Source organism: Kitasatospora sp. NEAU-69 (assembly GCF_057158765.1).
In genome coordinates, this window is sequence record NZ_JBWXUE010000026.1 from 22,583 (window position 1) to 79,067 (window position 56,485).

A 56,485-nucleotide genomic window follows, 5' to 3' on the forward strand; every position below is an offset into this window, starting at 1 on the left:
AAGTGCCAAGACAACCAACAACGCCCTCCTCTCCCCCCCCCCACCCCCCAGCCCCCCACAGCGCCTGCGTGGATCTGATGCCGACTCACCCCGTTCCGGTGGCCAGCTCCTCTTCGTCCTCCTGGGGTTCCAGGATCACCGGGGCCGGGCGGCGGGCGAAGAGTTCGGCCGGGGTGGGGATGCGGCTCGGGGGCGCGCTGGTGGCGTTCTGGCGGGGGTCGGTGCTCATCGGGATCGGTCCTCCGGCTCGGTCGGTGAGGGGGCTGGGGACGGCGGCCAGGTGGCGCGCGGGGGCCGGGACCGGCTCGGCGGCCGGGCGGGGGAGGGCGGCGGCCGCGGAGCGGGCGAGGCGTTCGCGGACCGCGGTCTCGGCGAGTGCGTGGCAGCGGCCGGCCAGTCGGGAGCGGCGCGAACGTTCGGTGGAGCCGCAGGGCTGGCGGGTCAGGGCGCGCAGCGCGCCGAGGTCGTCGGGGGACGGGAGGTAGCCGTCGGCGACGGCCTCCTCCAAGCGTTCCAGGTAGCCGCCGGCGGTGCCGGGTAGCGCGTCGCGGTAGCGGACCAGCTCGGCGAGGAGGAAACTGCGCAGCCGGCCGCCCTCCTGGGCGGCCTCGTCGATGGCCTCGGCCAGCCGCAGCGCCTCCTGGACGTCCTCCGCCCACAGGTCGGCGCCGCAGGGCAACTGGGCGGGGACGGCAGGGTGCAGGGCGTGGGCGAGGGCACGGCGCAGCACGCGCACTTCGTCGCTGCTGAAGGCCATGCCGCCGCGGGATCCGTGTGGCGTAGGCATAAGTTGACACTACGTGAGGAATATCCGATTTGTCGGAAGCCTCGCGTCGGCGCAACCCGGAAGGACTAGTAGGACTAGCTGGGCGTCTTGTTCCGCTCGTAGACCAGCCGCAGGCCGATCAGCGTCAGCCACGGCTCGTGCACGTCGATGGTGCTCGCCTCGCCGAGCACCAGCGGGGCCAGCCCACCGGTCGCGATCACCTGGACGTCCTCCGGGTCCTTCGGCGAGAGCTCCTTCGCCATCCGGGTGACCAGCCCGTCCACCTGGCCGGCGAAGCCGTAGACGATGCCGGACTGCATGCCCTCCACGGTGTTCTTGCCGATCACGTTGCGCGGCCGGGCCAGCTCGATCTTCTTCAGCTGGGCGCCGCGCACGCCGAGCGCGTCGACCGAGATCTCGATGCCGGGGGCGATCGCGCCGCCGACGTAGTCACCGCGCTCGTTGACCGCGTCGAAGGTGGTCGCGGTGCCGAAGTCGACCACGATGCACGGACCGCCGTACAGGTGATTGGCGGCCAGCGCGTTGATGATGCGGTCGGCGCCGACCTCCTTCGGGTTGTCCATCAGGACGTGCACGCCGGTCTTCACGCCGGGTGCCACGAGCACCGCGGGGACGTCGCCGTAGTAACGGCGGGTCACCTCGCGGAGCTCGTGCAGCACGGCCGGCACCGAGGAGCAGATCGCCAGCCCGTCCACCTGCTCGGCGCCCGGACCACCGGCCCGGTGTCCCATCAGCCCGCTCATCAGCACCGCGAGCTCGTCGGCGGTGCGCCGCGGGTCGGTGGAGATCCGCCAGTGCTCGACGATCTCCTCGCCGTCGAACAGGCCGAGCGTGGTCTGGGTGTTGCCGACGTCGATGGTGAGGAGCATGGGCCCCACTTTCAGTAGTGAGTTCGGGGCAGGGGACTACGGCCGCAGGTCCAGACCGATGTCCAGGACCGGCGCGGAGTGGGTGAGCGCGCCGACCGCCAGGTAGTCGACACCAGTCTCGGCGACCTCGCGCGCGGTGGCCAGGGTCAGGCCGCCGGAGGCCTCCAGCTTCGCCCGCCCGGCGACAAGCCGGACGGCCTCCTTGAGCTGCTCGACGGTGAAGTTGTCCAGCAGGATCAGGTCGGCGCCCGCCTCCAGCACCGGCGCGATCTGCTCCAGGTGGTCGACCTCGACCTCGACCGGCAGCTCGGGGTAGGCGGCCCGGACGGCGCGGAACGCCTCGGCCACGCCGCCCGCGGCGACCACGTGGTTGTCCTTGATCAGCGCGGCGTCGGAGAGCGACATCCGGTGGTTCACGCCGCCGCCGCAGCGCACCGCGTACTTCTGCAGCGAGCGCAGGCCCGGGTGGGTCTTGCGGGTGTCGCGCACCGCCGCGCCGGTGCCCGCCAGCGCGTCCGACCAGCGGCGGGTGGCGGTCGCGATGCCGGACAGGTGGCAGAGCAGGTTGAGCGCGCTGCGCTCGGCGGTCAGCAGGTCGCGGGTGCGGCTGCGCACCGAGAGCAGCACCTGGCCGGCCTCGACCTGGTCGCCGTCCTGCACGTGCCGCTCGACCTCGAACTCCTCTTCGCAGATCAGCGAGACCACGGCCTCGGCGATCCGCAGGCCGGCCACCGTGCCGGCCTCGCGGGCGGTGAAGTCGGCGGTCGCGACGGCGTCGGCTGGCACGGTGGCGACCGAGGTGACGTCCTCGCCGCCGGCCAGGTCCTCGGCCAGCGCGAGGGTGGCGATGTCCTCGACCTCGACCGGGTCGAGGCCGGCCTCCTCCAGCAGCTCGGCGAGCGCCGGGTCCAGGCCGGTCTCGTAGCCCTCGCCGCCGTCGCAGGCGCAGCCGTCGCCGCAGCCGGCGTCGGCCATCGGGAGCTCGTCGTGGGTGTGGCTCATCGTCAGTTCTCCTCGGCAGTGCGACCGTCGGCGGCGTTGGTGTCGACGGCGTGGATGTCGGTGGGGCGGGCGGTCAGGGTGTGCGATGTCAGGGCGCCCTCGTCGTCGAGGGTGGTGATCAGGTGCCGGCGCCAGTGCGCGTCGTCCCGCTCGGGGAAGTCCTCGCGCCAGTGGCAGCCGCGGGTCTCCTCGCGGCGGGCCGCCGCGGTCACCAGGGCGGTCCCGACCAGCAGCAGGTTCGCGGCCTCCCAGGTCTCCACCCGGGGGTCGGCGGGCTTCTCGCCGGCCGCCGCGGCGGCGTCCCGCTCCAGCGCGGCCAGGCCCTCGGCGGTGGCGGCCATGCTGGCGGCCGAGCGCAGCACGCCCGCACCGCTCGACATCAGCCGCTGGATCTCGGCCCGCGCCTCGGGGGCCGGCAGCGGGACCGCGACGGCGGCCTTCGCGGCGGGCACGTCCACGGAGCGCTCGGGCAGTTCGCCGGCCGCGTGCCGGGCGGCCAGGTCGGCGGTGATCCGCTCGGCGAAGACCAGGCCCTCCAGCAGCGAGTTGGAGGCCAGCCGGTTCGCGCCGTGCACACCGGTGCAGGCCACCTCGCCGCAGGCGTACAGGCCGGGCACCGAGGTACGGCCGTGCAGGTCGGTGCGGACGCCGCCGGAGGCGTAGTGCGCGGCCGGGGCGACCGGGATCAGGTCGGTCGCCGGGTCGATGCCGTGCGCGAGGCAGAAGGCCAGGATGGTCGGGAACCGGGTGCGCCACATCTCGGCGCCGAAGTGCCGGCCGTCCAGGTACATGTGCTGCGCGCCCTGGAGCTGCATCTGCCGGGTGATCGCCTTGGCCACGATGTCGCGCGGGGCCAGCTCGTTCAGCTCGTGCTGCCCGACCATGAAGCGGGTGCCGGCGGCGTCCACCAGGTGGGCGCCCTCGCCGCGGACCGCCTCGGAGACCAGCGGCTGCTGGCCCTCGGCCTCGGAGCCGAGCCAGAGCACGGTCGGGTGGAACTGGACGAACTCCAGGTCGGTCACCTCCGCGCCGGCCCGCAGCGCGAGCGCCACGCCGTCGCCGGTGGAGACCGCCGGGTTGGTGGTGGCGGAGAAGACCTGGCCCATGCCGCCGGTGGCGAGCACCACGGCCCTGGCCCGGATCGCGCCGACGCCGTCGCGCCGGCCCTCGCCCATCACGTGCAGGGTCAGGCCGGCCGCGTGGCCGTCGGCGTCCTTGAGCAGGTCGAGCACCAGGGCGTGCTCGATGAGTTCGAGGCCATGGTCGGCACGCACCGCGGCGACCAGGGCGCGCGATATCTCGGCGCCGGTCGCGTCGCCGCCCGCGTGCACGATCCGGTCGCGGTGGTGGCCGCCCTCGCGGGTCAGCAGGATGTCGCCGTCCGGGCCGCGGTCGAAGGCGGCGCCGGCAGCGATCAGGTGGCGCACCGCGTCCGGGCCGTCGGTGACCAGGGCGCGCACGGCGTCCTCGTCGCAGAGCCCGACGCCGGCCACCAGCGTGTCGGCCAGGTGCTGCTCGGGGGTGTCGCCCTCGCCCAGGGCGGCCGCGACGCCGCCCTGGGCCCAGCGGGTCGAGCCCTCGTCCAGCACCGCCTTGGTGACCACCGTCACCGTCAGACCGGCCTGGCGCAGGCCGAGCGCGGTGGTCAGCCCGGCCACGCCGGAACCGACCACGACGACGTCCGTGGTCGCGGTCCAGCCCGGGGCGGGAGCGGTGAGACGGTGGGTCACGGGCATCGCAGCTGTCTCCTAGCGGGTGTGGACGGCGTCGCCGCGCAGGGTGTCCGTGCCGGGCAGTGCCTCGGCCGGGTCGGCGCCGGTGCCGGTGATCCGGTTCTCGGCGTCCACGAAGACCACCTTGGGCTGGTAGGCCTTGGCCTCGGCGGTGTCCATCTGCCCGTAGGCGATCAGGATCACCAGGTCGCCGGGGTGGACCAGCCGGGCGGCCGCGCCGTTGATGCCTATGACGCCGGTGCCGCGCGGGCCGGAGATCGTGTACGTCTCCAGCCGGGCGCCGTTGTTGATGTCGACGATGTGGACCAGCTCGCCGGGCAGGATGTCGGCCGCGTCGAGCAGGTCCTGGTCCACCGTGACCGAGCCGACGTAGTGCAGGTCGGCCTGGGTGACGGTGGCGCGGTGGATCTTGGACTTGAACATGGTGCGGAGCATGGGTCACGCCTCCTTGGGGGTCCCCCCGGCCGAAGGCTGGGGGAGAGTGCATGCCTGGGGGACAGACTGATCGGGGCGCGACTACCTGACGATCAGGCGCACGTTGTCGATCAGCCGGGTGGACCCTACCCGGGCCGCGACCGCCAGCACCGCCTCGCCCTGGAAATCGTCGGGCGCCTCGACGAAGTCGTGCGGGTCGATCAGCGCCAGGTAGTCGAGCTCGACGCCGTCGGCGCCGTCGAGGACCTTGGCGGCCGCCTCGCGGATCGCCTGCGGGCCCTGCGCGCCGGCGTCGCGGCCGGCGAACAGCGCCCGGGAGAGCGCCAGCGCCTGCTCGCGCTCCTGCTCGGACAGGAAGCGGTTGCGCGAGGAGAGCGCCAGACCGTCCGCCTCGCGCACGGTCGGCACGCCGACCACCTCGACGTCGAAGTCCAGGTCGGCCACCATCCGCTGGATGATCGCCAGCTGCTGGGCGTCCTTCTCGCCGAAGAACGCGAAGTCCGGGTCGGTGATGTGCAGCAGCTTGGCGACCACGGTCAGCACGCCGTCGAAGTGCCCGGGACGGCTGGCCCCCTCGAAGCGCTCGCCCATCGGGCCGGCGCTCAGGCGCACCTGCGGGGCGCCGTTCGGGTAGACCTCCTCCGGCAGCGGCGCGAAGACGACGTCGGCGCCGAACTCCTCGGCGAGCCGGACGTCGGCGGCCAGCGTGCGCGGGTACCGGTCCAGGTCCTCGCCTTCGCCGAACTGCAGCGGGTTGACGAAGACCGTCACCGCGACCCGGCCGTCCGGGCCGACCTCCTTGCGGGCCGCCCGGATCAGGCCGGCGTGGCCCTCGTGCAGCGCGCCCATGGTCATCACGACGGCGTTGTCGACGGGCTGCTCGTCCGGCCAGAACGCGGCCTCGAAGTCGGCGACGGTGTGGGTCAGGGCCGTCTTGCGGACCTTGGGCGCCTTGGCGGCGGGCTTCGGGCGGGCCATCAGATGCTCTCCTCGTTGAGTACGTCCAGCAGCGAGGCCGCCGCTTCTTCCTTCAGCGTCCCGCCGGCCACGGCCCGCTGGGCGGTGGCCCGGGCCATCGCGCGGTAGGCCGCCGGGATGTCCGGGGACACCGTACTGAGCTGTAGCAGGTGCCGGCGCACCGTGCCCGTGTCGCCGCGGGCGACCGGGCCGGTCAGCGCGGCGTCGCCGGAGCGCAGTGCGTTGTCGAGCGCGGCGCCGAGCAGCGGCCCGAGCAGCCGGCCCGGCTCGGCCACGCCGGCCGTGGTGAGCAGCTCCATGGCCTGCGCGACGAGCGTGACCAGGTGGTTCGCGCCGTGCGCGAGGGCCGTGTGGTAGAGCGGGCGGACCTCTTCGGGCACCCACTCGGGCTCGCCGCCCATCTCCACCACCAGCGCCTCGGCGACCGGCCGCAGCTCCTCGGGCGCGGTCACCCCGAACGGGCAGCCGGCGAGCCGGGCCAGGTCGACCGAGGTGCCGGTGAACGTCATCGCCGGGTGCAGCGCGAGCGGCAGCGCGCCGGCCCGGGTGGCCGGCTCCAGGATCCCGACGCCGTGCGCGCCCGAGGTGTGCACGAGCAGCTGGCCGGGGCGGATCGAGCCGGTGGCGGCGAGGCCGGCCACCAGGTCGGCGAGCGCGTCGTCCGGCACGGTCAGCAGCACCAGGTCGGCGGCGGCCAGCACCTGCGGCGGCGTCACCAGCCGGACCCCGGGCAGCAGCGCCTCGGCCCGGCGGCGGGAGGTGGCGGAGACCCCGGAGGCGGCGACCACCCGGTGGCCGGCCAGCTGGAGCGCGGCGCCGAGGGCCGGGCCGACCCGGCCGGTGCCCACCACGCCTACGGTGAGCCGCGCCGGGCGGTCGGCGGGGTCGGCCGGGTCGGGGAGGCCGAACAGTTCGGAGGCGTTCACGTGAGGTGCGTTCCAGTCCTCTGCGGGTACCAGACGGTCTGTGCCATCCTACGGCCCCGACCGGCAGGCCCCGGCCCCGAGAGGCCCTAGCTGTGACTGCCCGCGCGGAGCAGGCCGGCCTCGTAGGCGAGCACCACGGCCTGCACCCGGTCGCGCAGCCGCAGCTTGGCCAGGATGCGCCCGACGTGGGTCTTCACGGTCGCCTCGGAGAGCCCGAGGCCACCGGCGATCTCGCCGTTCGACAGGCCCTGCGCGACCAGCAGGAAGACCTCCCTCTCGCGCTCGGTCAGCGGCTCCAGCGCCGGCGGGCCGCTCGGCGACTGGGGCAGCGGCAGCACCTCGGCGAAGCGGTCGATCATCCGCCGGGTGGTGGTCGGCGCGACCACGGCGTCCCCGGCGTGCACCGAGCGGATCGCGGCGACCAGCTCGGTCGGCGGCACGTCCTTGAGCAGGAAGCCGCTGGCCCCGGCCTTGAGCGCGGCGAACGCGTACTCGTCGAGGTCGAAGGTGGTCAGGATGAGCACCTTGGGCGCGCCGGGCAGCGGCTCTCCGTCGGCGTCCAGGCAGATCCGCCGGGTGGCCTGCACGCCGTCCAGGCGCGGCATCCGGACGTCCATCAGGACCACGTCGATCGGGGCGTCCACGTCGACGCCGCGCAGCACCTCCAGCGCCTGCGCGCCGTCGCCGGCCTCGGCGGCGATCTCGATGTCGCCCTGGGACTGCAGGACCATCCGGAAGCCGGTGCGGAGCAGCTCCTGGTCATCGACGAGCATCACGCGGATTGTCACGGGAAGGGTGCTCCTTAGCGGGTTGCCGGGTAGCGGGTCACGTACCGAGCGGGTCACTTGGCGGTCTTGAGGGGGAGGACGGCGCGGATCCGGAAACCGCCGCCGGGGCGCGGGCCGGCGTCCAGACTGCCGCTGACCATGCCGATCCGCTCGCGCATGCCGATCAGGCCGTGGCCCTGGCCGTCGGTGCCGCCGCGGGCCAGTTGCTCGTCGGTGCTGCCGCGGCCGTCGTCCTCGATCAGCACGTTGAGGTCGCGGTCGCCGAAGTCGACCGCGACCTTCGCGCTGACGTTCGGGCCGCCGTGCTTGCGGACGTTGGTGAGCGCCTCCTGGACGATCCGGTAGACCGTCAGCTCCACGCCGCGCGGCAGCTCGCGCGGCTCGCCGGAGGTGGAGAACTCGACCGGCAGGCCGGCCGTGCGGACCTGCTCCAGCAGCTCGGGCAGCTCCTCGACGCTGGGCTGCGGCACGTACTCCTCGGCGGTGTCCGCGGTGCGCAGCACGCCGAGCAGCCGGCGCATCTCGACCAGCGCCTGCCGGCCGGTGGCGGCGATGGTGCCGAGCGCCTCCTTGGCCTGCTGCGGCGAGTTGTCCATCACGTAGGCGGCGCCGTCGGCCTGCACGATCATCACCGAGACGTTGTGCGCGACCACGTCGTGCAGCTCGCGGGCGATCCGGGCGCGCTCGGCGGCCACCGCGACCTTGGCCTGGGCGTCCCGCTCGCGCTCCAGCCGCTCGGCGCGGTCCTCCAGCTCGGTCAGGTAGGCCCGGCGGACCCGGGTCAGCCGGCCCCAGGCCCAGCAGAGCACGAACGGCGTGGAGAGCAGCGTGGCGACGAAGGCCTGCCACATGAAGCCGTGGCCGGGAGCGCCGTCCGCGCTCTTGTCGAAGATGTGGACGGTGAGCGGCCCGGCGAGCAGGCCGCCGGCCAGCGCGAAGCGGGAGATCCACGCGGTGCCGAAGGCGGCGCCGGTGTAGCAGAAGACCAGGTAGCCGATCGAGGACCCGTCCGGGTTGATCTGCAGCCCGGCCTGGGCCAGACCCAGCGCCAGCGCGGCCACCACGGTCGCGTTCGGCCAGCGGCGGCGGACCAGCATCAGCCCGAAGACCAGCGCCGAGACGGCGTAGTAGGCGCTCCGCTGCCAGCCCTCGGAATTGATGGTGGAAACGAGCGCGATGAAGAGCACGATGGACGCCCAGGCGCCATCGACCACCATGGGATGGCGTCGCAGCCAGGCGTTGAGTCGATGCACATGACCAGCCTAGGCAGCGGAATGCCCTCTTCCCGTCCGCCGTGAGGGCGATCCCGGTCTCGTCCGCAGGTCGGAGCCGGGTAGCGTCGCGGGCATGACCTGGATGCGCTGGCGCCCCGCCATGGAACGGGCCCTCTACGGGGAGCCGGACGGCTTCTACCGCAGCCCGGAGGGGCCGGCCGGGCACTTCCGGACCTCGGTGCACGCCTCCGCCCAGTACGCGTCGGCGGTCGGCCGGCTCCTGCTGGAGGTGGACGCGGCGCTCGGTCACCCGGCCGAGATCGCACTGATCGACGTCGGGGCCGGGCGCGGCGAGCTGGTCGGCGCGCTGGCCCACCTGCTGCCCGGCCGGCTCACGGCGTACGGCGTGGAGCTGGCCGCCCGGCCGGACGGGCTGGCGCCCGGGGTGCGCTGGACCGACCGGGTGCCGCAGGGCGCGGTCGGGCTGCTGTTCGCGAACGAGTGGCTCGACAACGTGCCGCTGGACCTCGCGGAGCGGGACGGGGACGGCGTGCTGCGCTACGTCGAGGTCGCCGAGACGGGCGAGGAGCGGCTCGGCGACGAGCTGACCGCCGAGGACGCCGCCTGGGCCGAGCGCTGGTGGCCCGCTGGAGAGCGGATCGAGCTGGGCGGGCCGCGCGACGCGGCCTGGGCGGCGGCGGTCGGCGCGCTGGATCGCGGGCTCGCGGTCGCGGTGGACTACGCGCACCGGCGGGCCGACCGCCCGCTCTTCGGCACGCTCACCGGGTTCCGGGGCGGCCGCGAGGTCGCGCCCGTGCCGGACGGCGGCTGCGACCTGACGGCGCACGTCGCGCTCGACGCGGTGGCCCGGATCGGGTGCCCGGTTGTCCACAGCCTGTGGACAACGCAGCGCGACGCCCTGCGGGCACTCGGCGTGGACGGCTCGCGGCCGCCGCTCGCGCTGGCCTCCAGCGACCCGGCGGGGTACGTCAAGGCGCTGGCGGCGGCCGGCGAGGCGGCCGAGCTGACCTCCACCGCCGGGCTCGGCGGCTTCGGCTGGCTGCTCCAGGCCGTCCGGATGCCGGTACCGGCAAGCCTCGCGGGGCTGGTGGGATGGCAGACTCTGGAAGCATGAGCGCTCTGAGGGAGACCACTGTCGGGATCGGCGCGGGTGTCGAGAACACCGCGACCGACATGGTGCTGAACATCGGCCCGCAGCACCCGGCCACCCACGGCGTGCTCCGCCTCAAGCTGGTGCTGGACGGTGAGCGGATCGTCTCCGCCGAGCCGGTGATCGGCTACATGCACCGCGGCGCCGAGAAGCTCTTCGAGGCCCGGGACTACCGGCAGATCATCATGCTGGCCAACCGGCACGACTGGCTCTCCGCCTTCTCCAACGAGCTGGGCGTGGTGCTCGCGGTCGAGCGGATGCTCGGCATGGAGGTCCCCGAGCGCGCGGTCTGGATCCGCACGCTGCTCGCCGAGCTGAACCGGGTGCTCAACCACCTGATGTTCCTCGGCTCCTACCCGCTGGAGCTGGGCGGCATCACCCCGGTCTTCCACGCCTTCACCAGCCGCGAGGAGCTCCAGCACGTGCTGGAGGAGGCCAGCGGCGGGCGGATGCACTACATGTTCAACAGGGTCGGCGGCCTCAAGGAGGACCTGCCGGCCGGCTGGCTGGGCCGGGTCCGGGCCGCGGTCGCCACCGTCCGCGGCCAGCTGCCGGTCTACGAGAACCTGGTGCTCGGCAACGAGATCTTCCGGGCCCGCACCGCCGGCGTCGGCGTGCTCTCCCCGGAGCACGTGCGCGCGTACGGCGTCAGCGGCCCGATCGCCCGGGCCAGCGGCGTCGACTTCGACCTGCGCCGCGACGAGCCTTACCTCGCGTACGGCGAGCTGCAGGACGTGCTCAGCGTCGCGATCCGGGAGGAGGGCGACTGTCTGGCCCGCTTCGAGTGCCTGCTGGAGCAGACCGTCAACGCGCTCGACCTGGCCGACGCCTGCCTGGACCGGCTGGCCGGCCTGCCCGCCGGACCGGTGAACCTGCGGCTGCCCAAGGTGCTCAAGGCACCCGAGGGCGAGACCTACGCGTGGACCGAGAACCCGCTCGGGATCAACGGCTACTACCTGGTCTCGCGCGGCGACAAGACGCCGTGGCGGCTCAAGCTGCGCTCGGCGTCCTTCAACAACATCCAGGCGCTGATCGAGCTGCTGCCCGGCACGCTGGTGGCGGACATGGTCGCGATCCTCGGGTCGATGTTCTTCGTGGTCGGGGACATCGACAAGTAGAGGGCTACTTCTTGTCGGACTTCTTCGGGCGCTTCGGGTCGGCCGGGTGGGGTGCCAGCTTCCGGTCGCCCTTGGCCGCGATCCGCTGCTCGCAGAGCCCGACCAGCACCGCGTACGCCTCGGCGCCCATCAGCTCGGTGAGCTCGGGGCGGTAGCTGACGTAGACCGGCTCGGCGCCCTGGTGCGCCTCCGGGCTGCTGGTGCACCACCAGTGCAGGTCATGGCCGCCCGGGCCCCAGCCGCGCCGGTCGTACTCGCCGATCGTGACCTGGAGGTAGCGGGTGTCGTCGGGGCGGTCGATCCAGTCGTAGGTGCGGCGGATCGGCAGCTGCCAGCAGACGTCCGGCTTGGTCTCCAGCGGCTCCTTGCCCTCCTTGACGGCGAGCGTGTGCAGCGCGCAGCCCTCGCCGCCCGCGAAGCCGGGGCGGTTGAGGAAGATGCAGGCGCCGTCGACCCGGCGGGTCTGCCGGTCGCCGTCCTCGTCCAGCATCGTCATGCCGCCGTCGAGCTTGAGCCGGCCCTTCTTGTCGGTGCCCTCGGGGTGCAGCTGCCAGGTTTCCGGGGTCAGCCGGGCGGCGTGCCCGGCGACCCGCTGCTCGTCGTCCTCGTCCGAGTAGTGCGCGCCGAGCGTGCAGCAGCCGTCGGAGTCGCCGCGGCCCGGGCGGATGCCGTGGCAGCCCTGGCCGAAGATGCAGCTCCAGCGGGAGGTCAGCCAGGTCAGGTCGCAGCGGAAGACCTGCTCGTCGTCGGCGGGGTCGGCGAACTCGACCCAGGCGCGCGGGAAGTCCAGCCCGACCTCGGGCTGGATCTCGGGCTTCTTGAACTTCGGGGCGGGGATGTCGATGGCGGCCACCCGGCAAGGGTATGGCAAGCCGGGCGGCCACTCGTTGTGACGGAGCTGGCGGTCAGCGCGCCAGGAACGACTCCAGCGCGGTCGCGAAGGCCACCGGGATCTCGTACATCGGGTAGTGGCCGGTGGCGGGCAGCACCTCCAGCTCGGCCTGCGGGTAGTGGGTCAGGAAGGTGGCGCGCATCACCTCGGCGGTGAGCGCCAGATCGTGCTCGCCGACGAAGACCTTGACCGGCAGCTCGGCGCCGGCCACCTTGGCCGCGAAGTCCTGGGTGGACCAGTCGGTGAGATAGGCGGCGAACGCGTCGACCCGGGAGGTGGCGCTGGAGCGGGCGCTCATCCGGTCCAGCCAGATCGCGTTCGCCCGGTGCCCGGTGACCAGGTCGAGGATCGTACGGCGGTAGTCGAAGCGGGTCGCGGCGCCGTGGAACAGCTCGTACGCCTCGCCCTCCAGCGGGTAGTCGGTGGCCGGCACCGGGCAGATCCCGACCAGCTTGCGCACCCGGTGCGGGGCCTCGGCGAGCACCCGCTGGGCCGCCTTGCCGCCCATCGAGTGGCCGACCAGCGAGAAGCTCTGCCAGCCCAGCTCGTCGGCCAGCGCGAGCACGTCCCCGGCGATCTCGGCGAGCGTGTAGTCGCCGGGCACCTCGGCCCGGTCGCCGTAGCCGCGGTAGTCCATGAACGCGTAGCCGAAGGCGGCCCGGTCCAGGTAGTCGAGGAACGGCCCCCAGCCCGCTGCGGTGCCGAACCAGTCGTGCAGCACGATCACCTTGTGGTCGCCGGAGCCCACCTGGCGGTGACTGATCGTCATCTTCCCTGCTTCCCTGAAAGGCCGGTGATGGTCTGTCAGGGAGCAGGCTGCCGTGACCCCGGGGGCCTCCGCAATCGAACAGACGGGCTTTGGGCAGGTGGCGTGGCGTAGCGTGGTGAATTATGCGACTCGGTGTGCTCGACGTAGGTTCCAACACCGTCCACTTCCTGGTAGTGGACGCCCACCCCGGTGCCGCACCGCTGCCCGCTTACTCGCACAAGGCCGAGCTCCGGCTGGCCGAGCTGCTGGACGGGCAGGGTGCGATCAGCGAGGACGGTGTGGCACGGCTGATCGCCCATGTGGCGTCCTCACTGCGCGTGGCCGAGGACAAGGGCGTGGTGGACCTGCTGCCGTTCGCCACGTCGGCGGTCCGCGAGGCGGCGAACGGCGAGGCCGTGCTGAAGCGGGTGCAGGACGAGACCGGCGTCGAGTTGCAGGTGCTCTCGGGCCAGGACGAGGCCCGGCTGACCTTCCTGGCCGTGCGCCGCTGGTTCGGCTGGTCCTCCGGGCGGCTGCTGGACCTGGACATCGGCGGCGGCTCGCTGGAGATCGCCTGCGGCATCGACGAGCAGCCGGACGCCGCGTTCTCGCTGCCGCTGGGCGCCGGCCGGCTGACCGCGGCCTGGCTGGCCGACGACCTGCCGGATCCGGAGGCGGTGCGCGAGCTGCGCCGGCACATCCGGGCCGAGATCGGCACCGTGGTCGGCGAGGTGGCCAGACTCGGCCCGCCCGACCACGCGGTCGCGACCTCCAAGACCTTCAAGCAGCTGGCCCGGATGACCGGTGCCGCGCCCGCCGAGGCGGGCCTGCGGGTGCCGCGCAAGCTCACCCGCAGCGGGTTGGCCGCCTGGGTGCCGCGGCTGGCCGCGATGACGACGGCCGAGCGGGCGCGGATCCCCGGCGTCTCCGAGGGGCGGGCCAGACAGCTGCTGGCCGGCGCACTGGTGGCGGACGGCGCGATGGACCTGTTCGGCCTGGAAGAGCTCGACATCTGTCCCTGGGCACTGCGCGAGGGCATCATCCTGCGCCGGCTGGACGGCATGGACGGGCATTAGGCCCTGTCCGACTGAGAGCTGGGGTGGACCGCCCGGCGAACCCCGCCGGGCGGTCCACCCGTCTACCCTGTTTCCCGTGGAGGACGAGGACCCGGACGACCCGCAGCAGCCCGGCGATCGCCCGCGGCGCCGGCGCGCCGCGCGGATGGGCGGAGCCGGCGCAGCCCGTCCGCCACGCCCGGTGCGGGCCCGCAAGCGGGTCGCACACCGGCCCCCGCTGCTGCGCACCACCGACCGGCTGGTGCTGCCGCCCCACCCCGGGCTGCACATCCCGGACACCAAGATCGCGCTGTCCACCGCCTCGGTCTACCCCGACAACACCGCCGTCGCCTTCGAACTCGCCGCCAAGCTCGGCTACGACGGCGTGGAGGTGATGGTCTGGAACGACCCGGTCAGCCAGGACCTGGACGCGCTGCGCGCGCTCGCCGACAAGCACCAGCTGCCGATCCTCGCCGTGCACGCGCCCTGCCTGCTGATCACCCAGCGGGTCTGGAGCACCGACCCGTGGACCAAGCTGAAGCGGGCCCGGGCCGCCGCCGAGACGCTCGGCGCCGACACCGTGGTGGTGCACCCGCCGTTCCGCTGGCAGCGGCAGTACGCCCGCGAGTTCGTCCGGGGCATCGACCGGATGGCGGGCGAGACGGCGGTCCGGTTCGCGGTGGAGAACATGTACCCGTGGCGCTACCGGGACCGCGAGATGCTCGCCTACGCACCCGGCTGGGACGTCACCGACGAGGAGTACCGGCACTTCACCATCGACCTCTCGCACGTCTCGACCTCGCGGATCGACGCCTTCGAGATGGCCGACCGGATGGGTGAGCGGCTGGCCCACGTGCACCTGGCCGACGGCTCGGGCTCCGGCAAGGACGAGCACCTGATCCCCGGGCGCGGCAACCAGCCGTGCGCCGAACTGCTGGAGCGGCTCGCCCGCACCGGCTTCGACGGGCACGTGGTGCTGGAGGTCAACACCCGGCGCTCCGGCTCGCCCGCCGAGCGCGAGGCCGATCTGGCCGAGGCGCTCGCCTTCACCCGGCTGCACCTGGCGACACCCTCACGCGTACGCTGACCAGGGAGAGCGACTGCATGGGAGGCAGGGCATGACGGACCTTCAGCACATTGCGCACGCCAACTCGTTCGGCGCGGTGGCGGAGCAGTACGACCGGGCCAGGCCGTCTTACCCGGCGGAGCTGCTGGACGAGGTCGAGCGCCTGTCGGGCCGCCGGCTGCGCGATTCGGACGTGCTGGACGTGGGCGCCGGCACCGGCATCGCCACCCGGCTGCTGCGCGAGCGCGGCGCCCGGGTGATCGCGGTGGAGCCGAGCGACGGGATGGCCGCCCAGCTGCACGCCGTCACCCCGGAGATCCCCGTGGTCAAGGGCGTCGGCGACGAGCTGCCGTTCCACGACGCGAGCGCCGACCTGATCACCTACGCGCAGGCCTTCCACTGGACCGACCCGGAGAAGTCGATCCCCGAGGCGATCCGGGTGCTGCGCCCGGGCGGCGCGCTGGTGCTCTTCTGGAACCTCAAGGACCGCTCGGTCGGCTGGCTCGGCGAGCAGGAGCGGCGGCACGCGGCCGCGCTGCCCGACTACCACTACTACGGAGTGATGAACGCGGGCACCGAGCAACTGGACCGGTACGAGCTGGGCGTCACCAAGGTCCAGCTGCGCTGGGAGCGCACCATCACGGTCGACGACGTGATCACCGACCTGCGCTCGAAGTCGTACTTCGCGGTCGCCGAGCCCGGTCTGCGCGAGTCGGTGCTGGCCGACGAGCGGGAGTGGCTGAGCGGGCTGTTCCCCGACGACCGGGTGGTCGAGCCGTACACGGTGGACCTGACGGTGGCCGTCAAGCCGCTGTGAGCCGGAGCTGCCTGGAAGGGCTGACCGGCATGCGGACGGTGCGTCCGGCGGGCGGGACTCAGGCGTAGGCTCAGTGGTTAACCACCCCTGGGAATAGGAGTAATTCCGTGCCCGAGCTGAAGTCCCGAACGGTCACCCACGGTCGCAACATGGCGGGCGCCCGAGCGCTGCTCCGGGCCGCCGGCGTAGCCCGCGAGGACTTCGGCAAGCCGATCATCGCGGTGGCCAACTCCTTCACCGAGTTCGTGCCCGGCCACACCCACCTCCAGCCGGTCGGCCGGATCGTCTCGGAGGCGATCCAGGCGGCCGGCGGCATCGCCCGCGAGTTCAACACGATCGCGGTGGACGACGGCATCGCGATGGGCCACCACGGCATGCTCTACTCGCTGCCCTCGCGCGACCTGATCGCGGACAGCGTGGAGTACATGGTCAGCGCGCACTGCGCGGACGCGCTGATCTGCATCTCCAACTGCGACAAGATCACCCCCGGCATGCTGATGGCCGCGCTGCGCCTCAACATCCCGACCGTCTTCGTCTCGGGCGGCCCGATGGAGGCCGGCCAGGCGGTGCTGGTCGATGGCACCGTGCGCAAGCTCGACCTGGTGAACGCGATCTCCGACGCGGTCAACGAGAACGTCTCCGACGCGGACATCGCGATCATCGAGGAGAACGCCTGCCCGACCTGCGGCTCGTGTTCGGGCATGTTCACCGCGAACTCGATGAACTGCCTGGCCGAGGCGATCGGCCTCGCGCTGCCCGGCAACGGCTCCACGCTGGCCACCCACACCGCCCGCCGGGCGCTGTACGAGGACGCCGGCCGGACCATCGTCGAGATCACCAAGCGCCACTACGACGGCGACGACTACTCGGTGCTGCCGCGCAGCATCGCCACCCGCGCTGCGTTCGAGAACGCGATGGCGCTGGACATCGCGATGGGCGGCTCGACCAACACGATCCTGCACCTGCTCGCCGCGGCGCAGGAGGCCGAGCTGGACTTCGACATGCGGGCCATCGACGCGATCTCGCGCCAGGTGCCGTGCCTGTCCAAGGTCGCGCCGAACGGCAAGTACTACATGGAGGACGTGCACCGGGCGGGCGGCATCCCGGCGATCCTCGGCGAGCTCTACCGCGGCGGGCTGCTGAACGAGGACGTGCACTCCGTGCACAGCGACTCGCTCGCCGAGTGGCTGAAGACCTGGGACATCCGCGGCGGCTCGCCCTCGCCGACCGCCGTCGAGCTGTTCCACGCCGCCCCCGGCTGCGTCCGCTCGGCGACCGCCTTCTCGCAGTCCGAGCGCTGGGACACGCTGGACACCGACGCCGCCGGCGGCTGCATCCGCAGCGTCGAGCACGCCTACTCGGTCGAGGGCGGCCTGGCGGTGCTCTACGGGAACCTGGCCGAGGACGGCTGCATCGTGAAGACGGCCGGTGTCGACGAGTCGATCTGGACGTTCAGCGGCCCCGCCGTGGTGCTGGAGTCGCAGGAGGACGCGGTGGACGCGATCCTGACCAAGCGCGTCAAGGAGGGCGACGTGGTGGTCATCCGCTACGAGGGCCCCAAGGGCGGCCCCGGCATGCAGGAGATGCTCTACCCGACCTCGTTCCTGAAGGGCCGGGGCCTGGGCAAGGCCTGCGCGCTGATCACCGACGGCCGGTTCTCCGGCGGCACCTCGGGCCTGTCGATCGGGCACGCCTCGCCGGAGGCGGCGTCCGGCGGCACGATCGCGCTGGTCGAGGACGGTGACGTGATCTCGATCGACATCCCCGGGCGCAAGGTCGAGCTGGAGGTCTCGTTCGAGGAGCTGCACGAGCGGCGGCTGAAGCTGGAGGCCGGCACCGGCTACCGCCCGGCCAACCGGGAGCGGCCGGTCAGCGCGGCGCTGAAGGCGTACGCGGCGATGGCCACCTCGGCGGACAAGGGCGCGGTGCGCGACGTCAGCCGGCTGGGCTGAGGCTGAGGCCGCTACCCGGACCGGGCCGACCGTGTCGCGCCGACCGCAGCCGGGCCGGCCGGGGTCGGGCCGACCGGAGTGACCGGCGGGGCTCGGGGATACTGGGGTGCGTGAGTGACCTGGCACCCTCCCCCGAGCCCATCCGCTTCTTCGGCACCAGCTGGGTGGACCGCGGCGGCGACTACTGGTTGCGCAGGGTCGCGGTGGCCGTCGGGGCGCTGCTGGCCACGGCCGCGGGCGCGCTGGTGCTGCGCTTCGCGGTCGGCGGGGTGCAGATGTCCAAGGCCGGCGGTTTCGTCTACGTCCTGCTGATCGCCGCGATCGCGGTCTGCTCCTGCCTGGCGGCGCTGCGCAACTGGAAGCAGCTCAGCGAGGGGCGGGACGCGCTGGAGGGCTGGATGGCCGAGGAGAAGTCGCTCGGCGCGGTCTGGCTGATCGGCTGCGTCGGGGCGGCGGGCGCGTACTTCGTCCGCAGCCTGGTCGAGGCGCCCGGCGAGTCGGTGAAGCGGGCGGCGTACGAACAGGCGAGCGCCCGGTACGCGAAGCGCAGGACCTCGCGTACCGGGCGGCCCGACAAGCGGCGCCGGGGTTAGACCCCTCTGATCAGGAGCGGGTCGGCTGCTCAGGGTCAGGAGCGCGTGACCGGCCCGCACTGGTCGGGCAGTGGCTTGCTGCGGTCGTACGGGTCGATGTTCGGGCCGGCGTCCGGGCTCGGGCGCGGGCCCGGGAGGAGCGGGGCGGTCCCGGGCGTCGGGAACACCGGCTCCAGCCAGCCGTTGCCCGGATCGCAGTAGCTGTTGCCCGCGTAGGAGAGCCACTGGCCCAGGCTCAGCTTCCCGGCGGCCGGGTCGGCGTCGTAGAAGCGGAAGTCGATGATCCGCCGGACCACCACCCTGGTGACCGTGGCGGTCGGCGCCGTTCCCCGCAGGGCCACCGTCTGGGCGCCGCCGCCGCCGACGTCCGCCGCCACGCCCGGCTGGTACTGCTGCGGGCCCGGCACCAGCGCGTAGACGAACGTGTAGTCGGTGTGCACCACGACGCCGTTGTGGCCGTCGCCCTCGACGGTCATCCGCCCCTGGACCCGCGGGATGTCCCCGGTCGGCACCGCGGTGTGCGGGTCGAACCGGCTGAACATGTAGGTCGGGTCGTGCAGCCGGTCGGGGTGGTCGAGTTCGCCCTGGAGCACCTGGGCGGACGCGGCGTCCAGCATCGCGAGTGCCGCCGCCGGCGGGCCACCGGTCAGCACCGCCGGGTCCAGGTTCGAGGCGACCAGGAAGTCGCGCACCGAGGCGAGCCGCTGCTGCAGCTGCGCGGCGGTGTAGGAGCCGGTCGCCTGCGCGGACGGCAGCGCGATCCCGGTCGCGCCCACCGGCCAGGTGTCGGCCGGCGACCCCGCCCACGGGTGCGCCACGGTCGCCACCTGCGGCGGCTCGGACGGCGGTGCGGCGGTCGGCTGCGCGGTCTCCGGTGACTCGGTCCGCGCCGAGGTGGGCAGGGCGACGATCTGTGGGCCGCGGTTGTTGAGGTACCAGCGGTGCAGGCCGTTGAAGTCGAGCGCGGCCATCACCAGCATGATGGCGAGCGCCACGGCGGACGCCGTCCGCCAGTCGCGGTCCGACTGGCGCGGCGTCCTGGCCGGCCGGCCGAACCAGCGCCGGCGCGGCTCGGCCGGCGGCCGCCAGGCCGGCGCCGCCGGGATGGGTGCGGGGGGTGCGGAAGGTGTGCGACGCTGCTGAGCAGCCTGGATCCGGGCGCGGCCGGACTGCTCCTTGACGGTGGCGGCCTTGACGAACTCCTCGTCCAGGACGAGGTTCTCGAAGGGATCGGGCTCCTCTGGGGTGGGCCCGCGGTCGGGCTCATCGGCTATCGGCACGTTGTCAGTATGCAGAGCCCGCCCGGTAGTTCGGCTACCGGGCGGGCGGGGGGCAGGTCAGGAGCGGCTGGCGGTACCGCACTTGCCGTCGTTGTCCGGCGTCATCGGCTTGCTGCGGTCGTACGGATCGACTGTGGGACCACCTTGCGGGGCTGCCGATCCACCGGCAAGCGGATGGAAATACGGCTCCAGCCAGCCGTCGTCGGAGTCGCAGTAGTTGTTCTCCCGATCGCCGTTCCAGTACTTGAGGTGCAGCTTTCCACTCTCGACGTTGTAGCGGTCCGGATCGTAGAAGCGGAAGTCCTCCACGCGCCGGACGATCTCGCGAGTGACCTCGGTGCTCGGGTCCAGTTCCAGCCAAGCCACCGACTGCCCGTTGTAGGAGGCGGAGGCGGAGGGGGAGGTCGGCGGGAGCGGCTTGAACTGCTCGGGGCCCGGTACGACGGCGTAGACGAAGCTGTAGTCGACGTGCACCGTGACCCCGTTCTCTCCGTCGCTGTCGTAGGTCATCCGGCCCTGGAGCTTGACCACGTCACCGGCCGGAACCGCGGTCTTCGGATTGAAGCGGCTGAAGAGGTTGACTGGGTTGTGCTCGGTGCTGGGGGAGGTCAGGTCCGGCTCGACGGCGCTGAGACTGATGCTGTCCAGCATCCCCAGGGCTGCCGTCGGCGTCCCGCCGGCGATGACCGCCGGGTCGAGGTTCGACGCCACCAGGAAGTCCTTGACCAGCTTCAGATCCGCCGTCACCTGGTCCTTGTCGAAGGCGCCGGTGTCCTGGGCCGGCGGCAGCACGATCGCGTCCGGGCCGGCCGGCCAGGACTCGGCGGGGGAGCCGGCCCACGGGTGGGCGACGGTGGGCGTCAGCGGGGCCTCGGTGGACGGCGCCGCGGTCGGCGCGGCCGTCTCCGGCGCCTGGGTGATCACCGGCTTCGGGGTCCACGGGGCCGCGATCGGGATGCCGGCGTCGGAGTGGCCGCCGAGGTGCTTCTGGTACCAGTCGTGCAGCCCGTTGGTGTTCAGCGCGGCGGCGACCACCGCGCCGGCGAGCAGCACGTAGACCGGCGTCTGCCAGTTCAGGCGCTTGCGCCGCTTCGGGTTGCCCCACGGATCGACCACCCGGGCCCGCCGCTGGAAGCGGCCGCGGCGGATCTCGGTCGGCGGCCGCCAGGCGGTGTCGGCCTGCGGCGGTTGGCGCTTCCACTTCGCGGCGAGCATCCGGGTCCGGCCGGACTGCTCCTTCACGGTGGCGTTCTTGACGAACTCCTCGTCGAGGACGAGGTTGTCGAACGGGTCTGGCTCCCCGGCGGGGGGTTGCGCATTGGGGTCTTCGGCTATCGGCACGCGGTCAGTATGCAGATCGGGCACGACAGTTCGCTCACCGGGCGCCCGGCTTGCGGATGCCCGGTGAGCGTTCTGTGCTGGTTGCGGCGTAGTTCGGCTGTTTCGGTCAGCTCCTTCGGGAGGCCTTGACCGAGCCCACGACACCGGCGATCACCAGCAGGACGCCGGCCGGCAGCAGTGAGGTGAAGAGTGCGCCGAACAGGCCCCAGCCGCCGAGTAGCGTGAGCACGATGGTGTTGAGGACGAGCAGCGAGCCCGCTGCGGGCAGCGCCGCCTGCCAGGGGTGGGCGTCGGCCCAGCGGCGCAGCCGGCGGTCGCCGGTGTCCCTGCGCAGCTGGCCGCCCACCGTGCCGACCAGGAAGAAGAAGAACAGGGCCAGCCCGGCGGGGCCGGCCAGGATGCTGGTGGACCAGTGCCCGGTCACCACGTCCACGCCAAGGGCGGCGGCGCCGACCACCGCGCCCACCGCCGCGGCCGACCGCCACGGCCCGGTGGTCGCCGAGGCGACGGCCAGCTGCCGGTTCTCGCGTCGCGACAAATCTCCGTGTCCCATGCCTCTACGGTGCTCCTCGCGGCGCCGCTGGGCCAGAGCGGCCGCCCCTGAGTTTTCCCCTAGGGCCTCTCTTTAACTAGAGAGGGCCTAGGGGGAGGCCGGGCTGCTGTTGGCGGGGGTGGCCGGCAGGCTGTCCTCCAGTTGGGGCCAGCCCCGGGAGCTCGCGTGCTCGGTGAGCTCCGGATCGATACCGACCACCCGCGGGTTGCCCACCACGCTCAAGGTGCGCAGTCCCTGGGCGTGGTCGACGTAGCCGAAGCAGCGGGCGGCGTCGAGGCCGAGCAGTGTGATCGTCTCGATCACGGCGGCGGGGCAGTTCTCACTGAAGGAGGGCTGGCCGGTCTTGAGGAGCAGGTCGGCGTCGACGCCGAGCGAGTCGGCGAGTAGCGGCAGCTCCGCCTCCGGGCCGACCATGACGACCAGGTCACCGGCCGAGCGGTGCCTGGCGGCAGCCTCCCGGAGGGCGTCCTGGCAGCGTTGGGACCGCGGACCGCAGCCCAGGTCAAAGAATGCCGCGCGCACGGTCTCAACCATGATCCTGTGATTCCCCCCTCGGGCAAGGCCGCGATCCCCGTTCCCCCGCGATGTCATGGACACCGGGCGGGCGGCCCGCGCCACGCCGCAAACGGGGGAGCTCCTCCGAAGATATCTCTTCTTTAAGCTGATCAGTCGAGAAGCCTTCGTTGTTTTTAATACCGGCTACAGAAGGTCACGAGATTCCGCCGATAGGACCAGGTCGGCGTGACGGTGCGTCAGATCGCGAAATTCACCAGTCCGATTGGTCCGAATCGCTCCGTCCTGGCTGATTGGCCCGGAGTCGTCCTGCCGCAACGGGTGCAAGGGCGAGGGTGATTCGTGAATGATAGTCCGATTTTCTTTGACATGACTGGGACAAGATGATCCTTTTGGATCGGAGAACGTGACGATAAGGACGGCATTCGACGGCCTACTTGACTCGCCTGTTGACAGCCTGTGACTCCTGTTGTTGAGTATTACTGGACAAGGTCGCCAACGTGGGGAAGCGAGATGGGTGGCGGAGAGATGGGGACCGTGGGGATCATCCTGGCTGGGGGGCGCGGCGAGCGGGCCAAGCCGATCACCCTGGAGTCCGCGGACTACATCCGCAGCAAGGCGCTGATCCCGTTCGTCGGCCGTCGGCTCATCGAGTGGGTCGTCGACGCCTGCCGTGAGCAGGGCATCAGACAGTTCTACGTGGTCGCGCAGGGGCTGGAGAACCGCAGCCAGATCAAGCTGCTGCTGGGCCACGGGGAGCGCTACGGCGTCGAGGTCCGGTACTCGAGGCCGAGCTTCGACCGCTACAACGTGGGTTCCGGCGCGGCGACCCTGCACAACCTGGAGGAGTGGGACCTGACGGGGCAGGCCCTGGTGCTCCCGGTGGACTCCGTCTTCGACTTCTCGCTGGCCGAGCTGGCCGCGACCCACCGGGCCACCGACGCGGTGGTCACGGTGGCCGCGGTGGCCCGGACACCCGAGGAGGTGGCCGGTAAGTACGGCGCGATGCAGGCCGACGAGCGCGGCCTGGTCTCGGGCTTCGTGGAGAAGCCCGGGCTGGACCGGATCCGGGACCTGTTCCCGGAGACCGCGAGCGACAGCAACGCGCTGATCCCGACCAACGCCGGCATGTACCTGGTGGACTGCGCCCGGCTGCGCCAGGCCGCCCGCGAGCCGGAACTGATGCGCCAGGCCCAGCAGCGGCTGGACTGGGGCGGTGACCTGCTGCCCGGGCTCGTCGGCCGCGGCCTGCCGGTCGCCTCGCACCACATCGCCCGACTCGGCGACCTCGGCAACGTCGAGGACTACCTGGTCACCCTGAAGGACGTGCTGACCGGCGACTATCCGCTGATGAACCAGCTGATGGCCGAGCCGCACTGTGCCTCGCCCCGCTACTGGATCCACGAGAGCTCACTGGCCACCCGCGACGACGTCACCGGCACCACGCTGGCCGACAAGATCGAGGACGGCAGTGTGGTGATAGGACCGGGCGTTCGGATCGGCCGCCACGTGGCGGTCGGCGCGGACGTCCGCTTGGAGTACGCCGACGTCGGCGACGGCGTCGAACTGCGCGAGGGAGCCCGGCTCAGCCGCAGCTCGTGCGGCGACGCGGCCGTGATCGGGCCGTACGCCGACCTCTCCGACACGTACGTCGGGCCGATGGTCGAGATCCAGTCGGACCGGCACAACCCGGTCCGCCTGGAGGGGTTCTCGGCGGTCGGCGACGGCGCCCGGCTCTGGCCGGGCTCGCGGCTCTCCGGGGTCAGCATCTACCCCCGGCTCAGGGTCCCGGCGCTCGCCAACCTTCCCTCGGGCACCCGCCTGACCAACTCGGACGACATCCTGCGCTGGGTCTGACCCGGCGGCCCCGCCCGACTACTCGCACAGCACGGCTCAGCTACAGCTCGGCTCAGAGATACGGCTCGGTTCAGCAAAAGCACGGCTCATCAGAGGAGAAGGCGATGGACAAACCGGTGGTGGTGGTCGGCGGAGCGGGACGGACCGGCCGGATCATCGTGCAGCGGCTCCTGGAACGCCGGGAAGCCGTTCGCGTGGTCGGCCGCAGTGCCCAGCACGCCCGGCGTCACCTGGCACCGGGGGCGGCGTTCAGCCAGGGGGACGTCCGGTCACCGGAAACCCTCACGCTGCCGCTCGCCGACTGCTCCGCGGTCGTGTACTGCGTCGAGCCGGGCACCGCGGACCGCGGCCCGGACCGACCCGAGACCACGCTCTACCAGGGCGTGCGCAACGTGCTGGCGGCGGCCACCGCCGGCGGCAACCGCCCGCACCTGGTGCTGATCAGCCAGCTGCACGCCACGCACCAGGGTCACCCGCTCAACGCCTACGGCCGGATGCTGGTCTGGCGCCTCGCCGGTGAGGAGGTGCTCCGCGAGTCGGGGCTGCCCTACACCGTGGTGCGCCCGGGCTGGCTGATCGACGACCACGAGGCGGGCCGCCGGGTGCGCCTGGAGCAGGGCGACCAGGGGGCGGGCCGGGTCTCCCGGAGCGATGTCGCGGAGGCCTGCGTGCAGGCGCTGTACACGCCGGCGGCCCGGGGGCTGACCTTCGAGATCTTCAACGAACCAGGCACGCCGTTCCTGTCCTGGAGCGAGGCTTTCGGCTCGCTCTCCTGGGACCGGACGCCGGTCGCCTGACCGATCGGCGGTCGAGGGGCACCTGCCCCGGAGCCGCTGCCCTCCGCCTGCACCCGTGCAGTGCCGACGGCGGAGAACGCGGCCGGAAAATATTCCCTTCGGGTGATTATTCCGGCCGGAATCCACAGTTCCGGGTGCACCATGGGTAGGGAGTTGACAGCTGAAATGACTACGAGTCAGATACTTCCGGAGGAGACTGCGGGCGGGCCACTGGCCGGCCTTGCGGTCACCGGGGGACGGCCACAGCCGCTGGGCGCGACTGTGGACGCCACCGGCGTGAACTTCGCGATCTTCTCCGAGCGCGCCACCCGGGTGGAGCTCCTGCTGTTCGAGAACTACGGGGATCTCGTCCCGAGCCGGGTGATCAACCTGGATCAGGAGGGACACCGCAGCTACCACTTCTGGCACTGCCACGTGGCCGGCCTGAAATCGGGTCAGGTCTACGCGTACCGGATGGACGGGCCGCCGACCACCAAGGAGAACGGCGCCCGCTTCAACCCGAAGAAGGTGCTGCTCGACCCCTACTCCAAGGCGAACGTCAATTCGCTCTGGGACCGGGTGCGCGCGACCGGCACCGAGGACAACGTCGCGTACTCGATGCGCAGCGTCGCACTCGACCTCGACTCCTACGACTGGGAGGGCGACGAGCCGCTGCGCCGGTCGATGGCGGACACCGTCATCTACGAGATGCACGTCGGCGGCATGACCAACTCGCCGACCGCCGGCGTCGAGCACCCGGGCACCTTCAACGGCGTGGTGGAGAAGATCCCCTACCTGAAGGAACTGGGCGTCACGGCCGTCGAGCTACTGCCCGTCTTCGACTTCGACGAGCGCGACGTGCTGCGCATCGGACCGGACGGCAAGCCGCTCCACGACTACTGGGGCTACAACCCGTACGGCTTCTTCGCGCCGCACACCGGCTACTGCACGGACCCGTGCAACCTCCACCACGTCACCGAGTTCCGGAACATGGTGAAGGAGCTGCACAAGGCCGGCATCGAGGTCATCCTCGACGTGGTCTTCAACCACACGTCGGAGGGCAACGAGAACGGCCCGACGATCAGCTTCCGCGGCCAGGCCAACGAGACGTACTACCACCTCTGGTCCGGGGACCGCCGGAACTACATGGACTTCACCGGTTGTGGCAACGCGATCAACGCGAACCACCCGGCGGTCGCGAAGTTCATCATCGAGTGCCTCGAGTACTGGGTGACCGAGCACCACGTCGACGGCTTCCGCTTCGACCTGGCCTCCGAGCTCTCCCGCGGCACCGAGGGCAACGAGATGGCCACCCCGCCGGTGCTGTGGGGCATCGAGCTGTCCGGCATCCTGGCCGAGACGAAGATCATCGCCGAGCCGTGGGACGGCGCCGGCCTCTACCAGGTCGGCCGGTTCCCCGGTAAGCGCTGGGCGCAGTGGAACGGCCCGTACCGCGACGACGTGCGGCGCTTCGTGCGCGGCGACGCCGGCATGGTCGCCTCGGTGGCCTCCCGGATCAGCGGCTCGCGCGACCTGTTCTCCAAGTGCGCCGAGCTGCCCACCAACAGCATCAACTTCCTGACCTGTCACGACGGCTTCACGCTGAACGACCTGGTCAGCTACAACGGCAAACACAACGACGCGAACGGCGAGAACAACGCCGACGGGTCCTACGAGAACTACAGCTGGAACTGCGGCGTCGAGGGCGCGACCGACGACGAGGAGATCGAGCGGCTGCGAGTCCGCCAGATCAAGAACCTCGCGGCGATCCTGCTGCTCAGCCGCGGCGTGCCGATGATCCTGGCCGGCGACGAGTTCCGCAACAGCCAGGACGGCAACAACAACACGTACTGCCAGGCGAACGAGATCGCATGGCTGGACTGGGACCAGGCCGGCAAGGAGACCGAGGTCCGCAACTTCTTCCAGTCGATGATCGGGCTGCGCAAGAACCACCGCGCGCTGCGCGAGGCCCGGTTCTTCACCGACCGGCACAACGAGCGCAACCTGCCCGAGATCACCTGGCACGGCACCCAGCTCCACCAGCCCGGTTGGGATGACGGCAACGCCCGGGTGCTGTCCTACACGCTGGCCGGCTTCGACGGCGAGCCGGACCTGCACGTGATCCTCAACATGTACCACCTGGGCCTCGACTTCGAGCTGCCCGAGATCGACGGCCACCGGTGGCACCGGGTGGTCGACACCGCCCACGGTGCCGACGGCGACTTCCTGGCCGAGGGATCCGAGCAGCTCGTCCCAGAGCACAACTTCCACGCCCACGGCCGCAGTGTCGTCGTCCTGACCTCGCTGCCCGACCACGGAGGCCTCTCCTGATGAGCGCACCCGATATCCGGCGTACGTATTCGGACAGCATTGCCGGATACATAACGTCCTACGAGCCGACCAACGACCGCTTCGGCCTGCGTACCACGGACGGCCGAGAGTTCACCATCCACCTGGACGGGCTACTCGGTTCCGAGATCGTCCGCAACCTGGGCGAGGACCGCCGGGACACCAGCGGTTCGACTCGCGACATGCTGGCCGAGGGCCGGTACGTCTTCGTCCACGCGCTCTTCTACCACTGGGAGGGTGGCGAGCGGATCGAGGCGCGCCAGATCACCTTCCCGGAGGAGCACCGCGGCAGCTACGTCTTCGAGAAGCCGGGCTGGTGGGTCAAGCAGGCCGCCGAGATCGCGGACTTCTACCTGCGCGGCCACTTCCCGGACGGGAACTACGACTGGCGCAACTTCCGCACCAAGCTGACGCTGCACGGCACCCACCTGCCGGAGCACGTCGGCCAGGACGTGCGCCAGGAGACCGACACGATCTCCCGCCTGGTCTACGGCCTCGCCACCGCGTTCCTGCTGACCGGTGAGGACCGCTTCCTGGAGGCGGCCGAGTCCGGCACGAAGTACCTGCGCGACCACATGCGGGTGACCGACGACAAGGCCGGCGTCACCTACTGGTACCACGGCATCGACATCAACAAGACCGGCCAGCGCAAGGTCTTCGCCTCGGAGTTCGGCGACGACTACAACGCGATCCCGATGTACGAGCAGATCTACGCCCTCGCCGGGCCGACCCAGACCTACCGGATCACCGGCGACCCGCAGATCCTCGCCGACATCGACGGCACCGTCGCGCTGTTCTACAAGTACTTCAAGGACGAGGAGAAGGGCGGCTTCTTCTCCCACGTCGACCCGGTCTCCATGGACCCGCGCTCCGACGCGCTGGGCCGCAACCGCTCGCGCAAGAACTGGAACTCGGTCGGCGACCACGCCCCCGCGTACCTGATCAACGCGTACCTGGCGACTGGCCGCGAGGACTTCGCGCAGCTGCTCGAAGACACCGCCGACACCATCACGAAGTACTTCCCGGACGAGCCGAACAGCCCGTTCGTGCAGGAGCGCTTCCACGAGGACTGGAGCCCGGACCGCACCTGGGGCTGGCAGCAGGACCGCGCGGTGGTCGGGCACAACCTGAAGATCGCCTGGAACCTCACCCGGATCCGGGCCCTGCACGACAAGCCCGAGTACGCGAAGCTGGCCGAGCGGATCGCCGAGATCATGCCGGCGGTCGGCAGCGACCAGCAGCGCGGCGGCTGGTACGACGTGGTCGAGCGTCAGCTCGACCCGGAGAGCGGCGCGCACCGGCTGGTCTGGCACGACCGCAAGGCGTGGTGGCAGCAGGAGCAGTCGATCCTGGCCTACCTGATCCTGGCCGGTGTCGGCGGCGACCTGGAGCACAAGCGGCTGGCCCGCGAGGCGGCGGCGTTCTACAACTCCTCCTTCCTCGACTACGACGACGGCGGCGTGTACTTCAACGTGCTGGCCAACGGCCTGCCGTACCTGCTCGGCACCGAGCGGCTCAAGGGCAGCCACTCGATGGCCGGCTACCACGCGCTGGAGCTGTGCTACCTGGCCGCCGCGTACACCGGCCTGCTGCTCACCTCCACGCCGCTGACGCTGCACTTCCGGCCGCGTCCCGACGCGTTCCCGGACCGGGTGCTGCGGGTCTCGCCGGACATGCTGCCGGACGGCGCTGTCCAGATCGACAAGGTCTGGATCAACGACGAGCCGTACACCGACTTCGACCCCAAGGGCCTGGCGGTGAAGCTGCCGGAGAGCAGCGAGCCGCTGCGGGTCCGGGTGGACATCGAGCCGGCCGACATGCGGCTGCGGATCACCAGCGACTTCGACGGCAAGACCGCCCATGTGTACCTGGACGGTGTCGTTGACCAGGCCGAGCTGGAGAAGTTCCGTCGTGGCCTGAACGAGGCGCTGGCGGTGAAGCCGAACCGGGTGGAGTTCCACCTGCACAAGCTCACCGAGATCGCCCGCCCGGCCATCAACGAGCTGCTCTTCCAGCGCACCAAGAACGGCTTGGACACCGACTTCGTCATCGTCGGCTCGGCCCTGCCCGAGATCACCCAGGCGCTGGTCGATACCGACGCCTTCGTCCTCGACCCGAAGCAGTCCGGCTCCGGCGAGGAGTAGTCCGACGAACCCCCTGTCCTCCTCCGGCCACTCCCCCTCGGTCGGGGGAGGACGGGGCGCATCATCTCAACACCGGAAGGACCCCGCTGTGGCCTCGATTTCGCAATTCCGTGATCCGTCCGCGGGGGAGCGGCAGGACGGAATCTCCGACTACTGCCGGGAGCTGTTCGCCTGCTTCGCCCGCTCGGACCAGCGCCGTTGGGGCGAGGTATACCTCCGCGGTCTACTGCACACCGAAGGGCGGCGGACACCCGCCAACATCACCGAGCACGTGCTCGGTCGCCGGGTCGTTCAGCCGATCCAGCAGTTCGTGAACCAGAGCACCTGGGCCTACGACTCGGTCCGCCGTTATCTGGCGGAGCGGGTGGCGAACGCACAGCCACCCGAGGCCTGGGCGTTCGACGAAGTGGTGTTCCCGAAGAACGGCACCCGCTCCGCCGGTGTCGGGCGCCAGTTCGTCGGCTCGGCCGGCCGGGTGATGAACTGCCAGCTGGGCCTGGCCACTTCACTGGTCCACCGGGACAGCTGCCTACCGGTGAACTGGCACCTGATGCTGCCCAGGCACTGGGACCAGGACCACGAGCTGCGCACCCAGGCGCACGTCCCGATGGACGAACGGCACCGCCCCCGGTGGCGCTACGTCCTCGAGTCGCTCGACGAGATCCTCGAGTGGGACGTGCCGTCGGCGCCGATCCTGGCGAACTGGAGCTACGAGCAGGACGTCGAACCGCTGCTGCTCGGTCTGGAAGAGCGCGGCCAGGGCTACCTGGTCGAGGTCGGCCCGACCACCCAGCTGCCGCTTCCCAGCGCTCCCGGCCGCCCGCGCGGCCAGTCGCGGCCGGCGGTCGAGGTCGCGCACGCGGTCAGCGGTCGCGCCGAGCGGGCGATGATCTCCTGGCAGGACGGTTTGGACGCCGCCGTCCGGCACTCGCAGTTCATGATCGCGCCGCTCTCCGGCTCGCTGCCGCCTCGCCCGACGCTCTCCGGGTGGCAGCGTGGCAACCCTCGCCAGTTGGTGGTCGAGTGGCCGTTCGGCAGGCCGCAGCCGCGCACCTACTGGATGACCAACCTGCCCGCCGAGCGCCTCGCCGACACGGTCGCGCTGGCCGAGCTGCGGCACCGCGCCGCGGCCTGCCACGAGCGGCTACGGCAGGCGTACGGTCTGGGTGACTTCGAGGGCCGCTCGTTCCGCGGCTGGCACCACCACGTGACGCTGGCCTCGGCTGCCCTCGGGTTCCACGCGCTCCAGGAACTGGAGGCGGACGAGGATGTCAGTGGGTTCCAGGAGGACGCGGGCTGACCGACCGGCTCGGCCCTCGCGGCGAGCCGGATCCCGCAGACCCCCGCGTGGCGGGCGTGGCCCAGGTGGCCGCGCCCGCCACGCGTATGTGGCGGGCGCGGCCCCGGGTCAGACAGGCTCTACCGGGCGGTGAGCCGCTCGGAGAGGTCCCACAGCCGGTCGGAGTACTCCCGGTCCAGCGCGTACGGCTGGTAGTAGCCGGTCGGCATGCCCCGCCCGTCGCCCGGCCACGGCTGGGCGACCGCGCAGTCGTCCAGGTACTTGCCGCCGACGCCCTCCAGCTCCGGGGCCACCGCGGCCCAGACCGAGGTGGCCGCGCCCTGCTCGATCGTCTTCCACCCGGGCGCCGGGGTGTCGCCGGCTTCGACGGCCGCCGCGGTGCTCGCGTTCCACTGCGGGGTGTGCCGGTACAGCGGCGACATGATGATGCCGGGCATCACGGCGTTGGCGGTGATCCCGGCGCCCGCGTGACGCTCCGTCATGCCCACCGCGAAGAGCGAGTTGGCGGTCTTGGACTGCCCGTAGGCACCCCAGGGGTCGTACCGGCGGTGCTCGTAGTTCGGGTCGTCCAGGTGCACGTGCGAGATCCGGTGCGCGTGCGAGGAGAGCGCGACCACCCGGGCCCGCCCGGCCGCCCGCAGCGCCGGCAGCAGGCCGGTGCTGAGCGCGAAGTGGCCCAGGTGGTTGGTGCCGAACTGCAGCTCGAAGCCGTCCTCGGTGTGGCCGAACGGGGCTGCCATCACGCCGGCGTTGTTGATCAGCAGGTGCAGCGGGTTGCCGGAGGCCAGGTACTGCTCGGTGAAGGCCGCGACCGAGCGGAGCGAGGCGAGGTCGAGCAGGCCGAAGGAGATCTGCGGGTTGCCGGTCTCCGCGCGCAGCTGCTGCACCAGGGCGGCGCCGCGCTTCTCGTCCCGGCCGGCCACCACCACCCGCGCGCCGACGCCGGCCAGCGCCCGGGCCGTCTCCACCCCGATCCCGCTGAGCGCGCCGGTGACCACGGCGTCGCGACCGCTCAGGTTGTGCCCGGCGATCACCTCCGCCGCCGTCGAATTCGGTCCGAACCGTCCTTGAGTGGCATTCATGTGCGTGATTCCTCCGCCGTCGGCCGAGTTTCGGAAGTGTTATTCACAAGGGTCGTTCGCCGCCCCTTCCAGCGACTTTAATGCGCACTCCGAACGGACTTGACAGCAAGGATTCCGCCTGTCTGCATTTGCGTCAAGTGTGCAGCTTAGCGGGCATGTCGGGTTTGGACATGACGTAGTACCGAGTCCTTCTGACGCAGTGTCACCAACCTCCCGAAGGGAACTCCGATATCCCCGGCTTTCCGCCGCGGGCCGCTCCCGGGGCCGGATAGGTTCGTATTCACTGGGCCATACCTGCGGTTCGGGCCGCACGGTGTCCGACACAGGGAGAGTTGACGAGATGACAGCACAGACCCCCTCGCCGAGCCCCCGCGCGACCGCCGACGCGATCATCGTCGGCGGTGGTCCCGCCGGTCTGTCCGCAGCGCTCTGCCTGGCGCGCTACAACCGCCAGGTGCTGGTCTTCGACACCGGGCACGGCCGCTCGACCCACCACCAGGTGAACCGCAACTACATCGGCTTCCCCGGCGGCATCGCCACCGTCGAACTGCGCGCGCGGGCGGTGCAGCAGCTCGCCGACTACCCGGGCGCGCAGATCCTGCACCACGCGATCCTGCGGGTCGAGGGCAGCGCGGAGACCGGCTTCACCGTCCACTCGCAGTCGCAGACCCACTCCTGGCACGCCCGCACGCTGGTGCTGGCCACCGGCGTACTGGACCACTTCCCGCACTTCCACGGCTGGGAGCGGTACGTCGGCGAGTCGATGTTCTGGTGCATCGCGTGCGACGGCTACGAGAACCGCGGCCGGGACATCCTGGTGGTCGGCCACACCGACGCGGCGGCCGGCGAGGCGATGCAGATGCACAGCCTGAGCGACCGGGTGAGACTGCTGACGAACAGTCACAGCAACGAGATCAGCGAGGTGTACAGCCGCCGGATGGCGGCGGCCGGCATCGAGGTGGTGCACGACCAGATCGACCGGGTCGAGGGCGAGGACGGCCGGATCCGGACCGTGATCACCAAGGGCGGGCAGCGGATCGGCCTGGAGGCGCTGTTCAGCATCCAGGGCGCCACCCCCGAGACCCGGCTGGCCCAGCAGCTCGGCGTGAAGCTCGCGCCGACCGGCTACATCGCGGTCGACACCGAGCAGAAGACCTCGGTCGAGGCGGTGTACGCGGCCGGCGACGTGACCTCGCTGCACTCGCACCAGGTCAGCGCGGCCGTGCACGAGGGCTCGCAGGCCGCCTCGGCCGCCAACTACTTCCTCTATCCGCCCGAGCTCAAGGGCGCGTGACCGATGGCGCAGGACCGAGTACACCGGGGCGGCATCGGCCTGTACAACGTGGCACTGGACCGGGCCGCCGCGGTGGCCCGCACGGTCCGGCGGCTGGAGCCGGCGGACGACACCGCGCTCGAGCTGCCGGCCGAGCCGGACGGCGGGCGCGAGCAACGGGTCACCTGGGCCGAGCTCTTCTTCGACCTGGTCTGGGTCTTCGTGATCACGGAGATCGCCGGCACGCTGCACAAGGCGGTGGACCTCGGCGGCGTCCTGCACACGCTGGTGCTGGCGGTGCCGCTCTGGTGGGGCTGGAACAGCGTCACGCTGCTCGGCAACGCCTCCGGCGAACGGCTGGACGGGCCGCGCGGGCGGCTGCTGCTCTTCGTGATGGGTGCGATCGGGCTGGCGATGGCCGCCGCGATCCCCGGCGCCTTCGAGAGCAGCGGACTGCTCTTCGCGATCTGCTTCGTGCTGCTGAGACTGCTGCTCTGGGCCGAGATGCACCGGCTGCACTTCTACGGGTCGCTGCGGATCGAGCCGTTCTCGTTGGGGCTGCTCGTCTCCGGCCCGCTCTTCCTGGCCGGCGGCCTGGAGCACGGTGCCTGGCGGACCGGGCTGTGGGCGGCCGGCGCGCTGCTGGAGGTGGCCGGGCCGGCCTTCTTCGGGAACCGCCTGGACCACATCAAACTGGAGTCCGCGCACCTGCCCGAGCGGTTCGGGCTGATCGTCATCATGGCGCTCGGCGAGACCGTGGTGGCGCTCGGCACCCAGGCCGCGCAGGGGCCGCTCGGCCTGGCCCAGCTGGGTGCGCTGCTGGTCGGCTTCATGCTGGTGATCGGGCTCTGGTGGACGTACTTCCACTTCGGCGCGCCGGCCGTGCGGCACAGCCTGGCGACCAGCCCGTCGCAGGCCCGGATCCTGCGGGACGTCTTCCACTACGCGCACTTCTGCTACCTGCTCGCGGTGATCTGCGTCGCGGTCGGGCTGCGGGAGCTGATCGCGCACCCGCTGGGGCCGGCCGAGGAGCTGCCCGGCTACCTGCTGGCGCCCGGCGCCGGGCTGTACGTGCTGGGCTTCTGCTACTCGCGCTGGCGGATGTACGGCGCGGCCGCGGTCAGCCGGCTCTGCACCGCGCTGGCCTGCCTGGCGGTGACGCCGCTGGCGCCGGTGATCCCGGCGCTCGCGGTGGCCGCGATCGTCACGGTGCTGGTCGCCGCGCTGAACCTGCTGGAGTACTGGCTCATCGCGACCGGCCGGCCGGTGCTCTTCCTGCGGATGCCGCACTGGTGGACGCGCAGCCGTTCCCGGCCGGCGACCGGCAGCTGACCGGTGGCCGACCGGCGACTGAACGGGACCGGGCCGGCACCCCGACCAGGGGTCTGACCTGGCACGGAGCGATCCGACGGGCACCGCGCGTGACCTGTACGAGTGCCGGTAGCGAGATAGCACTGTCGAACGGGTGGTCGCGATCATGATTGACCCCTCGTCGGGCCACCGAGAGCATGGTGAGGAATCGAGGCTCGGGCCGCCTTGCCCCTGGACGCCTCGGATTCCGGCTGAGAGGCCACTGGCTAACGGTGGACCGGCATCTGATCCGCCACCAGCATTCCTCCCACTGAAGGAGACCATCGCCGATGGCGAAGAAGCGCATTCTCATCGTTCTTTCCGAATACGGTTACTGGGGCGAGGAACTGGTCGGGCCCCTGGAGACGTTCGACAAGGCCGGGTACGAGGTCACGTTCGCGACCGCGACCGGCAAGCGTCCGGTGGCACTGCCGCCGAGCTTCGACCCGGAGTACATCGACCCGCCGCTCGGCAAGTCGGTGACCAGCGCCGAGATGGCCGACAAGGTCATCGCGCTGGAGAAGTCGGACCGACTGGACAACCCGCTGGACATCTCGTCCTGGCTGCCGGACCGGCCGTACCGCAGCCGCCCGGACTTCCTGCGCGCGTTCGAGACGTACAACAGCCGTCGCGACCACGTGCAGTCGCAGATCGCGGAGCGTTACGACGCGCTGCTGATCGTCGGCGGCAGCGGCCCGATCGTCGACCTCGCCAACAACTGGCGGGTGCACGACCTGATCCTGGCCTTCTACAAGGAGGGCCTGGTCGTCGCGGCCGAGTGCTACGGCGTCGCCTGCCTCGCGTTCGCCCGTGAGATGGACGACCGCCTCAGCATCATCCGCAACAAGCACGTCACCGGGCACTGCATCGAGTACGACTACAAGGACGGCACCGGCTTCATGGGTACCGACTTCGTGATCGGCCCGCCGCCGTACCCGCTGGAGTACATCCTGCGCGACGCGACCGCGCCGCGTGGTGCCTACCACGGCAACTACGGTCACGAGACCTCGGTGATCGTGGACTTCCCGTTCGTCACCGGGCGTTCCACCCCGGACTCCTACCTCACCGGCCAGAAGGTCGTCGAGGTCCTGGAGCAGGGTCTGCGCCAGTGGGGCTTCCAGCCGGACCTCTACCGGGCCTGAGCCGGCAGCCTCCCCAGCGCGGCCCCTTGGCGGGCGGCCGCATCAACGGCGCGCACCGCGCGGCCGCCCGCCCAACCTGGTTGCCACAGCACGACACCCCCCGACATCGCAGAGACATCGCAGTCGCGACATTGCAGAAGTGAGGCAGAGAGCTATGGCTAGCAGGCCGGCCCGGGTGGCAATGCTCGAACAGTTCAAGGCCGACGGCATCAAGTACATGTTCGGCAACCCGGGGACCGTGGAGCAGGGTTTCCTGGACGAGCTCCGCAACTTCCCCGAACTGGAGTACGTGCTCTCGCTGCAGGAGGCCGTGGTGGTCGGCGTCGCCGACGGCTATGCCCGCGCCACCCGCAAGCCCACGCTGCTCCAGCTGCATTCCGGTGTCGGCCTCGGCAACGGGATCGGCATGCTGTACCAGGCCATGCGCGGTCACGCGCCGCTGGTCTGCGTGGTCGGCGAGTCGGGCCTGGCCTACGACAGCATGGAGGCCCAGATGGCCGCCGACCTGGTCGGGATGGCCAAGCCGGTGACCAAGTGGGCGACCCGCGTGGTGGACCCGCAGTCCACGCTGCGGGTGCTGCGCCGGGCCATCAAGGTCGCCGCGACCCCGCCCTACGGGCCGGTGCTGGTCGTGCTGCCGGCCGACGTGATGGACGCCGAGACCACCGAGGAGGCGGTCCCGACCTCGTTCCTCACCACCACGAGCATTCCCACCCCGGCGTCGCTGGAGCAGGCCGCCGAGCTGCTCGCGCCGGCCCGCCGACCGCTGATCATCGCCGGTGACGGCGTCCACTTCTCCGGCGCGCACGCCGAGTTCGCGGCGTTCGCCGAGGCCTGGGGCGCCCAGGTCTGGGGCGCGGACTGGGCCGAGGTCAACCTCTCGGCCGAGCACCCGCTGTACGGCGGCCAGTTGGGCCACATGTTCGGCGAGGTCAGCCAGAAGGTGACGGGCGCCGCCGACGGCATCCTGATCGTGGGCACCTACACACTGCCCGAGGTCTACCCGCTGCTGGACGGCGTCTTCGCGCCGGACGCGAAGATCGTCCACCTCGACCTGGACAGCGGCGCGATCGCGAAGAACTTCCCGGTGGACCTCGGCCTGCTGGCCGACCCCAAGGAGACGCTGCCCCGGCTGACCGAGGCGCTGACCCGGAAGATGACCGCCGAGCGCAAGTCGGACGCCGCGACCCGGCTCGCCGAGTCCGGCCGGGCGAAGCAGGCCGCGCGCGCCGCGGCGATCGCCAAGGACATCGCCGACTTCCAGAACGACGGCCAGACGGTCACCGCCGCGCTCTTCGGCTACGAGCTCGCCAAGCAGATCCCCGAGGACACGATCGTCTTCGACGAGGCGCTGACCTCCGGGCCCGCCCTCTTCCGCCACCTGCCGTCGAACAAGCCGCTCCAGCAGATGACGACCCGCGGCGGCTCGCTCGGCGTCGGCATCCCCGGCGCGGTCGGCGCCAAGCTCGCCCACCCGGAGAGCACCGTCATCGGCTTCACCGGCGACGGCGGCAGCATGTACACGTTCCAGGCGCTCTGGACGGCGGCCCGCTACAACATCGCGGCGAAGTTCGTGATCTGCAACAACGGCCGCTACCAGCTGCTGGACAACAACATCGAGGTCTACTGGAAGACCGTGGACGTCGAGCACCACGACTTCCCGGACATGTTCGACCTCACCACGCCCGCCATCGACTTCGCCGCGCTCTCCGAGTCGCTCGGCGTCCGCGCGATCCGGGTCGAGAAGCCCGAGCAGGTGGCGCCGGCGATCACCGAGGCGCTCGCGCACCCCGGACCGTTCCTGATCGACCTCGTCATCGGCCGCTCCTCCTGAGACCGGTTGGTCTACGAGCTGCCCGGACCGGACCAGAAGGAGAGAGTTCCATGGCGTTGAAGGGCCAGAAGATCGCCGTCCTGATGGAGAGCGACTTCTACGAACCGGAGATCCTCTACTACCAGCGCAGGTTCGCCGAGGAGGGCGCCGAAGTCCACTTCCTCACCCGGATGTGGGGCAACGAGCGGATCGTCTTCCGCGGCCACGAGCACCGGATGCCGTTCGAGGTGACCGAGTCCTTCGAGGGCATGGACGAGTACGCGCTCAAGGAGTACGCCGCGCTGATCGTCCCCTCGGGCATCGTCGCCGACCGGCTGCGCTACACCGAGGACATCAAGGAGCTGCCGCCGGCCACCGCGCTGCTGCGCCGGGCCTTCGCCGACCCGGCGATCGTCAAGGGCATCATCTGCCACGGCATGTGGCTGGCGGCGCCGATCGCCGGTGTGATCCGCGGCCGGCGCGCGGTGGTGCACAACAACCTGCTCGGCGACCTGAAGAACATGGGCGGCGTCTACGTGGACGAGGACGTCGTCGTGGACGACGACCTGGTCACCGCACGCACCGGCAACCACTGCCACGTCTTCGCCCGCCAGATCATCGAGGAACTCGAGAAGCGCGCAAGCCGGCGACACGCCGGTGTCGCCTGACGGCCCACAGGAGCTGGACATGACCGATCTGGCAACCCGCCCGCAGTCCACGGCCGAGGTCGCCCCCGCCGAGGGGACGACCCCTGCACCGAACGGTGCCGTGAGCGGCACCGATCGAGCCGTGCGGGCCACCGCCGGCCCGGTCACCGACGCGCTGCCCGCACCCCTGGTGGGCCGAATACCCGTCCTCGACGTCACTCCGGTGGTCGAGGACGGGCGTCGGCCCGCCAAGGCGGTGCGCGGCGAAACCTTCCTGATCGGCGCCACGCTGTTCCGCGAGGGCCACGGCAAGCTCGGCGCCAACGTGGTGCTGCGCGACCCCGACGGCAGACCGGGACCGTGGACGCCGATGCGCGAACTGGCCCCCGGCACCGACCGCTGGGGCGCCGAGGTCACCGCGAACACGATGGGCCGCTGGACGTTCACCGTCGAGGCCTGGAGCGACCCGGTGACCAGCTGGCTGGACCGGGCCGAGATCAAGGTCCCGGCCGGCCAGGACGTCGAACTGACGCTGGAGGAGGGCGCGCAGCTGCTGGAGCGGGTGGCCGCCGGGGTGCCGCAGGGCACCGGGCGCACCACCGTGCTGGTCGCGGTGGACGCGCTGCGCGACCGCTCCCGCCCGCCGCTGGAGCGGCTGACGGCCGCCATGCTGCCGGCCGTCGAAGAGGTGCTCGCCCGCTACCCGCTGCGCGAACTGGTCACCTCCTCACGCACCTTCGAGCTCCAGGTGGAGCGGCGCCGGGCGCTGTACGGCTCCTGGTACGAGTTCTTCCCGCGCTCCGAGGGCGCCACCCTGGACCCTCCCTCCTTGCCCGGCACCGGGCAGGAGGGGCCCATGCGCTCGGGCACCTTCCGCACCGCGGCCGAGCGGCTGCCGGCTGTCGCGGCGATGGGCTTCGACGTGCTCTACCTGCCGCCGGTCCACCCGATCGGCCGGTCCTACCGCAAGGGCCCGAACAACACCCTGACGGCCGGCCCGCACGACGTCGGCTCCCCGTGGGCGATCGGCGCACCTGAGGGTGGCCACGACGCGATCCACCCGGACCTGGGCACCATCGAGGACTTCGACGCCTTCGTCACCCGCGCGAACGAGCTCGGGCTGGAGATCGCCCTGGACTTCGCGCTCCAGGCCTCGCCGGACCACCCGTGGGTGCAGCAGCACCCGGAGTGGTTCAGCCACCGGATCGACGGGACCATCGCGTACGCCGAGAACCCGCCGAAGAAGTACCAGGACATCTTCCCGATCAACTTCGACCAGGACTTCGAGGGCCTGGTCGCGGAGAGCCTGCGGCTACTGCGGCACTGGATGTCACACGGCGTGCGGATCTTCCGGGTCGACAACCCGCACACCAAGCCGGTGCACTTCTGGGAGCGGGTGATCGGCGAGATCAACCGCACCGACCCCGACATCGTCTTCCTGGCCGAGGCGTTCACCCGGCCCGCGATGCTGCAGACGCTCGCCAAGGTCGGTTTCCAGCAGTCCTACACGTACTTCACCTGGCGCACCGACAAGGCCGAGCTGACCGAGTACCTGACCGAGCTCACCGAGGAGACCGGCGCCTACCTGCGGCCGAACTTCTTCACCAACACTCCGGACATCCTGCCCAAGCACGTGCAGAACGTCGGCCTGCCGGCCTTCGCGCTGCGCGCGGTGCTGGCCGCCACGCTCTCGCCGAGCTACGGCGTCTACGCCGGCTTCGAACTCGGCGAGAACGACGCGCTGGGCACGGACAGCGAGGAGTACCTGAACAGCGAGAAGTTCCAGCTGCGCCCGCGCGACTGGAGCCGCACCGACACCCTGGCCCCGCTGCTGACCACGCTCAACCGGCTGCGCCGCGCCCACCCGGCCCTGCAGGAGCTGCGCAACCTCAGCTTCCTGGAGACCGACAACGAGCAGATCATCGCGTACGCCAAGCAGACCGGCACGGACCACGTGATCACCGTCGTCAACCTGGACCCCGAGAAGGTCCAGGAAGCGACCGTCACGCTGCCCGGAGACGGTCCGTACCAGGTGCGATGCGAGCTCTCCGGCGCGGACTACACGTGGCAGCAGCAGAACTACGTCCGCCTCGACCCCGAGGAGGGGCCGGCCCACATCCTCACGATCCGTCAGGAGGGCTGAGATGCCCGCGACCGCGACCGTACCCGCCTCCGAAGCCGCACCCGTCTGCGCCAAGTGCGTGGGCCTGGAGCACGGCGCCGAGCTACAGGCCGACACACTGCTGCGCCCGCTACTGCCGGCCCTGATGCCCTGGCTGGTCACCCGCCGCTGGTTCAGCCACGAGCAGGGCTGCCTCCAGGAGCTGACCCCGGTCACCGCCTCGGTGCTGGGCGGCTCCCCGGACGGTCACGTCGGCGTCGCCGAGCGCGGTCCGGTGCTGCTGCACTCACTGCTGGACGCCAAGCACGGCGGTGCCCAGGCCGGCAGCACCGCCCAGCACCACTACCAACTGCTGGTCGGCCTGCGCCCGGAGCTGCCGGCGGAGCTGGCCTCGGCCGGCATCGGCCGCGCCACGGGCGGCCCCTGGGACGGCTGGGAGCTCTACGAGGCCACCGAGGACCACGAGCTGATGGAGCGCCTGCTGGAGCGCACGGCGGCGGGCGGGGAGACCGGCGTGCTGCGGATGTCGCTCACCGGCGCGAAGACCATCCCGTCCGGCCTGGCGGCGCGGGCACTGGCGGTGGAGCAGAGCAACAGCACGGTGATCTTCGGCGACCAGCTGCTGTTCAAGATCTTCCGGCAGCCGGAGCCCGGACCGCACCCGGAGACCGACGCGCTGCGCGCGCTCACCCGGGTGCAGTGCCGGCGGATCCCGGGCCTCACCGGCTGGATGCACACCGACGGCGACCCGCAGGAGTCGGTCGTGCTCGGCATCCTGGAGGAGTTCCTGCCGGCGCTCGGCGACGGCTGGAAGCTGGCGGTCGAGCAGGCCGCCGAGTGCGTCACCGGCATCTGCAAGACGGTCCCGGCGGTCGGCGGCTTCACCGCCGAGTCGCGGGCGCTGGGCGCCGCGGTCGCCGAGGTGCACAGCGCGCTGGCCGAGGCGTTCCCGCAGGTCGAGCTCGGCCCGGAGCAGGTGCTGGCCCAGGTCGACCAGATGCGCCGCGACCTGCGCACGGCGGTCCGGGTGGTGCCGGAACTGGAGCCCTACGAGGGCCGGTTGACCGGTCTCTACGAGGACTTCGCGAAGATCGCGGTGCGCGGCCAGGGCCTGCCCGGGCAGCGGATCCACGGTGACCTGCACCTCGGCCAGGTGCTGCGCACCGACGACGGCTGGAAGGTCATCGACTTCGAGGGCGAGCCGTCCCGTCCGGTGGCCGAGCGGCACCTGCCGCAGCCGGTGCTCAAGGACGTGGCCGGCATGCTGCGCTCCTACGACTACGCCGCCCAGCAGGCGCTGGCCGGGCTGCCCCCGGAGGAGGGTGGGTCGGCGGGTGCTGACGGCGAGGCGTCCGCGGACCCCTCGGCGCCGTCGCTGCTGTCGGCCGCCGAGGAGGCGGAGCGGTCGGCGAACAAGCTGCGGCAGAGTCGGCGGGCCTATGCTTGGGCCGTTCGTAACCGCCGGGCCTTCACCGCCGGTTACGCTGCTGCCGGCGGCACCGACCCGCACTGCCACCCGGTGGTGCTGCGGGCGTTCGAGGCCGAGAAGGCGGTGTACGAGGCCGTCTACGAGGCCCAGCACCGGCCGGACTGGCTGCCCATCCCGCTCGCCGCGATCCAGCGCCTGGTCCACGGGCGCTGAACCGCACGGCTCCACGCGCTCCCCGATTCCCGATCCTCGACTCCGTCCCCGGACCTGCGGCTGCTGCAGCGGCCGCTCGAAAGAAGGAACCACTCTCGTGACACCGCGCCTCGCCCTTGAACTGGACCCACCGGTCCTGCAGCTCGCTCCGGCGCGGCCGGCTGAGGAGGAGGTGGCCAGGCTACTGGCGGGCCGCCACCACGACCCGCACGCAGTGCTCGGCGCGCACTCCGGCAAGGCCGGGGTGGCGGTCCGGGCACTGCGCCCGGGAGCCGAACGGGTGCTGCTGGAGACCGCGATGGGGCGGATCGCGCTCGCGCCCGGCGAGGACGGGCTCTTCACCGGCCTGATGCCGACCGGCTGGATACCCGACTACCGGTTCGTGGTCACCCCGAAGGGCACCGCCGAGGGGGATGCGCAGGCCGAGGCGCCCGAGCAGATCGAGCAGGACGGCTACCGGTTCGCGCCGACACTCGGCGAGTTGGACCTGCACCTGGTGCGGGAGGGCCGGCACGAGCAGCTCTGGCAGGCGCTCGGCTCCCGGGTTTGCACCATCGACGGCGTCACCGGCGTGGCGTTCGCGCTCTGGGCGCCGAACGCGGTCGGCGTCCGGGTGATCGGGGACTTCAACTTCTGGGACGGCACCGGGTTCCCGATGCGCTCGCTGGGCTCCAGCGGCGTCTGGGAGCTCTTCGTGCCGGGCATCGGCGACGGGACGGTCTACAAGTACGAGATCGCGACCCGTGACGGGCGGCTGCTGCAGAAGGCCGACCCGCTCGCCCGGCGCACCGAACTCCCGCCCGCCACCGCCTCGGTGGTGTACAGCTCGGAGTACGTCTGGAACGACGACTCCTGGCTCGCGCACCGGTCCCGGAACTCCTACCTGCACTCCTCGATGTCGGTCTACGAGATGCACCTGGGCTCCTGGCGGCCGGGCCTGAGCTACCGGCAGCTGGCCGAGGAGCTACCCGCCTACCTGCGCGAACTGAACTTCACGCACGTGGAGTTCCTGCCGGTGATGGAGCACCCGTTCGGCGGCTCCTGGGGCTACCAGGTCACCGGCTTCTACGCGCCGACCGCCCGGCTGGGCACGCCGGACGACTTCAAGTTCCTGATCGACGCGCTGCACCGGGCCGGCATCGGCGTGATCGTGGACTGGGTGCCGGCGCACTTCCCGAAGGACGACTTCGCGCTCGCCCGGTTCGACGGCGAGCCGCTCTACGAGCCGGCCGACCCGCGCCGCGCCGAGCACCCCGACTGGGGCACCCTGGAGTTCGACTACGGTCGCCCCGAGGTGCGCAACTTCCTGGTCGCCAACGCGGTGTACTGGTGCGAGGAGTTCCACATCGACGGCCTGCGGGTGGACGCCGTCGCCTCGATGCTCTACCTCGACTACTCCCGCGACCACGACAAGTGGCTGCCCAACCAGTACGGCGGCCGGGAGAACCTGGACGCGGTCGCCTTCCTGCAGGAGATGAACGCGACCGTCTACCGCCGCAACCCCGGTGTGGTCACCATCGCCGAGGAGTCCACCTCCTGGGACGGGGTGACCCGCCCGACCGAGTCCGGCGGCCTCGGCTTCGGCCTGAAGTGGAACATGGGCTGGATGCACGACTCGCTGCGGTACTTCTCCCGCGACACCGTCCACCGGCAGTACCACCACAACGAGTTGACCTTCGCGATGGTCTACGCGTACTCCGAGCACTTCGTGTTGCCGATCTCGCACGACGAAGTCGTCTACGGCAAGGGCTCGTTGGTCAACAAGATGCCCGGCGACTGGTGGCAGCAGCGCGCCAACCAGCGGGCCTACCTCGGCTTCATGTGGGCCCACCCGGGCAAGCACCTGCTCTTCATGGGCCAGGAGTTCGCCCAGGGCGCGGAGTGGGACCACGACGGCGGACCGCAGTGGTGGCTGCTCGACGACAGCTACCAGGCCGCCGCCGACCACCGGGGCATGCAGCGCCTGGTCGGCGAGCTCAACCGGGTGTACCAGGACTACCCGGCGCTGTGGCAGCTGGACTCCGACTCGCACGGCTTCCAGTGGCTGGACGCCGACGCGGCGGCCGACAACGTCTACTCCTTCGTCCGGCGGGACGCGGCGGGCCGGCTGCTGGTCTGCGTCAGCAACCTCAACCCGACGGTACGGGTGAACTACCGGATCGGCCTGCCGGCCGACGGCCGCTGGCACCCCGTGCTGGACACCGACCAGCCCGGCTTCGGCGGCAGCGGGGCCGGCCGCACCGAGCCGTACCAGGCCCAGCACCAGCCCTGGCACGGCCAGCAGTTCAGCGCCGAACTGACGCTGCCGCCGCTGGCCACGATCTGGCTCTGCCCGGAGGGCCCGGACCTGCCGCTGGCGCCGGCCCGGCCGCTGGCCTGAGCCCGGACAGGCCGGGCGCCCGGGGGGCGCCCGGCCTGGGGCGGGATCGTGCTGGGGTGGATCAGCGGGTGCTGACGGTGGCGCGGATGGGCTGGGTCAGCGGCAGCAGGCCGACCTCGCCGAGCGCCTGCTTGTAGGCGCCCATGGCCTCGGTGACGTATCCGCTGTGCTGCCAGAGGTCGCCGACCTGTCGCCAGACCTGGGCGGTGAGCCGGGTGGGGGGAATCTGACCCAAATGCCGCTCGGTCGCCCGCAGGGTCTCCAGCGCCTCCGTCGTCTCGCCCTTCTCGAACTGCGCCTGGGCGAGCAGGACTCGAGCCCGCGCCGACTCCCAGCGGGCGTCGTTGCGCAGCAGGCCGAGCGCGCGGCTGGCCTGCTCGGAGGCAAGCTCCGGGTTGCCCTGTCGGATCGCCAACCGAGCCTGAGTGATCTCGACCAGTGCCTGCTCCATGGCGGTGCCGACGTCCAGCACTGCGGCTTGGGCATCGGTCAGCAGCGCCTGCGTTCGCTCAAGGTCGTCGGAGTCCGAATCCAGGAGGTAGGAGGCACAGTTGAGCTTGAGGACGCCCGTATGGCGGATGTTGTCGTTCTCCGCCATCAGCACCAAGGCGCGTTCCGTGAGTGCGAGCGCCTCGGCGACGCGGTTCTGTGAGCGGGCGACCACGGCGGCGTTCCAGTAGACCGAACCCCGAGCAACCCGGGACCCGTTCTCCTCGGCCACTGTGGTGAGCCGGTCGACCAGCAGCTGGGCGTGCGTCAGATCGCCGCGGTGGAAGTAGCACGTGATCAGCGTGGAGCCGAGCTGGATGTGGTCGTCGGTGACGTCGAGGCCCAGGCCGTCCAGCTGCTTCATGGCCCGCTCGCCGATCTCAACGCTCAGCACGTGGTCGCCGGCATCGCGGTAGGCACGGCACAGCGCCACCGCGAGCTGAGCCCACTCCGCTGAGCCCGGAACGGTTCCCGGGTCCTCGAAGAGCTTGTTGAAGAGCTGGATCGCGGCTTCCAGGCGGCCGAGCTTCTCGAAGGCCAGCGCTTGGCCGAGCCTGGCCCGCCGGATCGTGGCCTCGCCGAGCAGGGGGGAGTTCGCCAGCGCCTCGCTGTAGGACTGCAGCGCCTCACCGTTGGAGCCGTTGCGCAGCGCCATGTCCCCGAAGGCGACCTTGAGCTCCAGCTCCTTGACCCGGGCGTCGTCCCTGCCGGTCTTCAGGTAGTCGACCGTGCACCCCACCCGGTCGGCGAGTGCTTTGAGCACCGTCTCCGAGGGAGCCCGCTTCCCGGTTTCGATCAAGGAGACATAGCTGACCGAGATGTCCGCGGAGGCCAGGTCCTGCTGGTTGAGTCCGCGCTTCTGGCGCAACTCGCGCAGCCGCTGCCCGATCCCGTTCGTACCGCTCTGTGATTGGTCCATGGTTCTCCGGTCAACGGGGAGGACGGCTGGTTCAGCCGCACCTCGGGGATGCCCATTTGACTCCATCTTTTACACCACCAGCTGACAGTAGCCAAGGTTACCGACCGAGCCGGGGGCAGTGCATCAGATGAACGCTCCCAGCCTCCTCCACTCTTCCCTGAAACGCCATGGTCACGCTCCGTGGGGGGTGACAGCGCAGTCAAGTTGATGATTGACAGCTGGGGTCAACTTGGATTGACTCTGCCTGTCAACAGATTCGGCTCGGCGAAAGGCACGTAGTCATGCGCAAGGTCCTTCCGCTCCTCCTCTCGGCAGTCGTCCTCGCCTCCGCGGGTGTGCTCGCCACCAGCTCCGGCAGTGTGGCGAGCACGCCGACGACGCAGCAGGCGCCACTGGTGACCTCCAACACGGGGGCCGCGGCGCCGACCGCCTCGCCGATGGGTGAGAACGGCGGCTGCTGCTAACCACGTCCGACGCTGAGCGCCACCACCACCCCAGAAGGGACACACCATGCGGATCGACCTCCTGACCAGGGAATACCCGCCGGAGGTCTACGGCGGAGCCGGCGTTCACGCCGCGGAACTCACCCGCGCGATGCGCGGTCTCGCCGATGTCAGAGTCCGCTGCCTAGGGGTCGAGCGGAGCGAAGCCGGGACCACGGCCTACTCGCTACCCGAGGACCTCGCCGGGGCGAACGCCGCACTGCAGTTCCTCGGCGCCGACCTGCGGATCGCCGCCGACTGCGCCGGTGCCGACCTGGTACACAGTCACACCTGGTACGCGAACGCGGCCGGTCACCTGGCCAAGCTGCTGCACGGCGTACCGCATGTCATGACGGCGCACAGCCTGGAGCCGCTGCGCCCGTGGAAGGCCGAGCAACTGGGCGGCGGATACGCGCTCTCCAGCTGGATGGAGCGCTCCGCGGCGATAGCGGCCGATGCGCTGATCGCGGTCTCCGCCGCGATGCGCGAGGACATCCTCACCGCTTATCCCGAGGTTGACGCGGCAAAGGTGCACGTCATCCACAACGGGATCGACACCAATGACTACCGGGCCGACCCGCGCACCGACGCGCTGGAACGTTTCGGCATCGACCCGCGCCGCCCGATCGTGCTCTTCGTCGGCCGGATCACCCGGCAGAAGGGTCTGCCGCACCTGCTGCGGGCCGCGTTCGGCCTGCACCCCGACGCGCAGTTGGTGCTCTGCTGCGGCCAGCCGGACACTCCGGAGATCGACGCCGAGGTCGCCGCGCTGATCGAGGAGCTGGGCCGGGTCCGCGAGGGCGTGGTCCGGATCGACGGCATGCTGGAGACCCGCAGCCTGCGCCAACTGCTCACGCACGCCACGGTCTTCGTCTGCCCCTCGATGTACGAGCCGATGGGCATCGTCAATCTCGAGGCGATGGCCTGCGGAACCGCCGTGGTCGCGACCGCGGTCGGCGGGATCCCCGAGGTCGTCGAGGACGGCGCCACCGGTCTGCTCGTCCCGTACGAGCAACTGCCCGACGGCACCGGCGAGCCGGCCGACCCGGAGCAGCTCGCACAGGAACTCGCGAGCACGATCAACCGGCTGATCGACGACCGTGAGCTGGCCGAACGCCTCGGCGCGGCCGGGCGGGACCGGGCGGTCGAGCACTTCTCCTGGACCGGTGTCGCGGAGCGCACGCTGCTCGTCTACGAGAAGCTGGTCGGCTGAGACCGCGCCGCTTCCGGCATCCCGTTCTCCATCACTCCGTCCTGCTGCGCGGTGTCTTCCTGCGCGGTGTTCTCCGGACCGCTGTCCGGGGTGAGCAGCGCCAGGGCCGGCCCGGCCATCGCGGTGGCCAGCAGGGCGACGACCAGTAGCGCCTCGAAGAGCCGGTGGCCGATGAGCCCGGCCTGGTAGCCGGTGGTCAGCACGACGATCTCGGTCAGCCCGCGGGTGTTCATCAGCACGCCGAGGCGCAGCGCGTCGCGGCCGGCGAACCCGTAGCGCGCGCCGACCACCGTGCAGGCCGCGAGCTTCGACACGGTGGCGACCACCAGCAGGACGGCGACCAGGGCGAGGAAGCCGGCGTCGGTCAGGTCCCGGCCGAGATCGACCTGCTGGCCGGCGCCCAGGAAGAAGCAGGGCAGCAGGACGGCGGCCAGCTGGCTGATCACGGGGATCGATTGCGGTTGGGGTGGCTGCGGCGGCCCGATCGCGGCCAGGGGCGTGCGCTGTACTCCGGGGGGCTGGGCGCCGGCCGGTGGCGGGGGAGTGGTGGTGGCGCGCTGCGTCGGCCAGGCCAGGCCGAGTACCAGGCCGCCGAAGAGCGGGTGCAGGCCGAGTGCGGACGAGCACGCCGCGGCCAGGCAGATCGCGCCGGTCAGCGTCACGGCGCTGGTTTCGCGCCGTCCGCGCGCTGTTTCAAGCCGGGAGTGCGCCGCCGCCCAGGCCCGTGCCGGTCCGGATTGACTCGTCGAACGTTCGGGCCGATCCGCCGTGTCACGGCCGTCGGCAGCGGCAGCGGCGGCAGTGGCGGCAGCGGTGCGGCGGCGGGCCAGCAGGCCCGCGCAGCCCGTGGCGAGAGCGGCGGCCAGCAGCTGCGGCCAGCCCATCCGGCCGGCTGCCCAGAGGGAGAGCCCGAGCAGGCACCAGCAGGCGCCGTCGCCGATCGAGGCGGCGAGCAGGCTGAGCCGTCCGACCGGGGTCTGCTCCAGGCCGCGGTCCTGCAGGATCCGGGCCAGCACCGGCACGGCGGTCACTCCGAGTGCACAAGCCAGGAAGAGCGCGAACGCCCACGGCCCGGTGCCCGCACCGGCCAGCCGCTGTCCGAAGAGCCACGGCGCGAGGGCCAGACCGGCGACGGCCGGGGCGAGCAGTGACACCAGGGCGAGCATGATCGGTGCGCCCGGCCGGCTGCCCGGCTCTGGCGTGGCGCCGCCGTCACGCCGGTCCGGCCCGGCCTCGTCCGTCCCGGCCCGGTCCGCCGTCGGCGCCCCGGAGCGACTGTCCGCGGCGACCAGATGGTGGCCGATCTCGAACGCGTAGAGCGCTACCGCGAGCTGGGCGAGGCCGTTCAGCACCGGTCGTACTTCGTCTCCGAACAACTGGCCGTGCAGGCCGGGAAGCAGCCTGCCGAGCAGGGTCGGCCCGAGGATCACTCCGACTGCGATCTCGGCCAGCACGGCGGGCTGTCCGAGTCGAGTGGCCAGTCTTCCGGCGCCCCGGCTGAGCCCCAGGAGGAGGGCGAGTCCGGCCAGTAGTCGGGTTGTCGCGTCAAATGAAGTCACTGGCGGCACCAGTCGGTCCCACGCGGGGTGACCAGCCGGAACGCGCCCAGTACAGGCCTCGCCATACCGCGCCTCCCGCGTCCGGATGTCCCCATGGCTAGCATGCGACCATCCAGTGACACGCTGATTGACAGTCAGAAATATATCTTGTCATCCAAAATGCGGCGGCGCCCGGTCGTGGGTGGGGGCGTACTGTTCGATGTCCCAACGATCACGCCGGGGGGAAAATCACGGCGAACTGGTTCGAGTACGGCTTTCCCCGTGGCTCCGGGGTGGCCACGGTTGATCTTGAGAACTCGGCCGCGGCGTGGCGCCCGACTCCGTCGGCCGGTGCCGGACGCTGCCGCGTGGTCCGCCGAGCGGACAGGGCCTGGGGTCGAAGCGGCACCGGTGCGAGGATGGGCGGCAGAACCGTCGCGGTGATCAAGGAGCCAGCCCATGACCAGCAGCGCCGTCCACTCCCAGCGGATTGCCTTTCTCGGCACCGGAAAAATCGGCGAGGCCTTGCTGTCCGGCCTGCTGCGGGCGGGCAAGAGTCCGACGGACGTTCTGGTCACGGCGCGCCGCCCGGAACGCGCCGCCGAGCTCGCCGCCCGTTACGGAGTGTCCGCAACCAGCAACCAGGAGGCGGCCAAGCTCGCCGACACCCTGATCCTGGCCGTGAAGCCGCAGGACATGGGCACGCTGATGGAGGAGCTGGGCCCGCACGTCGGCGCTGATCGCCTGGTCATCTCGGCTGCGGCCGGTATTCCGACCCGCTGGCTCGAGGCCCGGCTGCCGACCGGCACCGCGGTGGTCCGTGTGATGCCCAACACACCCGTGCTGGTGGACGAGGGGATGAGCGTGATCTCCGGTGGTTCGCATGCCACGGAGGAGCACCTGCTGCGGACGGAGGAGATCTTCCAGTCGGTCGGCAAGGCGCTGCGGCTGCCGGAGGCCCAGCAGGACGCCGCCACCGCGCTCTCCGGGTCGGGCCCCGCCTACTTCTACTACCTGGTCGAGGCGATGACCGACGCGGGGATCCTGCTCGGCCTGCCCCGGCAGGTCGCGCACGACCTGATCGTCCAGTCGGCGATCGGCGCCTCGGTGATGCTCCGCGACTCCGGCGAGCACCCGGTCAAACTGCGCGAGGCGGTCACCTCACCGGCCGGCACCACCATCGCGGCGATCCGCGAGTTGGAGAACCACGGGGTGCGGGCGGCGCTGCTCGGCGCACTGGAGGCGGCCCGGGACCGGTCCCAGGAGCTGGCCTCCGGTGGGAAGTGACGCCACACGCGTGATGCCGCCGGCTCCGGACAGGCGCTAGTCCCGATCCGGGCCGGGCTTCGGTGGGATCGGTCGGGCCGGCGTCGGCCGCGGTGGGACCGCCTGGGCCGGTGGGACGGGCGCGGCCGGTGGTACGCGCCGTCTGCGGCGCGGCCGGTGCGGCATCAGCTCGGTCCGGGCGCCCGCGTCGGCGGCGCGGACCAAGGGGATCCGCGGCGGGAAGGCCAGCACGGTGGCTTCGGTGTCGCCGGTCGCGTCGGGGCTGTGGGGCCCCGCGCCGCCGGGTCCGGCGGCGGGAGTTGACGAGCTTTCCGGGTCGGCCGGGTCGGCCGGGTGGTTCGCGGTCGGCGTTGCGGCGGCCGGCCCGGGGTCGGCAGCCTCCGGGGCCCGATGGGCGGCGTAGCGCTGCGCGTCCTGCCAGCCGTCGGCATAGGCGCGCTCGCGGCTCCGGTCCAGTTCGTCCTGGGTGGTCACCACGAAGCCCGCCGGCAGGTTCTGTTCGATCAGCACGGCCAGCAGCCGGTTGACCACGGTCGACGGAAGTCGGCGAGCCCCCGCTTCGCCGATGGGATCCATGGACGCGAGACGACCGAGCAGGGCGAGGAGGGTAGGGTCCGCCTCGCCCGAGGTTGAGTGTGGGGGCAGTCCCCCGTCTGCGTGATTCTTCTGCCCCGCCACGCGCTGAACGCCTCTCGCCCAACCGGCCTCAGCCCGCTGCGAGCCGCCGTGTGGTCGTGCTTCCCACCCCACTGTCGCGACCCGTGCCCTGCTCGGTACCCGGCTCTTCCGGTGTGAACTGCTGGGCGACCTTGATGAACATCTCACGTCGGTCGTCAGGAATCCCGAGCGCCTCCGCAACCTGCTCCAGAGTCATCCGGGCAACGACGTATCCGTCCGCGGACGAGCCCGAGATCACCCCCACCGCAGAGTAACCGACCGCCTCCGGAAGATCTTCCTCGGTCAGCTTCCCCGAGCGGATCAGGATCTCGCGGACCGGGATGTCCAGTGCCCGGGCAAGGCCGCGCATGGTGTCCAGGTCGGGCATGCTCTGGCGTTGCAACAGCCGGGTGACTGCTGCCCGGTGCACCCCGGCGTCCTCGGCCAGCTTGGACTTGCCACCGCCGCGCGGGCTGTCGATGTCGTAGCCGCGATCGCGCATGAGCCCCTCGACCCATGCTGCGAACCGTTCGATGTCTGTGCCGTTAGGCATCATCAGTGGTTTGCCTCCCTCCACCTGTCACGCATCGCAGCTTCAGGTTACCGCTCGCTCGCGCACGCAATGTGCCGCAGTGCTGAACGTGATGGTGACGATTTGCGAATGATCTGCCGATCGGCGGGCCAAAGGAGGCCCACTCAGGGCCTGCTGAGGTGGTGCTGAAGAGGCACTGACGAGACGCTGAGGGCTCGCTGGGGTGCTGCTGAAGGCCCGTCAGAGGCCTGCCGGAGGCCCATCGGAGGCCCGACGGCGTCCGTCGGCGATCAAAGAGCTTGCGAGCGCGATCGCAACAAAGCAAGATGGATGCGCACACGCAACAACGGGCGATGCCACGCCTGCGCGCACTCCCACCGCCGCGCAGGCCACCGTCCCGCGGCCGCCGGCCGGGGACGCACACCGCCGCACGCCGTTTCGCCGTCCCACATCGCGCCCTGCCGACACCAGGAGTACCGCCGCCATGCCGACCTCCCGCACCGCACCGGACGACGACCTCGCGGACTGGCGCCTCGCCGCAGCCTGCACTGACCTGCCGGCGCGCACGGTCTTCGCGACGCGACTGAAGCTGGCCCGCCCGGCGCTCGGCCGCTGCCTGCGCTGCCCGGTGGCGCGTGAGTGCCGGGCGGCGGTGGCGCCGGAGCACTCCTGGTTCGACGGGGTCTGCGGCGGCGTGCTCTGGCGCAACGGGCGGAGCATCGCCCGCGCCGAGCAGGCCGACTGACGGTCGGCCGGCGCCGCCGCGCGCAGCCACCCACGGCTGCCGAACGGGCCATGGCGGCGCCAACCCCACTGCGGGGATCAGTAGTTCCAACGACCACACTCAGGGGGACCACTCGCATGACCGCAGCATCCGCAGGACCCGCAGAAGTCACCGCAGCCACCGAGGACGCCGAGGCCGGCATGCCGTCCGCCACCGTGCCGCCAGCCACCGGCCCGTCCGCGTTCGCCGGCCGGCACGCCGCCCGCGCGGCGCTCTGGCTGGACATCCTCGACCGGCAGTTCCCCGAGCTGATCACCGAGCTCGCGCCCGGCCGCCCCGGCGCCTCGACCCGCTCGCGCGCCCCGCTGGCCCCGGCCGCCCTCGCGGCCCGCGCCGAGCGAGACCGCGCCGACCGCGACGCCGCGCACTGGAACGAGCAGCACGGGCTGGCCGCGGCCGGCGGCGGGGCGGCGCCGATCAACCTGCACGTCTCCGACGCGATCCGCGACATCACCGACGGCGTGGTCGAGTTGGAGGAGGCGGTCTGGGAGAAGCTGCGGCTGGGCCGCCCCCGCCGAGCGGACGTGCCGACCCGGATCGGCCGGCTCGCCGCACTGCTCGACAGGGTCGCCGAGCACCCGCTGCTCTCCGCGCACGTGCTGGACGAGAGCCGCCGGATGGCCCGCCGCTGTGCGTCCGCGCTCGGCGAGACGGAGATGCTGGTCCGGGTGCGCGGCCGCTGCCCCTGGTGCGATTCGGTGTCGCTGCGGGCCTTCCCGGCCTGGCGCGCCGTGCTCTGCGTCAACCCCGGCTGCCGCTGCACCGACGAGGAGTGCGGCTGCACGACCAACCCCGGCCGGCGGCACACCTGGCAGGAGACCTCCTGGGGCCAGCTCGCCCTGGACGCGGGCGTGGACGAAGCGGTGCTCGCCGCCCTGGTGGCCGACGCCGAGGCCGAACCGACCGGCGTGTCCGCAGCCGAGACCGCCGAAGCCGTCGCAGCCGCCGGAACCGTCAACGGCGAGCAGGAGACGGGCCGATGAGCATCGCCTTCACCCCCAGCCTGCCGGCCGGCCCGGCCCTGGTCACCGGCGTGATCGCCGCCGCCGAGGTCGAGGTCGCACCGGCCACCATCCGCAAGTGGGTCCAGCTCGGCCACCTGGCCGCCGCCGGCCGCCGCGGCAAGGCGCTGCTCTTCCGCCTGGAGGACGTCTTCGCCGCCGAACGGGCCACCCGCCGCCGCCACGAGCGCAGTTGACGGACTGGCGGACGCAGACCGACCAGCACAGCACGAGACCCCCGCCGCAGCAGGATCGCGGCGGGGGTCTCGTGCTGTCTCCGGCCCCGTCCGGCTCAGGCCGGCGGCAGGTCGGCGGGTTCCGGTGCGCGTGACTTCGCCTTCTCCGGTGTGCGTCCTATCAGCCAGGCCACGCCCAGGCAGGCCAGTCCAGGGGGGACAAGCAGGAAGGGCATGACCATCCGCTGGCTGGAGACGGCGGAGGTGGCCTCCACGCTGCCAGGGTGCGCCGGGTCGTAGACGACGTCCACCGTCTTGCCGACCGCGGCGCCATCGATGCCCTTGGTCCAGGTGTCCGCCGGAGCACCGGGTGTCGCTGGGAAGCCGAGCAGGAAGAAGGTGTTGCGGGGCTCACGCCTGATCTCTTTGACGATCGCCGTGGCGTGCACGCCGTGCTCGAGCGCGGCGTACTGGTCCTCCAGATGGACCAGGGCACCAAGGAAGCCCACCCCTGCCACCGCCGGCACAGCCGCCGCTGCCCAGCGGCGCATGCGCTTGGCGATCCCCAGAGGCCTCAGGGCCGTTGTGTTCGTCTGCACATATGGATCTTGGCAGTCCGCTGCCGGGCGCACCGGCGAACGGCCGATCCCGCCCGGGCCGGAACTGCTTCTCCGAATAAGTTGCGCTCGCGCGCGCACTCGGTCACGATAGGTGCAGCGGCGGAGCTGTGCCCCGAACAACGGGGCGCGGATCCGCCGCTTCGCGTTGGGCGGCCTCGGGCGCCCGGCGGGTGTACGGACTCCCTCCCTCGCATCGCACCGAGGTCCCAGTCACCCAGCCGGGCCCCGACCGCCCGACACCCCCGCAGCCCTGAATCGCGGTCAGAAGAAAGGAGCAGCACTCATGACGACACCACCCTTGCCGGTCTCCTACCCGGACGCCGAGCAGATGGTCATCGCCCTCCTTCGCGGGCGGCCCGAACTCGTCAACATCACGGTCGACAACAAGCCGCCGGCCACCTTCGACGGGACGCAGAACCTCATCCTGGTCTCGCGCACCGGCGGTGCCTGGATCGACGACCAGCACCTCGACACACCGTGGGTCGACATGGAGGCCTACGGGCCGGACAAGACCACCGCCCACGCGAACCTGCTGCTCGCCCGGTCCGCGACGCTGCTGCTGCGCGGCAGCGTCTACGGCGCGGCGCAGGTCCTCGACGTCGTCGAGACCGACGGCCCGCGCTGGCTCCCTGACTACCTCCACCCGAACGGCTTCCGCTACCGCAACACCACGCGGTACACCGTTCAGCCGGCCTGACCCTGACGGCCCGGCATCCCCGAGCGCCTCATCGCGCTCCCCGCGAACGAGCCTGACGGCTCGTCGCCCCCTGGGCGCGCCACGCGCCCTCCACAAGCAGGCCCCGTCCACATCGGCGGGGCCTTCGTCGTTCCCGGACCCGGGAACGGCCACCGCAGAAACCAAGGAGTAACCATGGCAGGCTCGAACTCTGGCGAGATCCGCGTCGCCGGTGCTGGTCGCATCCTCATCGCCCCGGTCGGCACCGCCGCCCCGACGGACGTCTCCACCGCCTGGGGCGCGTCCTGGGTGGACCTGGGCTACACCTCGACCGACGGCATCAAGATCACCAAGAAGGACAAGCTCGACCCGATCCACAGCTGGCAGTCGGCCAGCGCCTCGCGGCTGGTCTTCGCGGAGCGCGACCTGAAGGTCAAGTTCCAGCTGCTGCAGGTGAACTCGTCCACGCTGCCGATGTTCCTCGGTGGCGACGGCGCGCTGGCCGCGTCCACCCCCGGCACCGCCACCCCGCCGCCGCCCACCGTCTACTCCTACAACCTGGCGACCATCCCGGTGGCCAACGAGAAGACGCTCGGCATCGAGTTCACCGACGGTTCGGCCGTCACCTACCGCTTCATCATCCCCCGCGGCCAGGTGACCGACACCGAGGACCTGACCCTGGCGCGCAGCGCCGCCATCAAGCTCGGTATCACCTTCACCGCGCTGGCGACGAACGACGTCAACCCGCTCGCCACCATCCTGATGAACGACAAGGCCATGGCCAACGTGCCGGTCGCCTGACGCTTCGTCACCACCCAGGAGCCCGGGGGCTTTCCGCCCCCGGGCTCTGCCCTTTCCCACTTTCCGACTCCCACACAGAGGAGACATCCATGGCCAGCTTCAGCGTCAACGCCGCCCGCGCCCAGCGCCAGGAGGCGCTCGGTCGCTCCTGGACCTTCGAGATCGACGGCGACGTCTTCGAACTCCCCACCGAGCTGACCCGTCGCGTCGCGCGCAAGCTCGCAAAGCTGGACGACAACGACGTCGACGGCCTGCTGCGACTGCTTCTCGGTGAGGCCCAGTTCGAGCGTCTGGACCGCCACGAGCTGTCCATGCAGGACATCGGCGCGATCCTCGAGGCGTACGGCAAGGAGTCCGGGCTCGGCCTGGGGGAATGATCAGCCTCGGCGCGTTCGTAGACGAACACGCCGAGGCGCTCGAAGCCGACCTGCTCCGGCACTACGGCATCGACCTGCTCGACTGGCACCGCGACCGGCTCTCCGCCCGCCGGCTCGCGGTGCTGATCCGGCACATGCCGGCGGACAGCGCGCTGGCTCGCGAACTCCACGGGGAGGCCGCCGACTGGTCCGTCACGGACCATCTGCTCGCGGCCGCCGTGGATCACTTGGCCGTCTCCAACTGGATGTTCGCCACCATCAACCGCGACGAGGATGCCGACCCGCTCGACCCGCCGGAGCCGATCGCGCGCCCGGGCATGCAGTCGGACGTGGACCCGGACGCCACCTCCCGCGCCACGGACCCCGCCCCGGCCGGCCCGGCCCTGCCTGGTTCCTCATCGCCCGCCGAAATCCGGCAGTTCTTCGCTTAAACCAGCAGGAAGGGGCCGGAAAATGAGTAATCCGCCTCCCAGTAACTGGCACCATGACATAAATCCGGAAAACATACCGGGCGAGATCGCAAGCCTCAGAGCGGACCTCCTGGCTCAGACGTACAACACGGAGAACCTGAGCCGGCAGTTCGCTCAGGTCAGCGCCCAGGTCGTCTATTTCCAGGCGCAGCTGGTAAGCATCAACCCGGATCCGCTCAACATCAATCTCCATGGCGTCACCTTCATGGGGATCGAGATCTTTAGGTGGCCCGGGGTCGCGTTCTTCGAAGCGAAGATGGAAAACGTCTTCAAGAGCATTGTCTTCAAGGGGCATCCGCTCACCCGAGATGCCAAGGAGAACGACCCCGAGTGGGGGCTCGCCAAGCGCATGAAGCAGCTTGAGGGAATGGTCGGAAAGGTCGATGGCAAGACCGAGAAGATCGAAGCCGAGATCGCCAAGAGGAATGCCCTGAAGGCGAGCATTCCCGGCGCGGAGGATGCGGCGAAGAAGACCAAGGCTGCCCGCGACCTCGCCCCCTACGACCTCGAGAAGATTCGGGAGGACGAGGAGGCGAAGAGCAGAGTCGCGGCGATCAATAAAGAGATCGAGCAGAAGGATGCCAATATCGCGAAGCTGGAGAAGAGGGCACAGAAGTATCTCGACAAGATGACGAGCTTCGAACCGAAGATCACAGAGGCCATGGCGAAGGCTGAGGATCTCCGGAAGGCGAAGGAGGAATCCGAGAAGAACGCCCAGTCCATCCGGGGAACGATCAGTCACCTGAGCGGCGCGA

52 protein-coding genes (1 of these 52 only partly in view) are annotated in these 56,485 nt (G+C 71.3%); 31 read left to right on the forward strand and 21 right to left on the reverse strand.

The annotated features are described in order from the left end of the window. Positions 1-85 precede the first annotated feature (85 nt). From AC060L_RS26890 to AC060L_RS26930, 9 genes are all read right to left on the reverse strand, one after another. Positions 86-757 carry a hypothetical protein gene (locus AC060L_RS26890; protein WP_483801513.1) on the reverse strand — a complete coding sequence of 224 codons (672 nt, stop codon included), beginning with the start codon at positions 755-757 and terminating at the stop codon, positions 86-88. A 104-nt stretch (positions 758-861) separates the two neighbouring features. Then, positions 862-1,656, reverse strand: a complete 795-nt coding sequence (locus AC060L_RS26895) for a type III pantothenate kinase (RefSeq protein ID WP_483801514.1) — start codon at positions 1,654-1,656, stop codon at positions 862-864. A 36-nt stretch (positions 1,657-1,692) separates the two neighbouring features. Then, positions 1,693-2,658, reverse strand: coding sequence for a carboxylating nicotinate-nucleotide diphosphorylase (gene nadC / locus AC060L_RS26900; RefSeq protein ID WP_483801515.1), 966 nt, complete (start codon positions 2,656-2,658; stop codon positions 1,693-1,695). Between the two features lie 2 nt (positions 2,659-2,660). After that, positions 2,661-4,394 carry an L-aspartate oxidase gene (locus tag AC060L_RS26905; protein ID WP_483801516.1) on the reverse strand — a complete coding sequence of 578 codons (1,734 nt, stop codon included), beginning with the start codon at positions 4,392-4,394 and terminating at the stop codon, positions 2,661-2,663. Between the two features lie 12 nt (positions 4,395-4,406). Beyond that, entirely contained in the window at positions 4,407-4,826 is a 420-nt protein-coding gene (gene panD / locus AC060L_RS26910) for an aspartate 1-decarboxylase (protein WP_483801517.1), read from the reverse strand. 81 nt (positions 4,827-4,907) lie between these two features. Next, entirely contained in the window at positions 4,908-5,804 is an 897-nt protein-coding gene (panC, locus tag AC060L_RS26915) for a pantoate--beta-alanine ligase (protein WP_483801518.1), read from the reverse strand. Next, positions 5,804-6,730 (reverse strand): Rossmann-like and DUF2520 domain-containing protein, encoded by a 927-nt coding sequence (locus AC060L_RS26920; RefSeq protein ID WP_483801519.1) that lies wholly within the window; start codon positions 6,728-6,730, stop codon positions 5,804-5,806. Before AC060L_RS26920 ends, panC begins: the two co-directional genes overlap by 1 nt. A gap of 86 nt (positions 6,731-6,816) precedes the next feature. After that, a complete protein-coding gene (locus AC060L_RS26925; RefSeq protein ID WP_483801520.1) occupies positions 6,817-7,518 on the reverse strand; it encodes a response regulator in 702 nt (233 codons plus the stop codon). A gap of 53 nt (positions 7,519-7,571) precedes the next feature. Beyond that, a complete protein-coding gene (locus tag AC060L_RS26930; RefSeq protein WP_483801521.1) occupies positions 7,572-8,771 on the reverse strand; it encodes a sensor histidine kinase in 1,200 nt (399 codons plus the stop codon). A gap of 94 nt (positions 8,772-8,865) precedes the next feature. Between AC060L_RS26930 and AC060L_RS26935 the strand changes: the two genes are divergently transcribed. Both AC060L_RS26935 and AC060L_RS26940 read left to right on the forward strand, forming a co-directional pair. Next, positions 8,866-9,867 carry an SAM-dependent methyltransferase gene (locus tag AC060L_RS26935; RefSeq protein ID WP_483801522.1) on the forward strand — a complete coding sequence of 334 codons (1,002 nt, stop codon included), beginning with the start codon at positions 8,866-8,868 and terminating at the stop codon, positions 9,865-9,867. A 5-nt stretch (positions 9,868-9,872) separates the two neighbouring features. After that, complete coding sequence (locus AC060L_RS26940) at positions 9,873-11,021, forward strand: NADH-quinone oxidoreductase subunit D (RefSeq protein WP_483801603.1); 1,149 nt, start codon at positions 9,873-9,875, stop codon at positions 11,019-11,021. A 4-nt stretch (positions 11,022-11,025) separates the two neighbouring features. Here AC060L_RS26940 and AC060L_RS26945 read toward each other — a convergent pair whose 3' ends face one another. Continuing rightward, on the reverse strand, positions 11,026-11,874 hold the full coding sequence (locus tag AC060L_RS26945; RefSeq protein WP_483801523.1) for a DUF3109 family protein: 849 nt from the start codon (positions 11,872-11,874) through the stop codon (positions 11,026-11,028). 52 nt (positions 11,875-11,926) lie between these two features. Continuing rightward, entirely contained in the window at positions 11,927-12,682 is a 756-nt protein-coding gene (locus AC060L_RS26950; RefSeq protein ID WP_483801524.1) for an alpha/beta fold hydrolase, read from the reverse strand. A 122-nt stretch (positions 12,683-12,804) separates the two neighbouring features. Here AC060L_RS26950 and AC060L_RS26955 point away from each other — a divergent pair, with 122 nt between their 5' ends. From AC060L_RS26955 to AC060L_RS26975, 5 genes are all read left to right on the forward strand, one after another. Then, positions 12,805-13,737, forward strand: a complete 933-nt coding sequence (locus AC060L_RS26955) for a Ppx/GppA family phosphatase (protein ID WP_483801525.1) — start codon at positions 12,805-12,807, stop codon at positions 13,735-13,737. A 262-nt stretch (positions 13,738-13,999) separates the two neighbouring features. Then, complete coding sequence (locus AC060L_RS26960; protein ID WP_483801604.1) at positions 14,000-14,803, forward strand: sugar phosphate isomerase/epimerase family protein; 804 nt, start codon at positions 14,000-14,002, stop codon at positions 14,801-14,803. A gap of 31 nt (positions 14,804-14,834) precedes the next feature. Continuing rightward, entirely contained in the window at positions 14,835-15,599 is a 765-nt protein-coding gene (locus tag AC060L_RS26965; protein ID WP_483801526.1) for a class I SAM-dependent methyltransferase, read from the forward strand. Between the two features lie 107 nt (positions 15,600-15,706). Beyond that, positions 15,707-17,551: a dihydroxy-acid dehydratase gene (ilvD, locus tag AC060L_RS26970; protein ID WP_483801527.1), complete on the forward strand. Its 1,845-nt coding sequence runs from the start codon at positions 15,707-15,709 to the stop codon at positions 17,549-17,551. Positions 17,552-17,661: 110 nt separating this feature from the next. Next, positions 17,662-18,144: a hypothetical protein gene (locus AC060L_RS26975; RefSeq protein WP_483801528.1), complete on the forward strand. Its 483-nt coding sequence runs from the start codon at positions 17,662-17,664 to the stop codon at positions 18,142-18,144. 35 nt (positions 18,145-18,179) lie between these two features. On the opposite strand, the gene AC060L_RS26980 is transcribed toward AC060L_RS26975, so the two are convergent. From AC060L_RS26980 to AC060L_RS26995, 4 genes are all read right to left on the reverse strand, one after another. After that, complete coding sequence (locus tag AC060L_RS26980; protein ID WP_483801529.1) at positions 18,180-19,424, reverse strand: SCO2583/SCO2584 N-terminal domain-containing protein; 1,245 nt, start codon at positions 19,422-19,424, stop codon at positions 18,180-18,182. 57 nt (positions 19,425-19,481) lie between these two features. After that, positions 19,482-20,765: an SCO2583/SCO2584 N-terminal domain-containing protein gene (locus AC060L_RS26985; protein WP_483801530.1), complete on the reverse strand. Its 1,284-nt coding sequence runs from the start codon at positions 20,763-20,765 to the stop codon at positions 19,482-19,484. A gap of 106 nt (positions 20,766-20,871) precedes the next feature. Beyond that, positions 20,872-21,318 (reverse strand): hypothetical protein, encoded by a 447-nt coding sequence (locus AC060L_RS26990; RefSeq protein ID WP_483801531.1) that lies wholly within the window; start codon positions 21,316-21,318, stop codon positions 20,872-20,874. Between the two features lie 87 nt (positions 21,319-21,405). Further along, entirely contained in the window at positions 21,406-21,852 is a 447-nt protein-coding gene (locus AC060L_RS26995) for an HAD family hydrolase (RefSeq protein WP_483801532.1), read from the reverse strand. 507 nt (positions 21,853-22,359) lie between these two features. Here AC060L_RS26995 and AC060L_RS27000 point away from each other — a divergent pair. The 5 genes from AC060L_RS27000 to AC060L_RS27020 all read left to right on the forward strand — a co-directional run bounded on the left by AC060L_RS27000 (position 22,360) and on the right by AC060L_RS27020 (position 30,257). Next, a complete protein-coding gene (locus AC060L_RS27000) occupies positions 22,360-23,688 on the forward strand; it encodes a nucleotidyltransferase family protein (RefSeq protein WP_483801533.1) in 1,329 nt (442 codons plus the stop codon). Between the two features lie 104 nt (positions 23,689-23,792). Next, a complete protein-coding gene (locus AC060L_RS27005) occupies positions 23,793-24,485 on the forward strand; it encodes an SDR family oxidoreductase (RefSeq protein WP_483801534.1) in 693 nt (230 codons plus the stop codon). A gap of 165 nt (positions 24,486-24,650) precedes the next feature. Beyond that, positions 24,651-26,795, forward strand: a complete 2,145-nt coding sequence (gene glgX, locus AC060L_RS27010; RefSeq protein ID WP_483801535.1) for a glycogen debranching protein GlgX — start codon at positions 24,651-24,653, stop codon at positions 26,793-26,795. Further along, entirely contained in the window at positions 26,795-28,957 is a 2,163-nt protein-coding gene (locus tag AC060L_RS27015) for an AGE family epimerase/isomerase (protein ID WP_483801536.1), read from the forward strand. Before glgX ends, AC060L_RS27015 begins: the two co-directional genes overlap by 1 nt. An 88-nt stretch (positions 28,958-29,045) precedes the next feature. After that, positions 29,046-30,257: an IS701 family transposase gene (locus AC060L_RS27020; RefSeq protein ID WP_483801537.1), complete on the forward strand. Its 1,212-nt coding sequence runs from the start codon at positions 29,046-29,048 to the stop codon at positions 30,255-30,257. Positions 30,258-30,376: 119 nt separating this feature from the next. On the opposite strand, the gene AC060L_RS27025 is transcribed toward AC060L_RS27020, so the two are convergent. After that, entirely contained in the window at positions 30,377-31,339 is a 963-nt protein-coding gene (locus tag AC060L_RS27025) for an SDR family NAD(P)-dependent oxidoreductase (RefSeq protein ID WP_483801538.1), read from the reverse strand. Positions 31,340-31,679: 340 nt separating this feature from the next. Between AC060L_RS27025 and AC060L_RS27030 the strand changes: the two genes are divergently transcribed. The 8 genes from AC060L_RS27030 (at position 31,680) to glgB (ending at position 43,708) form a co-directional block, all read left to right on the forward strand. Then, positions 31,680-32,633 (forward strand): NAD(P)/FAD-dependent oxidoreductase, encoded by a 954-nt coding sequence (locus AC060L_RS27030; protein WP_483801539.1) that lies wholly within the window; start codon positions 31,680-31,682, stop codon positions 32,631-32,633. A 3-nt stretch (positions 32,634-32,636) separates the two neighbouring features. Then, on the forward strand, positions 32,637-33,944 hold the full coding sequence (locus tag AC060L_RS27035) for a low temperature requirement protein A (protein ID WP_483801540.1): 1,308 nt from the start codon (positions 32,637-32,639) through the stop codon (positions 33,942-33,944). A 308-nt stretch (positions 33,945-34,252) separates the two neighbouring features. Next, complete coding sequence (locus AC060L_RS27040; protein ID WP_483801541.1) at positions 34,253-35,104, forward strand: type 1 glutamine amidotransferase domain-containing protein; 852 nt, start codon at positions 34,253-34,255, stop codon at positions 35,102-35,104. Between the two features lie 154 nt (positions 35,105-35,258). Beyond that, complete coding sequence (locus AC060L_RS27045) at positions 35,259-36,938, forward strand: thiamine pyrophosphate-binding protein (RefSeq protein WP_483801542.1); 1,680 nt, start codon at positions 35,259-35,261, stop codon at positions 36,936-36,938. A 50-nt stretch (positions 36,939-36,988) separates the two neighbouring features. Then, positions 36,989-37,585, forward strand: coding sequence for a DJ-1/PfpI family protein (locus AC060L_RS27050; protein WP_483801543.1), 597 nt, complete (start codon positions 36,989-36,991; stop codon positions 37,583-37,585). Positions 37,586-37,604: 19 nt separating this feature from the next. Then, entirely contained in the window at positions 37,605-39,707 is a 2,103-nt protein-coding gene (locus tag AC060L_RS27055) for an alpha-1,4-glucan--maltose-1-phosphate maltosyltransferase (protein WP_483801544.1), read from the forward strand. Position 39,708: 1 nt separating this feature from the next. Beyond that, positions 39,709-41,328 carry a maltokinase N-terminal cap-like domain-containing protein gene (locus AC060L_RS27060; RefSeq protein ID WP_483801545.1) on the forward strand — a complete coding sequence of 540 codons (1,620 nt, stop codon included), beginning with the start codon at positions 39,709-39,711 and terminating at the stop codon, positions 41,326-41,328. A gap of 97 nt (positions 41,329-41,425) precedes the next feature. After that, entirely contained in the window at positions 41,426-43,708 is a 2,283-nt protein-coding gene (gene glgB / locus AC060L_RS27065; protein ID WP_483801546.1) for a 1,4-alpha-glucan branching protein GlgB, read from the forward strand. Positions 43,709-43,769: 61 nt separating this feature from the next. Here glgB and AC060L_RS27070 read toward each other — a convergent pair whose 3' ends face one another. Continuing rightward, complete coding sequence (locus tag AC060L_RS27070; RefSeq protein WP_483801547.1) at positions 43,770-45,116, reverse strand: helix-turn-helix domain-containing protein; 1,347 nt, start codon at positions 45,114-45,116, stop codon at positions 43,770-43,772. Between the two features lie 281 nt (positions 45,117-45,397). Between AC060L_RS27070 and AC060L_RS27075 the strand changes: the two genes are divergently transcribed. Together AC060L_RS27075 and glgA are read left to right on the forward strand one after the other, a co-directional pair. Continuing rightward, positions 45,398-45,580 (forward strand): hypothetical protein, encoded by a 183-nt coding sequence (locus AC060L_RS27075; protein WP_483801548.1) that lies wholly within the window; start codon positions 45,398-45,400, stop codon positions 45,578-45,580. A gap of 46 nt (positions 45,581-45,626) precedes the next feature. Beyond that, positions 45,627-46,811 (forward strand): glycogen synthase, encoded by a 1,185-nt coding sequence (glgA, locus tag AC060L_RS27080; RefSeq protein ID WP_483801549.1) that lies wholly within the window; start codon positions 45,627-45,629, stop codon positions 46,809-46,811. Here glgA and AC060L_RS27085 read toward each other — a convergent pair. Beyond that, the gene (locus AC060L_RS27085) at positions 46,790-48,265 is read right to left on the reverse strand and encodes a cation:proton antiporter (RefSeq protein ID WP_483801550.1); all 1,476 of its coding nucleotides are present in this window, start codon (positions 48,263-48,265) and stop codon (positions 46,790-46,792) included. The two genes, glgA and AC060L_RS27085, sit on opposite strands and share 22 nt — an antisense overlap. Before the next feature lie 543 nt (positions 48,266-48,808). Here AC060L_RS27085 and proC point away from each other — a divergent pair. Beyond that, a complete protein-coding gene (gene proC, locus AC060L_RS27090) occupies positions 48,809-49,636 on the forward strand; it encodes a pyrroline-5-carboxylate reductase (protein WP_483801551.1) in 828 nt (275 codons plus the stop codon). 36 nt (positions 49,637-49,672) lie between these two features. On the opposite strand, the gene AC060L_RS27095 is transcribed toward proC, so the two are convergent. Next, entirely contained in the window at positions 49,673-50,212 is a 540-nt protein-coding gene (locus tag AC060L_RS27095; RefSeq protein WP_483801552.1) for a hypothetical protein, read from the reverse strand. A gap of 130 nt (positions 50,213-50,342) precedes the next feature. Next, positions 50,343-50,849, reverse strand: a complete 507-nt coding sequence (locus tag AC060L_RS27100) for a helix-turn-helix domain-containing protein (RefSeq protein ID WP_483801553.1) — start codon at positions 50,847-50,849, stop codon at positions 50,343-50,345. Between the two features lie 460 nt (positions 50,850-51,309). Here AC060L_RS27100 and AC060L_RS27105 point away from each other — a divergent pair, with 460 nt between their 5' ends. The 3 genes from AC060L_RS27105 to AC060L_RS27115 all read left to right on the forward strand — a co-directional run bounded on the left by AC060L_RS27105 (position 51,310) and on the right by AC060L_RS27115 (position 52,807). Further along, on the forward strand, positions 51,310-51,570 hold the full coding sequence (locus AC060L_RS27105) for a WhiB family transcriptional regulator (protein WP_483801554.1): 261 nt from the start codon (positions 51,310-51,312) through the stop codon (positions 51,568-51,570). 116 nt (positions 51,571-51,686) lie between these two features. Then, positions 51,687-52,592 (forward strand): hypothetical protein, encoded by a 906-nt coding sequence (locus tag AC060L_RS27110; protein ID WP_483801555.1) that lies wholly within the window; start codon positions 51,687-51,689, stop codon positions 52,590-52,592. Then, complete coding sequence (locus tag AC060L_RS27115; protein WP_483801556.1) at positions 52,589-52,807, forward strand: hypothetical protein; 219 nt, start codon at positions 52,589-52,591, stop codon at positions 52,805-52,807. The genes AC060L_RS27110 and AC060L_RS27115 overlap by 4 nt, the downstream gene beginning before the upstream one ends. 95 nt (positions 52,808-52,902) lie before the next feature. Here AC060L_RS27115 and AC060L_RS27120 read toward each other — a convergent pair whose 3' ends face one another. Then, positions 52,903-53,337 (reverse strand): hypothetical protein, encoded by a 435-nt coding sequence (locus AC060L_RS27120; RefSeq protein WP_483801557.1) that lies wholly within the window; start codon positions 53,335-53,337, stop codon positions 52,903-52,905. A 352-nt stretch (positions 53,338-53,689) separates the two neighbouring features. Here AC060L_RS27120 and AC060L_RS27125 point away from each other — a divergent pair, with 352 nt between their 5' ends. The 5 genes from AC060L_RS27125 to AC060L_RS27145 form a co-directional block, all read left to right on the forward strand. Then, on the forward strand, positions 53,690-54,103 hold the full coding sequence (locus AC060L_RS27125; RefSeq protein WP_483801558.1) for a hypothetical protein: 414 nt from the start codon (positions 53,690-53,692) through the stop codon (positions 54,101-54,103). Between the two features lie 174 nt (positions 54,104-54,277). Further along, on the forward strand, positions 54,278-54,883 hold the full coding sequence (locus AC060L_RS27130) for a phage tail tube protein (protein ID WP_483801559.1): 606 nt from the start codon (positions 54,278-54,280) through the stop codon (positions 54,881-54,883). Between the two features lie 89 nt (positions 54,884-54,972). Beyond that, positions 54,973-55,260, forward strand: a complete 288-nt coding sequence (locus AC060L_RS27135) for a hypothetical protein (protein ID WP_483801560.1) — start codon at positions 54,973-54,975, stop codon at positions 55,258-55,260. 68 nt (positions 55,261-55,328) lie between these two features. Next, on the forward strand, positions 55,329-55,691 hold the full coding sequence (locus tag AC060L_RS27140; protein WP_483801605.1) for a hypothetical protein: 363 nt from the start codon (positions 55,329-55,331) through the stop codon (positions 55,689-55,691). A 22-nt stretch (positions 55,692-55,713) separates the two neighbouring features. Beyond that, on the forward strand, positions 55,714-56,485 hold the 5' portion of the coding sequence (locus tag AC060L_RS27145) for a hypothetical protein (RefSeq protein ID WP_483801561.1). The gene runs 32 nt beyond the window's last position; 772 of the gene's 804 nt are visible here — the first part of the coding sequence; its start codon is at positions 55,714-55,716; the stop codon falls past the right edge of the window.

What these genes read in the sequence shown, in the direction of transcription:
- AC060L_RS26965 (WP_483801526.1), top strand. Translation starts at nt 14,835, where the DNA reads ATGACGGACCTTCAGCACATTGCGCACGCCAACTCGTTCGGCGCGGTG.
- AC060L_RS27115 (WP_483801556.1), top strand. Translation starts at nt 52,589, where the DNA reads ATGAGCATCGCCTTCACCCCCAGCCTGCCGGCCGGCCCGGCCCTGGTC.
- AC060L_RS27025 (WP_483801538.1), bottom strand. Translation starts at nt 31,339, where the DNA reads ATGAATGCCACTCAAGGACGGTTCGGACCGAATTCGACGGCGGCGGAG.
- AC060L_RS27125 (WP_483801558.1), top strand. Translation starts at nt 53,690, where the DNA reads ATGACGACACCACCCTTGCCGGTCTCCTACCCGGACGCCGAGCAGATG.
- proC (WP_483801551.1), top strand. Translation starts at nt 48,809, where the DNA reads ATGACCAGCAGCGCCGTCCACTCCCAGCGGATTGCCTTTCTCGGCACC.
- AC060L_RS27135 (WP_483801560.1), top strand. Translation starts at nt 54,973, where the DNA reads ATGGCCAGCTTCAGCGTCAACGCCGCCCGCGCCCAGCGCCAGGAGGCG.
- AC060L_RS27040 (WP_483801541.1), top strand. Translation starts at nt 34,253, where the DNA reads ATGGCGAAGAAGCGCATTCTCATCGTTCTTTCCGAATACGGTTACTGG.
- AC060L_RS26955 (WP_483801525.1), top strand. Translation starts at nt 12,805, where the DNA reads ATGCGACTCGGTGTGCTCGACGTAGGTTCCAACACCGTCCACTTCCTG.
- AC060L_RS27120 (WP_483801557.1), bottom strand. Translation starts at nt 53,337, where the DNA reads ATGCGCCGCTGGGCAGCGGCGGCTGTGCCGGCGGTGGCAGGGGTGGGC.
- nadC (WP_483801515.1), bottom strand. Translation starts at nt 2,658, where the DNA reads ATGAGCCACACCCACGACGAGCTCCCGATGGCCGACGCCGGCTGCGGC.
- panC (WP_483801518.1), bottom strand. Translation starts at nt 5,804, where the DNA reads ATGGCCCGCCCGAAGCCCGCCGCCAAGGCGCCCAAGGTCCGCAAGACG.
- AC060L_RS26890 (WP_483801513.1), bottom strand. Translation starts at nt 757, where the DNA reads ATGGCCTTCAGCAGCGACGAAGTGCGCGTGCTGCGCCGTGCCCTCGCC.
- AC060L_RS27030 (WP_483801539.1), top strand. Translation starts at nt 31,680, where the DNA reads ATGACAGCACAGACCCCCTCGCCGAGCCCCCGCGCGACCGCCGACGCG.
- AC060L_RS26935 (WP_483801522.1), top strand. Translation starts at nt 8,866, where the DNA reads ATGACCTGGATGCGCTGGCGCCCCGCCATGGAACGGGCCCTCTACGGG.
- AC060L_RS27005 (WP_483801534.1), top strand. Translation starts at nt 23,793, where the DNA reads ATGGACAAACCGGTGGTGGTGGTCGGCGGAGCGGGACGGACCGGCCGG.
- AC060L_RS27100 (WP_483801553.1), bottom strand. Translation starts at nt 50,849, where the DNA reads ATGATGCCTAACGGCACAGACATCGAACGGTTCGCAGCATGGGTCGAG.
- glgA (WP_483801549.1), top strand. Translation starts at nt 45,627, where the DNA reads ATGCGGATCGACCTCCTGACCAGGGAATACCCGCCGGAGGTCTACGGC.
- AC060L_RS26995 (WP_483801532.1), bottom strand. Translation starts at nt 21,852, where the DNA reads ATGGTTGAGACCGTGCGCGCGGCATTCTTTGACCTGGGCTGCGGTCCG.
- glgX (WP_483801535.1), top strand. Translation starts at nt 24,651, where the DNA reads ATGACTACGAGTCAGATACTTCCGGAGGAGACTGCGGGCGGGCCACTG.
- AC060L_RS26905 (WP_483801516.1), bottom strand. Translation starts at nt 4,394, where the DNA reads ATGCCCGTGACCCACCGTCTCACCGCTCCCGCCCCGGGCTGGACCGCG.
- AC060L_RS27095 (WP_483801552.1), bottom strand. Translation starts at nt 50,212, where the DNA reads ATGGATCCCATCGGCGAAGCGGGGGCTCGCCGACTTCCGTCGACCGTG.
- AC060L_RS27050 (WP_483801543.1), top strand. Translation starts at nt 36,989, where the DNA reads ATGGCGTTGAAGGGCCAGAAGATCGCCGTCCTGATGGAGAGCGACTTC.
- AC060L_RS27045 (WP_483801542.1), top strand. Translation starts at nt 35,259, where the DNA reads ATGGCTAGCAGGCCGGCCCGGGTGGCAATGCTCGAACAGTTCAAGGCC.
- AC060L_RS27105 (WP_483801554.1), top strand. Translation starts at nt 51,310, where the DNA reads ATGCCGACCTCCCGCACCGCACCGGACGACGACCTCGCGGACTGGCGC.
- AC060L_RS27130 (WP_483801559.1), top strand. Translation starts at nt 54,278, where the DNA reads ATGGCAGGCTCGAACTCTGGCGAGATCCGCGTCGCCGGTGCTGGTCGC.
- AC060L_RS27055 (WP_483801544.1), top strand. Translation starts at nt 37,605, where the DNA reads ATGACCGATCTGGCAACCCGCCCGCAGTCCACGGCCGAGGTCGCCCCC.
- AC060L_RS26895 (WP_483801514.1), bottom strand. Translation starts at nt 1,656, where the DNA reads ATGCTCCTCACCATCGACGTCGGCAACACCCAGACCACGCTCGGCCTG.
- AC060L_RS27070 (WP_483801547.1), bottom strand. Translation starts at nt 45,116, where the DNA reads ATGGACCAATCACAGAGCGGTACGAACGGGATCGGGCAGCGGCTGCGC.
- AC060L_RS27110 (WP_483801555.1), top strand. Translation starts at nt 51,687, where the DNA reads ATGACCGCAGCATCCGCAGGACCCGCAGAAGTCACCGCAGCCACCGAG.
- AC060L_RS27060 (WP_483801545.1), top strand. Translation starts at nt 39,709, where the DNA reads ATGCCCGCGACCGCGACCGTACCCGCCTCCGAAGCCGCACCCGTCTGC.
- AC060L_RS27035 (WP_483801540.1), top strand. Translation starts at nt 32,637, where the DNA reads ATGGCGCAGGACCGAGTACACCGGGGCGGCATCGGCCTGTACAACGTG.
- panD (WP_483801517.1), bottom strand. Translation starts at nt 4,826, where the DNA reads ATGCTCCGCACCATGTTCAAGTCCAAGATCCACCGCGCCACCGTCACC.
- AC060L_RS27000 (WP_483801533.1), top strand. Translation starts at nt 22,360, where the DNA reads ATGGGGACCGTGGGGATCATCCTGGCTGGGGGGCGCGGCGAGCGGGCC.
- AC060L_RS26990 (WP_483801531.1), bottom strand. Translation starts at nt 21,318, where the DNA reads ATGGGACACGGAGATTTGTCGCGACGCGAGAACCGGCAGCTGGCCGTC.
- AC060L_RS27015 (WP_483801536.1), top strand. Translation starts at nt 26,795, where the DNA reads ATGAGCGCACCCGATATCCGGCGTACGTATTCGGACAGCATTGCCGGA.
- AC060L_RS27075 (WP_483801548.1), top strand. Translation starts at nt 45,398, where the DNA reads ATGCGCAAGGTCCTTCCGCTCCTCCTCTCGGCAGTCGTCCTCGCCTCC.
- AC060L_RS26950 (WP_483801524.1), bottom strand. Translation starts at nt 12,682, where the DNA reads ATGACGATCAGTCACCGCCAGGTGGGCTCCGGCGACCACAAGGTGATC.